This window comes from Idiomarina sp. H2, from assembly GCF_004364275.1.
Lineage (GTDB): Bacteria > Pseudomonadota > Gammaproteobacteria > Enterobacterales > Alteromonadaceae > Idiomarina > Idiomarina loihiensis.
The window spans coordinates 230,687-288,357 of sequence record NZ_SNZY01000001.1 but is presented as its reverse complement, the minus strand read 5'-3'; the positions used below and the strand labels follow the sequence as shown (position 1 = coordinate 288,357).

Here is a 57,671-nt window from a genome sequence, read left to right as displayed (position 1 = left end):
AGTCGTCGTGGTACTACGCTCGTTACTGCAGCGCACAAACTGATGATGCGATGCTGGATCCAGAAAAAGCCAACTATTGGCTACCGGTCGATCAATATATTGGTGGTATTGAACACGCCATTTTGCATTTGCTGTATGCCCGTTTCTTCCATAAGTTACTGCGCGATACTGGCTTAGTGGAATCTGACGAGCCATTCAAGCGTCTTCTGTGTCAAGGCATGGTACTGGCGGACAGCTATTACCGCGAAGATGAAAAAGGCGGTAAGCAGTGGGTGTCACCTCTTGAAGTTGACATTGAGCGTGACGACAAAGGTGCCATCGCCGGAGCTAAACATAAGCAAGACGGCCAGCCGGTTAATATCGGCGGCATGAGCAAAATGTCAAAGTCTAAAAATAACGGTATTGACCCGCAAACCATGGTTGAACGCTATGGCGCGGATACCGTACGGTTATTTATGATGTTTGCCGCACCACCGGAAATGACGCTGGAGTGGTCAGATTCTGGTGTTGAAGGTGCGCAACGCTTTTTACGCCGTCTATGGAAACTGACTTACGACTTAAATAACGCCGGCGGCGCTTGTTCAGGTCAAAGCTTAAATGCAAACCAAAAGCAGCTGCGTCGCGAGTTGCATAAAACCATCGCTAAAGTCAGCGATGACATGGGACGCCGCCAGCACTTTAATACAGCAATAGCAGCCATTATGGAGCTGCTCAACCACTTACAAAAAGCGCCATTGGAAAGCGAAGCGGACCGTCAGGTATTAGCTGAGTCTATCGATGCGATGGTTCGTATGCTTGCGCCTATCACACCGCATATCTGTGAGCAATTATGGCAGGAGCTGGGGCATCAGGAGCCGCTGTCTTTCGCTGACTGGCCGGCCGTTGACGAAAGTGCGTTGGTTGAAGACGAAAAACTGATTGTGGTGCAAATTAATGGCAAGGTTCGAGCCAAATTAACCGTACCGGCCGACGCTTCCGCGGAACAAGTTGAGCAAATTGCTTTTGATGAAGAAGCTGTACAAAAGCATACTGAGGGCAAAGACGTTCGTAAGAAAATCTACGTGCCCGGAAAAATTCTCAATATTGTTGTTGGATAACCTATGCGCGTTACCTTAAACCTTGTACTCACCCTGCTGCTGATAGCCACTCTTAACGGGTGTGGCTTTCAGCTACGCGGAAACTACCAGCTACCGGAAACGTTGCAGGCGGTTTCTCTGCAAAGCCATGTTTCAAAAGAATTAAGTGAGCATATGGAGCAGCGCTTTATTCATTCGGGGATCCAGGTATCTAAAGCGGAACAGCCTGTTGTTGTTCGGCTTCTTTCAGATAAGTTAGAGCGAAGAACATTGTCGTTGTTTGAAAGTGGCCAGGTTGCAGAATACGAGCTTTTGTATCAGGTCAATTATCAGTTGTTCAACAACGAAAAACTGCTACTTGAGCGAACGGTTGAAGTCGCGCGGGACTATCAGGACGACCCTAACTTTGTATTGGCTAAAACCCGCGAACGGGAAATGCTGGTCGATGAAATGAGAGCCGAAGCGTCACGCCTTATTTTGCAACAAATCATATCCGAAATGTCGGAATCGAATTCCTAGCCAATGCAAACTATCTACCCTGAAAAGCTCGAACACTTCCTGCAACAGAATGGGATTCCCCCTGTCCTGCTAGTGTTTGGTGATGACCTTTTACTCAGGAACGACGCGCTGGCTAGTATTCGAAAAAGCTTAGCCAGTGATGACCTCGAGCGGGTGCATTGGTTACAAAGTAAAGACTTCGACTGGCAGCAACTGTCTGCCGGTGAGCAGTCAATGAGCCTGTTTGGCAATATGCGGCTGGTTGAGCTGGAATTGCCCGAAAACAAACCCGGTCGGGACGGTTCTGCCGCATTGACCGAATACGCAAAGAATCAGGCCGACAGCGAAATTCTGGTTGTTATTGGCGACCGGTTAAAAAAAGAGACCCAAAACAGTCGCTGGTTTAAAGCACTGGCAGAACGCGGTCCGCTGGTTCGCACCCAAAGCCCGGATAAGTCACAGTTGCCCGCCTTTATTCACCAGCGTGCTCAGCGTTATCAACTCACTCTCGCCGCGGGTGTCCCGGAAAAGTTATCAGACTGGTTTGAAGGAAATTTACTTGCTCTGGATCAGGAACTCAGTAAATGGCAATTGCTGAGCAACGATGGTGTCATTACGGAAGACTTTCTGAAAAGCTCCATTGATGATGTCAGCCGCTTTAGTGTGTTTGCGCTGCAGGAAAGTATTCAGCAGCAAGATTTCGAAGGTGCGTTGCATCGCCTCGAGCGCTTACTGGACGAAGAAAATGACTTTCACAGGCTTATCTGGATTTTGCAGCGCGAAGTACAATTGCTAACAGCGTTGCAAAAAGCTAAGCAGACACAAACCGATACAAACGCGCTTTTCCGTCAATTTATGATTTGGCCTAATCAGCAACCGGGGTATCACCAGCGCGCAAATCAATTGAGCCAGCAAACTCTATTGAGTGCACAGCAACTCATTGAGAGAATAGAAGCGGCGCTTAAGCTCGATAGCGGCGAATCTCCTCTTACATTGACAACACATCTACTCAGTTTACTTTGCTGCACTAATGCCAACGCCATTAATGACGGACTTTCGGTATTTAACCACGGCATTGAACCGAACGAAAAATTTATTCAGCTATGATACGCGCAATTTTTGGCGGCACCTTCGATCCTATTCATAACGGGCACCTGCAAACGGCAGCCGCTCTGGTGAAAGAGCTCGGTATTTCAACTTTAGCATTAATGCCAAGCGCGGTGCCGCCGCATCGTCCACAACCGGATGCCAGTCCTGAGCAGCGGTTAGACATGGTTAAGCTTGCGTCTCAATACCACAAGGCTTTCACTGTCGAGGACTGGGAATTAAGACAGGACAGACCGTCCTTTACTGCCAATACATTAAGTGAATTTAAAACTCAGTTCCCTGATGACACCCTACTCTTTGTAATGGGGATGGATTCATTAATGAGTCTTCACCGCTGGCATCATTGGCGCCAGCTTATTGAGTGTGCTCACCTTGTTGTTATGCCAAGAGCAGGAGTTCCTTTTAACCCTAAAAACGACGAGCTCAAAGAGTTTATTTCAGTCCATCTGACCCGCAATAAAAACGCCTTGAATACACAAAGCCAGGGGCTGCTTTATATTGCAGAAACTCCAATGGTCGATGTTTCCGCCACTGAACTGCGGAAACAACTTCAGCAGCGTGAAAAAAACCTGCCACTACCTTCCAATGTTTATGACTATATAAGACAACATCAGCTGTATTTGTAACTGAACACTTTTCCTAATTTCTGTTAAACTTCGGGTTTTAATCCTTAAATCGGAGAAAATCTTTTGCAGGCAGAAGAATTGCGTGAATTTGTCATTGATAAAATCGATGATCTTAAAGGTCGTGACGTTCAAATTTTAGATGTTCATGATAAAACCGACGTTGTTGACTACATGATCATTTGCTCTGGCAGCTCGAAAACGCATGTAAGAAGCATTGCTGAACATGTAGCGACAGAAGCAAAGCATGCTGGCACGCCGCCTATTGGCGTAGAAGGTGGAGAACAGTCGGAGTGGGTTTTAGTTGACCTTGGTGATGTTGTTATACATGTTATGCAAGACAGTATTCGCGACTTCTATCAATTAGAAAAACTCTGGGGCTAATCAGTGCAAATTCAATTACTCGCCGTTGGCACCAAAATGCCCACGTGGGTTACTGAAGGCTTCAGCGAATATAAAAAACGGTTCCCGGCGGATTGTAAGCTAGTGCTGCATGAAATAGCGGCTCAAAAGCGAACACGCAAAGCAGACTTAAACCGCGTTATGCAACAAGAAGGCAAATCGCTGCTGCAAGCAATACCCAAAGGGAACCGAATTGTCACTTTAGAGGTCACAGGTCAGGCCTGGGACACGCCTAAGCTTGCTCAGCAATTAGAGAAGTGGCAAATGGACGGCAGAGATGTCACTCTATTAATCGGCGGGCCTGAGGGCCTTTCTGATGAATGCCTGGCGGCAGCTGAGCAACGCTGGTCTTTGTCTAAATTAACATTGCCCCATCCGGTGGTCAGGTTAATCGTCGCAGAAAGTCTTTACCGGGCATGGAGCCTGAATAACAATCATCCGTACCATAGAGAATAAGAATAATAATGCGTCACCGCACCCACATACGTGATCATGACTCCGAAGCGGCCGTTTTTGGGCGACGTGTACTCGTTGCTATGGTGATTGTTGTAGCTGCTTTTATTGCTCTAGCGTCAAACATGTATCACCTACAGGTGAGTGAACATAACGAGCTTCAGACGCGCTCTAACGATAACCGGATCAAATTACTCCCTCTGGCGCCGAATCGGGGCTTAATTTACGACCGCAACGGTGTTTTATTAGCAGAAAACACACCAATTTACAGTCTGGATGTTACCCCGGAAGAAATCGATAATCTTGAGCAGACCCTAAGTCAACTTCAGCAGTTACTCGACTTTCCTGACAGCACTATTGAGCGCTTCTACCGGAATCTAAAAAATCAGCGGCGTTTTAATAATGTGCCCTTGCTCGATGAATTGAATGAAAAACAGCTGGCAGTTTTTGCGGCGCATCAACATAAGTACCCAGGCATAAGCATCGAAGCTCGTTTGATACGAAACTACCCTCACAAAGAGTTATTAACACACGCAGTTGGCTATGTTGCCAAGATCAACCCAAGAGACGTCGAGAGCCTGCGTGAAAGTGGCGAACTACCTAATTATGCCGCCAGCCGGACGATAGGAAAGCTCGGTATAGAAAAATACTACGAGAAAGATCTCCATGGCGAAGTCGGCTATCAGAGTGTTGAGGTAAATAACCGAGGGCGTGCAGTCAGGACATTGAGTATTGAAGCACCTAAGCCGGGTCAGGACATCGTTCTGGAGCTGGATCTTGAATTACAGAGAAAAGCTGCGGAGTTACTAGGTGAGCAACGCGGTTCTATTATATTAATGGATGCCACCACCGGTGGGATACTGGCTATGGTCAGCACGCCCAGCTACGATCCAAATTGGTTCGTCAATGGCATTTCGGTTAAGCAGTATCAATCGTTGTTGAATTCGACTCAGAGTCCGTTGCTTAACCGCGTAACTCAAGGGGCTTATCCTCCGGCATCAACCATCAAACCTCAAATCGGTTTGCTCGGATTAGAAGAAGGCACCATTGACGAAGATACTCGCATATGGGACCCCGGCTGGTTTGAAATAAAAGGCGTTGACCGACGCTACCGCGACTGGCTGGCCTGGGGACACGGCTGGGTCGATGTAGAAAGAGCCATTACTGAAAGCTGTGATACATTTTATTACGATTTAGCCCTTAAGCTCGGCGTCGATAAGATATCCAGTTTTATGGCTGAGTTTGGTTTTGGCGAAAGAACAGGCATCGATATTCACGAAGAAGTCTCTGCATTAATGCCATCTCGTGGTTGGAAAAGAGCGCGTTTCGGTCAGCCCTGGTATGCGGGCGAAACTCTTTCTGTCGGTATTGGTCAGAGTTACTGGACGGCAACACCTATGCAACTAGCCGTTGCAACGGCCATGGTTGCAAATAAAGGTGAGCACCTTATTCCCAGGCTGCTTCGCGGTAAAATACAAGACGGTGTATTTGAAGAAGCTTTAATCGCCCACCGGGAAAAGTTGACCTTATCCGATAGTAACAATTGGGAAGTTATCACTAAAGGGATGCGTAACGTCAACATGTCATCAAAGGGTACAGCGCATCGATCGTTTAAAGACGCGCCTTACTCGTCGGCAGGAAAAACTGGAACCGCTCAGGTCAGAAGCCTCGGACAGGAAGAGGAGTATAATGCGGAAGATATCGCCGAGCGCTATCGCGATAATGCGATGTACGTGGGTTACGCTCCGGCAGACGATCCTGAAGTTGTTGTTGTGGTAGCAATAGAAAACTCTCTTGGGGGCGGCGGAAGTGTCGCCGCACCGGTAGCAAGAAAAATATTAGACGTCTGGCACACCCGATTTAACAATGGCAAAAAACAGCAGGAAGAAACAAATGCTGACAACTGAAGAACGCCAAAGAAGTCCGCTACTGAAAAAACTGCATATTGATGGGCCACTGCTTATTCCTTTGGTTGTGCTCTCAGTTCTTAGTTTATTTGTTATTTACAGCGCTGCCGGGCAGGATCTGGAGGTCGTAGAAAGGCAGTCGATACGTATTGGGTTATCGTTTGTTGTACTTTTTGTGGTTGCACAAATTCCACCACGTGCCCTGTCACGCTTTGCGGTGCCAGCCTTTGGTGCCGGGGTTCTGCTGCTAGTGGCCGTACTTGTTTTCGGTGAAATGGGGAAAGGCGCTCAACGGTGGCTGGATATAGGCCCTTTAACCATACAGCCGTCAGAAATAATGAAACTTGCCATGCCCCTTATGCTGGCCTGGTATATGAATCAACACCCTATTCCGCCCTCCATTTATCGATTGTTTGGCGCTTTAGTGCTGGTGATTATTCCAACCTTACTCATTGCCCGACAACCCGACTTAGGGACTTCTCTGCTGGTTGCCTGCGCTGGACTTTTCGTTATATTTTTGGCTGGACTAAGCTGGAAGTTAGTTACCGCCGCGGCTATTTCTGCTGCGGCTTTTACCCCTGTGCTCTGGTTTTATCTTATGCACGACTACCAGCGCCAACGAGTGCTCACTTTTTTAAACCCCGAACGTGATCCTCTCGGTTCCGGCTACCACATTATTCAGTCAAAAATTGCCATCGGTTCAGGCGGCATTGATGGCAAAGGCTGGCTTCAGGGAACTCAGTCTCAACTGGAGTTTTTACCGGAGCGTCATACCGACTTTATTTTTTCTGTTTTTAGTGAGGAATTTGGCCTTACCGGAGTTATCCTTTTGCTTGCATTATATGGCTTCATTATTTTACGAGGCCTAATTATTGCTCTGCAAACCCAGGATATCTTTTGTAAGTTATTGGCCGGTTCATTAACACTCACCTTCTTTGTTTATGTCTTTGTAAATATTGGTATGGTTTCAGGACTATTGCCAGTGGTTGGGGTACCATTACCTTTAATCAGTTATGGTGGCACGTCGATGGTGACACTTATGGCCGGCTTCGGCATGCTCATGTCCATTGCGACCCATCATCGCTTAGTTATGAAAAATGGCTAAAAAAACAGGGAAACTATATGCGCACCTTATTAGGATTAGCGTTGCTAACCGCAACAAGCAGCTTTGCTGCAAATGCTCAGGAGCAGAGCCCTGAGGTTGAAGATTTTATTCAGCAGCAAGTTGAGCAGCACAAGCTGGACGAAGAGCAAGTTCGCCAATGGCTTTCGACAGCTCGGAAAAACGACGAGGTTCTTGAAGCCATTCAGCGTCCATGGGAAGCCAAGCCCTGGTATCAATACTACCCAATTTTCTTAACTGAAAAACGCTTAGAAGCGGGCGTTAAGTTCTGGAAAAAACATAAAGAAACGCTGGAACGTGCAGAAGCTGAATACGGTGTACCTGCTCAAATCATAGTTGCAATCATTGGCGTCGAAACCTTTTATGGCAATTATATGGGGAAATATTCCGTTCTGGATTCACTCTACACTTTAGGCTTTCATTACCCCCCCCGTTCAAGTTTCTTCCGTTCCGAACTTAGCGAATTCTTTCAGTTAGCATCTGAAGAAGGTTGGGACGTAGCCGAAGCAAAAGGTTCCTACGCCGGTGCTATGGGTTTCGGTCAGTTTATTTCCTCCAGCTATCGGCATTACGCGGTGGACTTTGACAACGACGGACAAAGAGACATTTTGACGAATCCGGTCGATGCTATCGGCAGTGTGGCTAATTATTTTGCAGAACATAAATGGCAGCAAGGCCAACCTGTAGCACAGCCTCTTGGTAATGAACAAGACTGGAAAGCGTTAGTCAGCGACGGTATGAAACCCAATACCACGCGTTCCGAAATTAAGCGTAAAGGCTATGAACTTCCGCAGCATAAGGCGGTTAATAATGGTACCGAGGTCAGAGTATTTGAGTTTGAAACAGAAAACGCTCATGAATACTGGCTGGGATACGACAACTTCTATGTGATTACCCGGTATAACCACAGTCCACTTTACGCGATGGCTGTCTACCAGTTTAGCGAGCAACTGAAAAATGAAGTGCAGTAATTTATCCACCTTAATGCTGAGCGTGTTTTTGCTCAGTAGTTGTTCCAGCGGCCCCTCCGGCCGATACTCTCAGCATGAAGACAGTGCTCCGACTCGTTTACCTACTGAGTCGGAGTTACGCAGTGCCGTTCCCGTACATGAGCCTATCAGTCCTCAGGGGAATCGGGACTATCGGGTCTTAGGCAATAATTATGAGGTAATGGACAGTGCGGTAGGGTATGTCGAGGAAGGTTATGCCTCCTGGTATGGAAATAAATTTCATGGGCATCTGACTTCGAATGGTGAATATTATGATATGTACAGTATGTCAGCGGCTCATACCCGGTTACCTCTGCCTACTTATGTAAAAGTCACTAACTTGAACAACGACCGTACCGTCACTGTTAGAGTAAATGATCGCGGGCCATTCCATCCTGAACGTATTATCGACTTGTCATTTGCTGCTGCTTATAAACTCGATATGCTGGATAATGGTACTGCACCAGTCAGAATCGAAGCCATCAACTTAAACACTCCCATGCGCGCGGAAGAACAACCTCTATCGACGAGCCAGTCCAGCTATCATATTCAATTAGCTGCCTCGTCAAATATCGACCGTTTATCGCAGTTAAAACACAACTTACCGCCCAAGTTCCAGGAAATTGCAACTACTGAACAAACTCATGGTCTACATAAACTCATGCTGGGACCGGTTTCTGAAGATGAAAGTCACGATTTACTCGAGCAAATAAGATCTTCCGGATACCCTAAAGCTTTTCGCGTAAAGGCGGCGCAAAGTCAGACGGATACTCCTGACGCTGTGCAACAAAACTGATATAATTCGGCCTCTTTACGCATTTGATTCACTTTTTGACCGATAAGATAAAGATAATCCCAATGAAAAAAATTTGTCACCTTTTTACTGCCGTAACCCTATTATTCAGCTCAGCAAGCTTCGCCGCTCAGTCATTAGTTCCCGATGCGCCGTCGGTTAATGCGAAAGCCTATATTCTTATCGATCACACTACTGGCAAAGTGTTAGCAGAAAATAATTCCCGTGAAAGCCTGCCCCCGGCCAGCCTGACCAAAATGATGACCAGCTATATTATTGGTAAAGAAATGCTAGCTGGCCGCATTAGCGAGAAGGATATTGTTACTGTAAGCGAAAATGCCTGGGCCAAAAACTTCCCTGAGTCATCCAAAATGTTTATCGAAGTTGGCAAAGAGGTCAGTGTTAAAGAGTTAAACCGTGGCATCATTATTTCCTCTGGTAACGACGCCTGTGTTGCAATGGCTGAACATATTGCGGGAAGCGAAGACGCTTTCGCTGGGTTAATGAATAATTATGCTGAACAAATAGGCATGAAGGACAGTCACTTTGCGAACAGTCACGGGCTGCCTGATTCTGAGCAATACGTCTCCGCTCGTGATATGGCCACGTTAGCAAGTGCTTTAATAAATGAGACTCCTGAAGAATATAAACTCTACTCAGAAAAGTCTTTTACCTACAATAATATTAAGCAATACAATCGCAACTCATTGCTATGGGATCGGAGCTTGAACGTCGATGGCATTAAAACCGGCCATACTAATGAAGCGGGTTATAGCTTGGTTTCTTCCGCCGTTGAAGACGGAACCCGATTAATTGCTGTGGTTATGGGAACTAACAGTGAACAAGCGCGTAAAGTTGAAAGCAAAAAACTGCTTAACTACGGATTCCGTTATTTCGAAACCGTAAAAGCGTATTCTGCCGGCGAAAGCTTCATTTCCCAACGTATTTGGGGTGGTGATTTAGATGAAGTCGAGCTGGGTATTAGTGAAGATGTCGTAATTACTTTACCTAAAGGCCAGCGCGATAAATTGAATGCTAACTTTGAACTTGATGAACAACTTCAGGCTCCGCTTTCAAAAGGCCAGCATGTAGGCACAGTTTACCTTCAGCTAAATGGCGAAGATGTAGCTTCATTTCCGCTGGTAACCTTACAAGCTGTCGAAGAAGGTGGATTCTTCAAGAAGATGATGGACTATATAAAACAGCAGTTTACTGAAGAATAAAGGTTTAGATAGATGCAAAAAACTCGTTTTGACGAACTGGTCGACTTCCCCTGTCACTTTACTTTTAAAGTGATGGGGGTTGCTAGTGACAGCCTTCCTGATCAGGTTGTGGAAGTTTTACAAGAGCATGCTCCGGGCGACTACAGCCCTTCCGTAAAGCCCAGCAGCAAAGGCAACTACCACTCAATTTCTGTTGCGGTGCGTGTCGAAAGCCAGCAGCATATCGAAATATTGTATCGTTCACTCTCAGATATCGAGGACGTTCGCTACGTTCTGTAGCGGCAGGACTAGCCGTTGTTGCTGACAAACGTTATAATGACGGCATGAACGATACCCTAATTATCCGTGAATTGGGCAGGCAGCCATACGAACCCGTATGGCATGCTATGCAAGAATTCACTGACCAACGCGACGAACACACTGCAGACGAACTGTGGGTGGTCGAGCACGACCCTGTCTTCACTCAAGGACAAGCCGGAAAAGCTGAGCATATTCTCGCTCCGGGTGATATTCCGGTTATCCAGGTCGACAGAGGCGGACAGGTTACCTATCACGGTCCGGGTCAGCTCGTTATTTATTTCCTTCTTAATATCCGTCGTCTTAATTATGGTGTCCGTCAACTCGTTAACCACATTGAAAACACCGTCATTGAAACCCTTTCCGACTACGAAATTGATGCCAAAGCGCGTCGAGACGCTCCTGGAGTTTATGTAAATACAGATAAAATTTGCTCTCTGGGACTGCGTATTCGTAAAGGCTGTTCTTTCCACGGATTGGCCTTGAACGTCAATATGGATATGGAACCTTTTTCCCGAATAAACCCTTGTGGTCTTTCGGGCATAAAAATGATTCAAACTAAGGATCTCAATGGTCCTGATAGCTTTAGTGAAGCGGCTGATGCAGTGATAAAGCACTTTACCAGCTCTCTTTCCTACAGCAACATTCTTCAACAAACGGGACTCGCTCAAGATTATGTCAAAGCCAGTTAGAGTTGAACCTGGTGTCAAAATGCGTGACGCCGATAAAATGGCACTGATACCAGTACAAATTATTCCCACCGAACGCGATCAGATGTTGCGTAAGCCGTCGTGGCTGAAGGTGAAGTTACCTTCTTCAACTGAGCGTATTGATGAAATTAAGCAAGCAATGCGCAGCCATGGTTTGCACTCTGTTTGTGAGGAAGCATCCTGTCCAAATTTACCGGAATGTTTTAATCACGGTACAGCCAGTTTTATGATCCTGGGCGACATTTGCACACGTCGTTGCCCATTCTGTGACGTTGCTCACGGTCGCCCTCTTCCTCCCGATCCGGAAGAAGCTGAAAAGCTGGGCAAAACCATCCGCGACATGAAAGTGAAGTATGTCGTAATTACATCGGTTGACCGTGATGATTTACGCGACGGCGGTGCTCAGCATTTTGCGGACTGCATTCGTGAAATTCGTAAGCACAGTGAGAACAACATTCAGGTAGAAGTATTGGTACCGGATTTTCGTGGTCGTATGCAGGTTGCGCTTGATATTCTTAAAGGCGAAGCGCCTGACGTATTTAACCACAACCTTGAAACCGTGCCACGCCTGTATAAGGCGGCTCGTCCTGGTGCAAATTATCAGTGGTCTTTAGACTTGCTGCAAAAATACAAAGAAGTGCGTCCTGATATCCGGACTAAGTCTGGACTTATGGTCGGTCTTGGCGAAACCAAAGAAGAAATACTGGAAGTCATGAAAGATCTCCGGGCGCACGATGTCGACATGTTAACTATCGGGCAGTATTTGCAGCCTAGCCGCCACCATATTCCGGTAGCGCGCTACGTGCATCCTGACGAATTTGAAGAGCTGCGTGTTGCGGGTGTTGAAATGGGCTTTAGCCACATTGCCAGTGGACCACTGGTACGCTCGTCTTATCATGCTGACTTACAGGCTGCGGGCGAAACCGTACGTTAATTAGGGAATAATGACCATGAGCCTTTTACTGTGGTGTTTACTCATTGCCGGAGTCTTGCCAATTTTGGCTAAGGCGCCTGTGGTTTACTTTCAGAACCGGGATAACGGTTATGACAATAAACACCCCAGAGCTCAACAGCAACGGTTACTTGGGCGTGGAGCCCGGGCCGTTGCCGGTCACTATAATGCTTATGAAGCTTTCCCGTTATTTGCCGCGGCCATATTGGCGGCCCTGGCAACTTCTCAGGTTACCGAACGCATTGAATTTTTGAGTATTTCTTTTATTGTGCTTAGAGTGCTCTATCACATTGCTTATTTAAGCAACTATGACAAACTTCGGTCACTTATTTGGTTTCTGGCAACACTCTGCCCAGTATTAATCCTGGCCCAAGTCGCTATTAGCGTCTAAATCAAAAGCCTCAGTTTTTTGCTTCAGCAATCTTAAGTAGACTTCTGGCCATAGTTTGGTGTCATGCTGTTCCATAGCAGTTCTGACATTAACAGGACGCCATGCTTGCCTGTCATCTATGGCGTTACAGGTATCCGTTTTAAAAAGGCCGACAGCAGCCTCTTTTGAGCTTCCTAAACGCCATTTCCCTTGCTTCTGCGTCGCAATATCCTGCCATGAACTGAGTTCAGCTTTCCACGGCAGGCTTTTATAAACCGCTTTAACCTGCCGTACCGAATACTCGTTATGAGCTTCTGTCACAATAATATTCAGACTGTCGTGGTCGTAGTAGCCATAACAGAACTTTTGAGCAAGTGCGTCTGACATTTCATATTCATCAGCGAACCCCAACCAATGTCCCAGCTCATGTTGAATAACCGCTTCTGAACTGTCCCGGGTTAAAGTCAATGTCTGACTATTGGCACTGGCAATGCCTTCTTCGGCTAATATTACCTGCTTATCAAATTGCTGTTCGGAACGGCAACTGGCTCGCTTTCTTTGCGTATCGGTTACGCAAAATAAGCTTTCGTCCAGAGTAAAACTAATGCACCAATTCTGCGTATCAAAAGGAGCGTTTTGTACCGCGGACAAAAAGTTAAGATAACGTCGTTTTTCCCCAGAATCCGCTGCAACGACATTAATTTCCATATCACACTGACCATTATTCTTATAGCGTTCAATCAATTCAAGCTTGCTCTGCAACCAAGGTTCTCTCGAATCGCCCCAGCGGTTCTGCCATTGATTTATTGATGTTTTCTGATCGGTTAATTCAGCACTAGCTACCTGCCGTTGAGCCGCCGGGTCACCAGCAGCAACGGCCAGTTCAAGCCAGGTGTCATTTGCTCTCGGAAATTCGTCAATTAAACTTTCTATGGCTGGGAAATAATGCTGCTTTGCCGACCGCTGCCACCAATAATAAGCAGCGGTACGGTTATCAAGTTTCCAGTGATGATTTGCCAGTTGATTTTGTGCCCGGGCATTACCCTGATGCGCTAACCTGCTGAGCTCTTGTTGGTGGTTATGAACCTGATGAGACCACCCACTTAAAGCAAGCAGAAACAACACAATTAAGAGTCCGGCTTTCACTCCTTTTCTCTTTAACGACTAAGTAACGATTCACGAATACGGGTTAACTCAACCGACGCATAACGGTGTTCAACGAAGCCATACACATTGGTCATTAAAGCCAATTTAAAGTAGTTAACAGCCTGCAATTGCTCTCCTTTCATCTGCATGTACTTGCCAAGATAAAAATAGGCTTCACACAAACGTTCAGTCAGCTTTTCCGATTCCCCTAAGTTACGGGTCATACGTTGTAAAAACGCTTCTTCAGAAAGTTTGCCTGCATACAGTTGTACAATCTGATACCCCCAGTCGGATTTACTCAGTTTCTCAGCGTTTTGCTCAAGGCTTTTTTGTGCCAACGCGGCATCATTTTCATGTTCGGCGAGAAACAGCCAAATAACGCGGTAAGGATCATCGGGTTCTCTTTCCAGATGGTATTTTAAGTCTTCCTGAGAAAGTTTCGTTCTGGCATCATAATACTCGGCTATACCCCGGTTCAAATAGGCATAACGGTGCTCAGGGTTGAGTTCAATTGCTGAATCAAAAGCCTCATAAGCGTAATCAAACTCCTCTAGTTGCGTATATTGAATACCTAAGAAATTATACGCATCGGCCAACCTCGGGTTATATTCTAAAGCCCGGGTAAAATCCATTCTCGCAAGAGTTCTCAAGCCAACGGCGTCGTATAACGCACCGCGGCGGTAATATAGCTCTCCGCGCTGTTCCTCAGTTAAATTTTCTCTTAGCATCTGCCCAATGCGTGCCAGTTCAATCTCATAACGAAACTCTGCGCTTTCAGGCTCTGCAAGTACCACGGTATCAGGTAACTGATTAAATGAACTTTGCGAGGCACACCCCGTCATGACACCTAATAACAACAAAGCTCCCATGAACCTAACACTTCTGCGCTCTTGCATAATTTTATCCTTAAATATACATTCGCCCCTATTACAGCACACTCAACGCCATTCAGGCAAAAAGCAGATATAAAAAAACCCCGTTCACACGGGGTTTTTAACAAAGCTGAGAAAATCTTTACGATTACTCTTCGCTTTTGTTTTCTTCTTCAGCTGCTGGCTCTGCCGGCGCTTCAGGTGCTGGTTCTTCTTTTTTCTCAGCAGCTTCTTTCATGCTTAAACGCACGCGACCCTGGCGGTCTATTTCCAGTACTTTAACCGGAACAACATCACCAACTTTTAGGTATTCGTTTACGTCGTTAACACGTTCTTCTGCAATTTGAGAAATGTGAACTAAGCCGTCTTTACCGGGCAGAACAGTAACAAAGGCACCAAAGTCTACGATACGTGCTACTTTACCCTGATAAATTTTGCCAACTTCAACGTTAGCCGTTAGCTGTTTGATTTTCTCAATAGCGGCGTCAGCATCAGCCTGGTCGCTGGCTGCAACTTTAATGGTACCGTCATCACCAATCTCAATGTTGGTATTGGTTGACTCTGTCAACTCACGAATGACCGCTCCGCCTTTACCGATAACGTCTTTGATCTTGTCCTGATCAATTTTGATGGTGGTAAAGCGAGGCGCATAAGTAGACAGTTCTTCACGGTGACCGCCAATAGCTTCGTCCATCACTTTCAGAATGTGCAAGCGAGCTGATTTAGCCTGCGCTAAGGCGCTTTCCATGATGTCGCGAGTAATGCCGTCAATTTTAATGTCCATTTGCAGCGCAGTAATACCATCAGTGTTACCCGCTACTTTAAAGTCCATATCACCTAAGTGATCTTCATCACCAAGAATATCAGACAGAACAACATGCTTGTCGCCTTCTTTAACCAAGCCCATAGCAATGCCCGCTACAGAAGACTTGATTGGTACACCTGCATCCATCAACGCCAGTGAAGAACCACAAACTGAGGCCATCGAGCTTGAACCGTTTGATTCAGTAATTTCTGACACCACACGAATGGTGTATGGGAACTCGTCGTGGCTAGGCATAACCGCCTGAATACCCCGTTTAGCCAAACGACCATGACCAATTTCACGACGTTTTGGCGAACCAACCATACCCGTTTCACCAACACAGTATGGAGGGAAGTTATAATGCAGCATGAAGCGATTCGTGTTCATACCGGTCAGCTCATCAATCATCTGAGCATCACGATCGGTACCTAAAGTCGCAGTTACCAACGCCTGAGTCTCACCACGGGTAAACAATGCTGAACCGTGAGTACGCGGTAATACACCAGTAGCCACACTAATAGCACGAACCATGTCAGGGTCGCGGCCATCAATACGCTTTTCACCGGCAATAATACGGCTACGGACAATGTCACTTTCCAGGTCATGGAAAATTTTGCCAGCTTCTTCTAAATCGACATTTTCATCTTCAGCAGTCAGCTTCTCGACCATCTGCTCTTTAACCTGGTCAAGCTTACCTTTACGTTCTGCTTTGTCGGTAGTGCGGTAGGCTTCGCCAATACCTTGCTCTGCCAATTCACGAATTTTGGTCTGTAAGCTTTCATCTTTTGCAGGTGCCTGCCAATCCCACTTCTCTTTGCCTGCTTCTGCAGTAAATTCAGTAATGGCTTTAATAACGTCCTGCATTGCTTCGTGACCGTACATAACGGCACCAAGCATTTGGTCTTCAGACAGCAATTGAGCTTCTGATTCAACCATTAAGACAGCTTTATCAGTACCGGCAACCACCAGGTCCAGTTTCGAGTTTTCTAACTCATCTGCGGTTGGGTTTAAAACGTATTCATCGTTCACGACACCAACACGAGCTGCACCGATTGGGCCTGCGAAAGGAACACCAGAAATAGACAGCGCTGCTGAAGTACCAATTAAGGCAACAATATCAGGATTAATTTGAGGGTTTACAGAAACAACAGTTGCAACAACTTGCACTTCGTTCATGAAACCATCAGGGAATAATGGGCGAATTGGACGGTCGATTAAACGACAAGTCAGAGTTTCATTTTCGCTTGGACGGCCTTCACGCTTAAAGAAGCCACCTGGAATTTTACCAGCTGCGTAAGTTTTCTCTTGGTAATTTACCGTCAATGGAAAAAAGTTTTGCCCTTCGCGAGCTTCTTTTTTCGCAACCACAGTGACTAGAACTGTTGTGTCATCGATGCTGGCAAGCACAGAAGCAGTCGCCTGACGTGCTATTACGCCAGTTTCTAATGTGACTGTATGCTGACCGTACTGAAATTGTTTAGTTATTGGATTCACGTTGCTTTCCTTTACCTTCAAAATATAGAGTATCCGGATTGATACTCGTCTTCTCTCTTTATTTATCTCACCGCATAGTATAGGGGAATTGTGACGAAATTAAGACCCATAAGCCTAAAAAAGAATACAAAAAAAGGGCCTTCAGGCCCTTTTTATTTTATTCTTTTCAGAACGTTTGTCTTAGCGACGGATGCCAAGACGTTCTACGATAGCTACGTAACGTTTTTCGTCTTTACGCTTCAGATAATCAAGAAGCTTACGACGGCGGCTAACCATACGTAACAGACCACGACGTGAGTGGTGATCTTTCTTATGTTCTTTAAAGTGGTCTTGTAATTCAGCCAGGTTTTTAGTTAAAAGTGCAACTTGCACTTCAGGAGAACCGGTATCGTTCTCGCCTTGACCAAATTCTTTTAAAATCTCAGCTTTCTGTTCAACAGTTAGTGACATGCTAACTCCTAAGTTTTGTCAAAATGATCGACGCCAATCACTAATTCAGCATCGATATGAAGGCGGCGATTATACTCGTCAGCCGCCGTAAAAACAACTATAAATCCACATGTTCCCGTGCAATAACCCGGCGTGGCCATAATTCCGCATTTTTCACCCGTCCGACCCCAAGAAATAGCGAGTTTTCCGTAGTAACCCGCCATTCTTCGGCTTCCTTCCCATTTTGCTCAGGTAAAGGAACGGGTTGTCCATGCAAAAAGTCACGAGTTTGCTCTTGAGTTACCGTTACCTCAGGCAATTCTCCCAGTAACAAATCAGCCGGATGCAATAATGCATCGAGAGCTTCATAGCCCTCTTCTGCTATCGCTTCCAGTTGTTCCAGGGTGACCATAGCGGCTTCATCTATGTCAGCCACGGCGTTACGGTGTAGCATGGATACGTGAGCACCACAGCCTAATAACTGACCCAAGTCATCAACTAAAGTACGAATATAGGTACCTTTGCTGCAACTCACTTGCAGGGTTACTTTATTGTCCTGAATATCCAGCAGTTCGATAGAGTGGACGGTGATTGTGCGCGTTTTTTTCGGCACTTCAATGCCTTGCCGCGCATAATAATATAATGGACGACCTTCGTGCTTTAGTGCCGAATAAATAGAGGGGGACTGTTCCTGTTCACCAATAAACTGCTTTATTGCATCGGCAACCTTAGCGGTATCAACTGCAACAGGCTTTTCCTCTACCACTTCACCTTCGGCGTCACTGGTGGTTGTTCTTATCCCCAGCGTAGCTTCAACCCGATAGGCTTTATCGGCATCCAGCAGATATTGCGAGAACTTAGTCGCCTCTCCCAGACAAACTGGCAGAATACCGGTTGCCAGAGGATCCAGCGCACCAGTATGACCCGCTTTTTGTGCATTATACAGGCGCTTAACACGCTGCAGGGCATGGTTTGAACTCATGCCCTGCGGTTTATTCAATAATACTACGCCCGTAACAGCACGGCCTTTGCGTAGACGAGCTTTAGACATTAATCGTCTCCGCTGTTTTCGCTGCTTTTCTTATCTCGTTCACGAGCTTCCGCAACCAATTTACCCATACGAATCCCTTCATTTAAAGAAGCGTCGTGCTGGAATTTTAGTTGCGGAACAATGCGTGCTTTGATGCGCTTACCCAATAAAGATCGAATGAAGCCTGAGGCTTCATTCAACACTTTTAACGCCTGCTTAATTTGCTCAGGGTCATCCTGGAAAAAGGTAACAAACACTTTGGCATAAGCTAAGTCACGAGAAACTTCCACGTCGGATACTGTAACCATACTAACGCGAGGATCTTTTATCTCACGTTGCAGGATCATAGCGATTTCTCGTTGTAGCTGATGCCGTACCCTTTCGGTACGGCTAAACTCTTGAGCCATAAATTCCTGTGTCCTTGATTACAGCGTACGTTCAATCTGAATGGTTTCGAAGACTTCGATTTGGTCGCCTTCTTTGACATCGTTGTAGTTCTTAACACCGATACCACATTCCATACCGTTACGAACTTCCTGAACGTCATCTTTAAAGCGACGTAAAGATTCCAGCTCACCTTCGTAGATAACAACGTTATCACGCAATACGCGAATTGGAGCAGAACGCTTCACCACACCTTCCGTTACCATACAACCAGCAATAGCACCAATCTTAGGTGATTTGAATACATCACGAACTTCGGCCAAACCAATGATCTGCTGTTTAAACTCAGGCTGAAGCATACCGCTCATTGCCGCTTTAACTTCGTCAATTAAGTCGTAAATAACGCTGTAATAGCGTAAGTCGACACTTTCCTGTTCAACCAGTTTTCTGGCTGCAGCTTCAGCACGAACGTTAAAACCAACAACAATGGCATTTGAAGCACTGGCCAGAGAAATATCGGTTTCGGTGATACCACCAACGCCGCTACCGATGATGTTCACTTTCACTTCATCAGTCGACAGTTTGGTTAAGGCATCAGAAATCGCTTCCAGTGACCCTTGTACGTCAGACTTAAGTACAATATTAAGCTCAGCAACATCACCTTCGGCCATGTCCGCAAACATGTTTTCCAGTTTCGCTTTCTGTTGCTTAGCTAATTTCACATCACGGTATTTACCCTGACGATAGTTAGCCACTTCACGCGCTTTACGCTCGTCTCTGACAACCGTTGCTTCATCACCCGCCTGAGGAACACCAGACAGACCCAGTATTTCTACCGGAATTGATGGGCCAGCTTCTTTAATTTCTTTACCGGTTTCATCGCGCATCGCACGAATACGACCGTATTCAAGACCACAAAGTACAACATCGCCCTGCTTCAGCAGACCGCGCTGAACCAATACCGTTGCTACCGGGCCGCGGCCTCGATCCAGGCGTGATTCAACCACAATACCTGAGGCCATACCGGTTTTCTCTGCACGTAAATCCAATACTTCAGATTGCAGCAAAATAGCTTCTAACAGTTCATCAATACCGTCACCGGTGTGCGCTGACAATGGAATGAACTGAACATCGCCACCCCAGTCTTCAGGAATAACTTCCAACTGCGACAACTCGTTCTTCACACGGTCTGGGTCAGCGCCTTCTTTATCCATTTTGTTGATAGCAACAACCAGAGGAACGCCAGCAGCTTTTGCGTGCTGAACCGCTTCTTTGGTTTGCGGCATAACACCATCATCCGCAGCAACTACCAGGATAACAACGTCTGTTGCGCCTGCACCACGTGCACGCATAGAAGTAAAGGCGGCGTGTCCCGGAGTATCCAGGAAAGTCACCATGCCATGACCCGTTTCAACGTGGTATGCACCGATGTGCTGAGTAATACCACCCGCTTCGCCTGATGCAACTTTGGCTTTACGAATGTAATCCAGCAACGATGTTTTACCATGGTCAACGTGACCCATAACAGTAACGACTGGTGCACGAGGTGCCTCTTCTCCGCCTTCCTGGCGGTCAGAAAGCACTTCTTCTTCCAGCGCATTATCTTTCACCAACGCAGGTTTATGACCCAGCTCTTCAACCACTAAAGCGGCTGTGTCCTGATCAAGAATCTGGTTAATGGTGACCATCTCGCCCATTTTCATCATGGTCTTGATAAGGTCACTGGCTTTTACTGCCATACGGTTAGCAAGTTCACCAACGGTAATGGTCTCACCAATTTTCACATCACGTTCAACTGGCTGAGCTGGTTTGTTAAAGCCCTGTTGCAGCGACGAGCCGCGACGAGCACCTTTACGACGCTTCTCGCGGCGTGGGGTATCATCGCTTTCTTCATCTTTACGACGACGCTTTTTACCGCGTTTGCGGCTTTTACGTTCTTCGTCAAAATCTTGTGCGTCTTCAGCTTCTTGCGCAGTAGATGACGTTGTAAAATGCACGTCTTCTTTTTCTTGCTGTTTACGTTTCTGCTCTTCTTCTTCCCAGCGTTTTGCGTTTTCTTCCGCCAGTTTACGAGCTTCTTCCGCTTGCGCTTCCGCTTCTTTTTCCGCTTTTTTACGAGCTTCTTCTTCCTGTTGACGCTTCAGTTTTTCAGCATCGGCTTTCGCTTTGTCTGCCGCTTCACGCTCTTCAGGTGTCATGGCAGCACGTTTTTCAGCTTCTGCTTTTTGACGCTCTTTCTCTTTTTCTTTGCGCAGCTTTTCTTTTTCAGCTTTTTCTTTCTCAGCTTTTTCGCGTTCTGCTTTAGCCTTGGCTTCCGCTTCTTTACGCTGCTGCTCTTCTTCGCGCTGTTTTTCTTCTTCGCGAAGCTTCGCTTCTTCCGCTTCTTTCTCTTGCGCTAAGCGTTCTTGTTCTTCACGTTCCTGCTCTTCGCTTGCTGAACGTTTCACGTAAGTACGCTTTTTACGCACTTCTACCTGAACGGATTTAGAGTCTCTTCCGCCACCAACGCTTAACGTACTTTTTGTTTTGCGCTTTAAAGTCATTTTGCTGGGTTCAGAGCTGCCGCCACCGCCGTGCTGACGATTCAAGTGAGCCAGTAATTTCTGTTTCTCTTCTTCGTTAACAGAATCACCCGCTTTCTTGGTCATGCCCGCTTCAGCGAACTGCTGAACCAGACGATCAACTGTTGTACCGACATCTGTGGCCAGCTTATCGAGCGTTACTTCTTCCATAGTCTGTTGTACCTCCGCTGATCGTTCTACTGTTCTTCATTGAACCAGCAAATATTGCGAGCTTTCATAATTAAATCGCCAGCCTGCTGTTCATTTAATTCTTCAATATCGGCTAAGTCGTCAACACCCTGTTCCGCTAACTCTTCCAGAGTTGTCACGCCTTTGCTGGCTAATACATAAGCCAGGTGACGCTCCATTCCTTCAAGGTTCAACAGTGTGTCATCTGGTTCAGCCGATTCCAGAGATTCTTCGGTAGCCAGAGCTTTCGTGGTTAAATAAGCACGTGCTCTGCTACGCAATTCTTCTACGATATCTTCGTCCATCCCTTCAATATCAAGGAATTCTGCAACCGGGACATAAGCCACTTCTTCAAGTGAAGAGAAGCCTTCATCAACCAGTACATTTGCAAAATCTTCATCGATATCTAAAGTCGATACGAACAAGTTCAATAGACGCTGAGTTTCAGCTTCATTTTTTTCGTTGAACTCGTCTTCGGTCATAACATTCAGTGTCCAGCCGGTTAGCTGACTGGCCAGGCGAACGTTCTGTCCACCTTTACCAATAGCTTGAGCCAGGTTATCTGCCGCAACCGCAATATCCATAGTATGTGCATCTTCATCCACAACTATAGACGCTACTTCAGCAGGCGCCATCGCGTTAATGACGTACTGTGCCGGGTTATCATCCCAAAGCACAATGTCTACGCGCTCGCCACCAAGCTCACCGGATACCGCCTGAACTCGTGCACCGCGCATACCAACGCAAGCCCCAACAGGGTCTATACGCTTATCGTTACTCTTAACCGCAATTTTAGCACGCGAACCCGGGTCTCGGGCAGCACCGCGTAGCTCAATCATCTCTTCGCCTATTTCAGGCACCTCGATACGGAACAATTCCAACAAGAAGTTAGGATTGGTTCTGCTTACAAATAATTGTGCACCACGAGCTTCTGGACGAACGTCATAGAGCAAACCGCGAATGCGATCACCTGGACGCACAGATTCACGCGGTAACATTTCGTCACGATAAATAATCGCTTCCGCGTTATTACCTAAATCCAGAATAACGTGCTCCCGATTCGCACGCTTAACAATACCGCTGACCATTTCACCCACTTGCTCACGGTATTCATCAACAACCTGAGCTCGTTCGGCTTCACGTACTTTTTGTACGATAACTTGTTTTGCAGTCTGGGTCGTAATACGGTCGAACTGTATCGAATCGATTTGCTCTTCTACGTAGTCACCGGCCTGTACCGATGGATCTTCGTATTGCGCTGCCGACAAGCTTATTTCACGGTAAGGATGTTCTAATCCAGAATCCGTGTCTTCAACGACTAACCAACGACGGAATGTATCAAATTCGCCAGTGGTACGATCGATATCAATACGAACTTCAATATCGCCGTCGTACTTCTTTTTGGTCGCATGAGCCAATGCTGACTCTAACGCTTCAAATATTTTTTCGCGTGGTACTGCTTTTTCGTTTGAAACCGCTTCTGCGACTAACAGTATTTCTTTACTCATGAGTGCTGCCTCGCCAACGCAATCTTTTAATCAAATGCCGGAACCAGGTGAGCGTTTTTCACATCACGCATATTCACCTGAAGAGTATCGTTATCAACGGCAAGGGTCAGTTCTTCACCCTCAACCGCAATCAATTCTGCCTTAAATTTTCTTTTGTTTTTTTGCGCCGCTACTAACTCAAAAGCAACGGTTTCATTTATATAAGGCTGCATTTGTTGGGCATTAAAAAACGGTCTTTCCATTCCCGGAGAGGACACTTCCAGGTTGTATTCAACATTAATAGGGTCTTCAACATCCAGTAGTGAACTGACCTGATAACTCACGTCTGCACAGTTATCCACGCTGATACCTTCCGGATGATCGATATATACCCGTAATGTTGAAAACTTACCGGCGCGAATAAACTCTACGCCCCACAATTCAAACTCCAGCGCTTCTACCGCTGGGCGAATTATATCGGTTAACCGTTCTTGCAAATTTGCCAATTACTGCCTCCTGAAACAAAAAAAGGGCGCAAGCGCCCAGTGTTCTGGCTATCCTAAGATAGCTAAGGCCGCATAGCAAAAAGCCCCGAGCTGCTGCGGGGCTTTCTGAACACTGGACCCTTTGTCAGTTATTTTAGCAAAAGCGACGCCTTAATGCGAAACGCTGCTACTAAAATTGGTTGCGGGGGCAGGATTTGAACCTACGACCTTCGGGTTATGAGCCCGACGAGCTACCAGACTGCTCCACCCCGCGTCCGAAACTTGTTGCACATTATACGTATTTTTCGTTTATTTTCAACCTCTGAGGCAACAATCAGAGAGCTAATTTTGGTGCAGAAGGCGGGACTTGAACCCGCACGCCCGTAAGAGCACTACCCCCTCAAGGTAGCGTGTCTACCAATTCCACCACTTCTGCAAAATCTTAGTCAATTGGCGGCACGTCAGATTCAGACTCTGACTTATCATCCGCTGGAGGTAACTCTTGCTCTTCAGCCGGAACTGAAAGGTCTGAGAAGTCATTTGACGACTCATCAGTAGAGGTCGATAAGTTACCCAATACCAGGCTCAGAATGAAAAACACTACCGCTAACCCGGCTGTTGCCCGGGTCAGGAAGTTACCTGAACCTGATGAACCAAAAACAGTGTTCGATGCGCCTGAACCAAAAGATGCGCCCATGTCTGCGCCTTTGCCTTGTTGCAGCATAATAAAGCCAATTAAGACCAAAGCGACAACGAGAAATGCGATCATCAAAATTTCGTACATAATTTTACCCTTGAGCAGCTTGGCAAATAGCAACAAAGTCTGATTCTTTCAAACTTGCGCCACCTATCAGGCCGCCATCAATGTCTTTTTGCGCAAATAATTCGGCAGCGTTGTCAGCTTTAACTGAGCCGCCGTACAATAACGGCATTTTCTCACCAATCGCGCCAAATTGCTCTACCAGTAACGCTCTTAATTTTGCATGAACGTCCTGTGCTTGTTCTGGTGAAGCCGTTTCTCCAGTACCAATTGCCCAAACAGGCTCATAGGCCAAAACAATTTTACCGGCTTGCTCCTTAGGAAGATCAGCTAAAGCCGCTTGCGCTTGCTGTGCTACAACTTCCCAGGTGTTTCCCTCATCGCGTTGTGCTTTATTCTCACCAACACAAATCACCGCTGTCATACCGGCATTAACCGTAGCCAGGGTTTTCTCATTCACCATTTTGTCGGTTTCTGCGAACAGCTGCCGACGTTCTGAATGTCCCACTAACACATAGCTAACACCAAATTCTTGTAGCTGTGCGGTTGAGATTTCGCCGGTAAAGGCGCCACCAGTGTGTTCAGATACATTCTGAGCACCAATGGCAATGTCATCGTAATAACATTGATTAGCCAGCTCGCCAATAAGGGTAAACGGAGGACAAATGACTAACTTAACTTGCTGAAGCTGATTAAGTTTTTCCCGCAAAGCCGCCGACATTGTTTTCGTTAGCTCGCGATTTCCGTTCATTTTCCAATTTGCAATCACTAGTGATGCATTAGGCATAGTTTGTCCTCTACTCCAGAGCGCGGGAATAGTAGCGAAACACTCGCCAACTTACAAGCGAGATTTTCATCACTACCCGCTAACTGTTTAATTTGTGGCCGCTTCGACCTCATTCGCAATTTGTTGAGCAAAAGCTTTTACCTTTGCTTCGTTCTCGCCCTCAACCATTACGCGAATTAAAGGTTCAGTACCAGACTTACGTAATAACACTCGGCCGCTACCCGCAAGAGCAGCTTCCACTTCGCGAACAACACTTTTTACATTTGCAGATTCCAGAGGCTGTTTATCGCTCTCAAAGCGGACATTAATAAGTACTTGCGGCAGCTTATGAAAGTCGCAGCTCAGTTTCTCCAGAGACTTTTGTTCCTGGTACATAGCTGCCAACACCTGCAGGCCAGCTATAATGCCGTCCCCAGTAGTGTGATGCTGACGGTTTATAACATGGCCGGAGTTCTCTCCCCCCAGATACCAGTCACGCTTAACCAGTTCCTCAATAACATAGCGGTCACCGACTTTTGCACGAACGAATGGAATACGCCGTTTATCCAGCTCCTTCTCCAAAGCAAAGTTGGTCATCAAAGTACCAACAACCCCGCCCTGAAGCTGTCCCTGATTCTGCGCAGTAACAGCGAGCATATAAAGAATTTCGTCGCCATCAATGGGGCGTCCGTTTTCAGTCACCATCATAATGCGATCGCCATCGCCGTCAAGCGCTATGCCAAGGTCGGCTTTGGTTTCCAGTACTTTATTCTGCAATGCCGTTAAGTGCGTTGCACCGCACTCTTTATTAATATTCAGTCCATTGGGCTGCGTGCCTATTTCGGTCACTTCAGCACCAAGTTCCCGAAGCACATTAGGCGCAATGTGGTAAGTAGCGCCATGGGCGCAGTCAACCACGATGTGAAGCCCTTCCAGCGTCATTTCGTTGGGGAATACGCTTTTACAAAACTCAATATAACGTCCTGCGGCATCATTAATGCGTTTTGCCCGCCCTAACTCTTCGGAAATAACGCAGTCCATAGGCTCGTCCAACAAACGTTCAATTTCCAGCTCAACCGCGTCAGGAAGCTTGTGTCCGTTATCAGCAAAAAACTTAATACCATTATCATAATATGGGTTATGAGAGGCGCTAATCACGATTCCGGCAGCGGCTCTGAACGTGCGTGTAAGATAAGCAATTCCGGGAGTGGGCATAGGACCTAAGAAGTCCACGCCAACACCAGCAGCGGCTAAACCAGCCTCTAATGCTGACTCAAGCATATAACCAGAAACCCGGGTGTCTTTGCCCACTAATACGCGACTGGTCCCCTTAGCGGCTAGTACACGCCCTGCTGCCCAGCCAAGCTTTACGGCAAATTCAGGGGTTATCGGGAATTGCCCGACACGTCCGCGCACGCCATCGGTGCCGAAATATTTACGCTCACTCAAAGGTGTTCTCCTTCTATAGTTGCTGCAACCACTTTCATCGCATCAACTGTCTCCTTAACATCATGAACGCGAATTATACGTGCTCCTTTCATAGCTGCAATGGTTGCAGCCGCTAAACTGCCTGCTAAGCGGTCTTTTACTTCACGTCCGGTAACATGACCTATCATGCTTTTTCGCGACATTCCCACCAATAACGGCAACTGCAATTCGTGAAACGCCTGCAAACGTTGCAATAACTGGTAGTTATGTCGCTGCGACTTGCCAAAACCAAAACCAGGATCCAACCAAATCCTCTCGCGTTCGATACCCGCTTTTTCACACGCTATAACACGCTCTTGCAAAAAAGTCTTAACGTCGCAAACAACATCATCATAATTAGGGTTGTGCTGCATACTTCGTGGCTCACCCTGCATGTGCATCAGACACACTTCTGCGTTTGTCGCTGCCAGCGCTTCCAGAGCACCTTTCTCACGCAAGGCATTCACATCATTAATTATATTGGCGCCAACTTCTATCGACTCTGTCATGACTTTGGGTTTGGTTGTGTCCACCGAAATAGCAACATCAAAACGGTCTCTTACCGCCTTTACCAAAGGAACAACTCTGTCCAACTCTTCCTGTTCAGCAACCGAATAAGCACCAGGGCGGGTTGACTCCCCACCAATGTCCACAATGTCAGCGCCGTCTTTGATCAGCTGTGCAATGTGGTCTATTGCATCATTTAGGCGGTTGTACTCACCCCCGTCTGAAAATGAGTCCGGAGTGACATTAACAATTCCCATAACTCGCAACGGCTTTGGATTTTTCGGCATGGCTTAGCTCCGCTAATAACTGTGTCCTACAAAAAAGCCACCTCGCGGTGGCTTTTTAAAAGAATCAACGTTAAGAAGTCGCATCCCCGGGTTTATCAACATTAATGGGGCGGTCCGGACGTTCTTCGGTGTTCTCTGCCTTAGCAGCCCCACCGTCAGAATCGTTACCACCACTGTCTCTGTCATCCCAGTCTTTTGGCTGACGAACATCGCGACGGTTCATCAAGTCATCAATTTGGTCGGCATCAATAGTTTCATAGCGAACTAATGCGTCCTTCATTGAATGCAAAATATCTTCGTTTTCTTCCAGCAGCTTTTTCGCTCGCTGATAATTACGGTCGATAACTGACTTCACTTCTTCATCAATAGCGCGCGCAGTGTCATCTGACATGTGCTTGTGCTGGGTTACCGAGCGACCGAGGAATACTTCATTTTCATCTTCGGCGTACAGCAACGGCCCCATTTTCTCCGACAGTCCCCACTGGGTAACCATTTTACGAGCAATTTCAGTTGCACGTTCAATGTCGTTAGAGGCGCCGGTGGTCACTTTATCGTTACCATAAATAATGGCTTCTGCGAGACGTCCACCGAATAAGCTTGAAATCATACTTTCAAGATGCTGTTTACTGTGGCTGACACGATCCTGCTCTGGCAGATACATGGTCACACCCAGTGCGCGGCCTCGTGGAATAATCGATACTTTGTAGACTGGATCATGTTCTGGCACAAGGCGACCAACAATGGCGTGGCCGGCTTCGTGGTAAGCGGTCATCGCTTTTTCATCATCCGTCATAACCATTGAGCGGCGCTCTGCACCCATCATGATCTTGTCTTTTGCTTTATCAAATTCTTCCATTGAAACGACGCGCTTGTCGCCCCGGGCAGCAAATAGCGCAGCTTCGTTAACTAAGTTCGCTAAGTCCGCACCAGAAAAGCCGGGTGTACCACGAGCAATCACTGACGGTTTAACGTCATCACCCAATGGTACTTTACGCATGTGCACTTTAAGAATCTGCTCACGACCACGAACATCCGGTAAACCAACGATAACCTGACGGTCAAAGCGGCCGGGACGCAATAATGCAGGATCTAAGACATCTGGACGGTTAGTAGCGGCAATAACGATAATGCCTTCATTACCTTCAAAGCCATCCATTTCAACCAGCATTTGGTTCAATGTCTGCTCACGTTCATCGTGGCCACCACCGAGTCCGGCACCACGTTGGCGACCCACGGCATCAAGCTCATCAATAAAGATAATGCATGGCGCAGATTTTTTCGCTTGTTCAAACATGTCACGAACACGGGAAGCACCGACACCAACAAACATCTCAACGAAGTCTGAACCGGAAATGCTGAAGAACGGTACTTTTGCTTCGCCCGAAATAGCTTTTGCCAGCAGGGTTTTACCCGTACCCGGAGGGCCGACCATAAGAACGCCTTTCGGTATTTTGCCACCCAGACGCTGAAACTTAGAAGGGTCTTTCAGATAATCCACAAGCTCTGAGACTTCTTCTTTGGCCTCATCACAACCGGCTACGTCTTTGAAGGTTGTTTTTGATTGCTCTTCATTCATTAGCTTGGCTTTGCTTTTACCAAACGACATAGCCCCACGGCCGCCACCGCCCTGCATCTGACGCATGAAGAATATCCATACACCGATTAACAGTAGCATCGGGAACCACGAAATAAAGATAGATGCCAGAATACTCTGCTCTTCTGGCGGAGTACCTTGTGTTTCTACATCGTTTGCCAACAAATCATCCAGAATTTTTGGATCATATTGAGTTGGTACAACGGTTTTATAAGATTGACCATTGCGAGTCATACCTGAAATAGTGCGTCCATCATCACCAAATTCAGCACGACGAATGTTGCCATTATTAACCTGAGATACAAATTCGCTGTATACCATGGTTGATGATGACGTTCCGCTCGGACTGAAGCTCTGAAAAACGCTCATCAGTACGACAGCTATCACAAGCCACAAGATGAGATTCTTTGCCATATCGCTCAAAGCCTATTACCTCTATTAAAAATCAACTACCCAACAGGGTACTACAGTTTATAGTCTGTCGCTACCAAGTAGACCTCTCTAGAACGTGCTCTTGAGGACTCTGGTTTTCTCGTTTTCACATCATTAAACGCTGCTCGTACATCTTTCAGGAAAGATTCAAAACCTTGCCCCTGAAACACTTTGACGGCAAAACTTCCACCTGGTTTCAAAACCTGATGGCACATGTCCAGCGCCAGCTCTACCAAGTACATAGAACGCGCCTGGTCTACCGTGCCATTACCGCTCATATTAGGTGCCATGTCAGACAGCACCACATCCACATTTTTACCACCAATACGCTCTAATAAAGCCTCCAGTACCGATTCTTCACGAAAATCTCCCTGAAGAAAATCGACTCCGGCGATTGGGTCCATCGCTAAAATATCACAAGCAATGATTTGACCATCGCCGTTAAAGTAGTCGGCCACGTACTGTGACCACCCACCTGGGGCTGCTCCTAAATCAACGACGGTTTGACCTTTTTTGATCAGTTTGTCCCGTTTTTGTATTTCTTCCAATTTAAAAACAGCGCGGGAGCGTAATCCCTTCTTCTGTGCTTTTTGGACAAACTGATCGTCAAAATGTTCTTTCAGCCAGCGCTGACTACTCACACTGCGTTTTTTTCCCATGATTTAACGAAGTTTCCTTAATTGTCTGGCCTGAATACCTGATCTGGCGTTACAATGTTAAAAAATCAAGCTCTAAAACGGATATTATCGAATGTCATTAAGTAATAAGCAAAAACAGCATTTAAAAGGTTTAGCACATCCGCTTAAACCCGTCGTACTACTTGGGGCTAACGGCCTTACTGAAGGTGTTCTTGCAGAAATTGAGCAAGCACTTGACCACCATGAACTGATTAAAATAAAAGTTCCGGAAGAAGACCGCGAGCTCAGAAAGCAAATTATGGCAACCATTGTACATGAAACAGGTGCCGCTGAAGTGCAAATTATCGGTAAAACACAAGTGATATACCGTGCTGCAGAAGAACCTAAGATTCGTCTTCCTCGCGGGTAATTCTTTGAATCGCAGGCTTAAGAGCTAATGCTTTCGCTACTAACTCTAATGCCTGCGATTTCTCCATCCACTTATCGGTAGTGGAAAAATACGCATCCAGCATCAAAGTCATGCATTTTTCGTCATCTTGCAGCCCGTAGACTTTCAATAACGGCTCTATCTTCTTGTGAGCTTTTAAAAACTCAATTCGCCGTTTGCGTTCTTCCTCTACCACGCTGCTCTTAACGTAATCGCCCTGAGTATAAGCGTAGCTGGGTTCGTGCAAGGTATAACCCGGAGCGAAAAACCAGTTAAGAGAAATTCTTTCTTGCAGTAGTTTCCGAATAATTTCGGCGAAAGGTAATTTGTTACTACGTTTCCAGTTGGCATAGTCGTTGGCGTTGCGGCCTAACCACACAGAAACATCTTTATAAGTTGCCTTCTGTGAGATGAGTTTTAAACGCTCGAAGCACTCCGTGACAGTGAGTTCATCAAGAGGTGTATATTGAAGAGTATTAAATGATAGTGACTGTTCCTTGTCCATTGTCATCTTCTCTTGTAAATTTAATGTTAGAAAAAAAGATAAGAACAAACTATACAATAGATAGTATAAAAAACAAACAGGAATATATTTGAAAAGCTAATAAAAAGAAAAAGGCTGGTAAACTTACGTTTCCAGCCTTTTATACACTCATTTTTGATATTACTTATATTGTACTGCAACAACCTCGTATTCAACTTCACCGTTAGGTGTCGTTACTGTCGCAATATCATCAATTTCTTTACCAATAAGCGCACGCGCAATGGGTGAATTCACAGAAATTAAGTTTGATTTAATATCCGCTTCATCATCGCCAACTATTTTATAAGTAACTTCTTCGTCCGTTTTCGTGTTGTAAACGGTGACTGTGGAGCCAAAAATAACTTTGCCGTTATTTGGTACCTTAGTTACATCAATAATCTGTGCGTTGGAAAGCTTGGATTCAATTTCCTGAATACGGCCTTCGCAAAAACCTTGCTGTTCACGCGCTGCATGATATTCCGCATTTTCTTTTAAATCACCATGCTCGCGAGCATCAGCAATAGCTTCAACAATGCGCGGACGCTCTACCGTTTTTAAACGTTTAAGCTCATCACGTAATAATTGCGCGCCATGTTCCGTCATTGGAATCTGGTTCATATTAACGATACCCTTTTATGTAATTCTTGTACCGAGCTCACCCGAGCCCGATCATCCGCTGTATTTGCTTTTACTGTCGCAAACGCAGCATTCAATGTTGTGGTGTAAATAACTTTATTCAATAGTGCTTCGCGGCGAATATAGACCGAGTCTTCAATCGCCTGACGGCCTTCTACTGTATTTATAATATAGCAATATTCGCCGTTTTTAATCGCATCAACAATATTTGGACGGCCTTCTTGCAGTTTATTTACAATACTGCAGTCAATACCTTCTTCGCCAAGCATTTTGGCTGTACCGCGCGTTGCTTCTAAACTAAAGCCTAATGCCAATAAGCCGCGGGCTAAGTCCATCAAGCGTTGCTTGTCACTGTCTTTTACAGAAATGAGTGCTTTACCTTTTTTAGCCAACGCTTCGCCGGCACCCAGGTTGGCTTTCGCATAAGCTTCTTCAAAGCTTTCACCCACACCCATAACTTCACCGGTTGAACGCATTTCAGGTCCGCGAATCGGATCCACGCCCTGAAATTTTGCAAAAGGAATAACCACTTCTTTCACCGAGTAATACGGTGGAATAATTTCTTTTACATAGCCCTGCTCTTGCAGTGACTGGCCAACCATTACCCGCGCTGCCACTTTGGCTAACGGCACACCTGTTGCTTTAGAAACAAAAGGTACGGTTCGAGCAGCTCTTGGGTTTACCTCAATTAGATAAATTTCATCGTCTTTAACCGCAAACTGCGCATTCATCAAGCCATTCACATTCAATTCAAAGGCTAGCTTACGCATTTGTTCACGTAATTGAGCCTGAATAATGTCACTCAATGAGTACGGAGGTAATGAACACGCAGAGTCACCTGAGTGAACACCGGCTTCCTCTATATGCTGCATAATGCCGCCAATTAGCACGTCGGTACCATCGCAGATGGCATCAACGTCCACTTCTATCGCGTTATCAAGAAAACGATCCAGCAGTACCGGTGCGTCGTTTGACACTTTGACCGCGTCAGTCAAATAACGTTGCAAATCTGCTTCATCATAGACAATTTCCATTGCCCTGCCACCCAGAACATAGGATGGACGAACGACTAACGGATAACCAATACGTTTAGCTTCCGTCAGAGCTTCGTTAAAGCCTGTAACTGTTGAGTTCTCAGGTTGTTTCAATCCCAGACGGCGTACGGCGGTCTGAAAACGCGCTCTGTCTTCCGCCCGGTCAATAGCGTCAGGCGACGTACCGATAATCGGCACGCCATTAGCCTCAAGCTCACGCGCCAGCTTCAACGGAGTCTGACCACCGTATTGAACAATAACCCCTTTAGGCTTTTCAATACGGACAATTTCAAGGACATCTTCGAGAGTAATAGACTCAAAGTATAGACGATCTGAAGTGTCATAATCGGTGGATACGGTTTCCGGATTACAGTTCACCATAATGGTTTCATAACCGTCTTCACGCAGCGCCAGCGAGGCATGCACACAGCAATAATCGAACTCAATGCCCTGCCCTATACGGTTTGGTCCGCCACCAATAACCATAATTTTGTCATTGTCCGTCGGCGCTGCTTCGCATTCTTCATCGTAGCTTGAATACATATAAGCTGTGCCAGAGGCGAATTCAGCCGCACAGGTATCAACACGTTTGTAAACGGGATGAATTTTATACTTATAACGCTTTTTACGAACTTCTGCTTCACTCACATGCAGAACATCGGCTATACGGGAGTCAGCAAAACCACGACGTTTCAGCACCGTCATCACGTCTGCGGTGAGCCCGGCTAAACCAAGTTCATCAACCTCTTTTTCAAGGTCGACAAGCTCTTCAATTTGAATCAGATACCACTCATCTATACGCGTTAGTTCAAAGACTTCGCGTACCGTCATACCTAAGCGGAAAGCGTCGGCGATATACCAAATACGCTCTGCACCCGGTTCTTTTAATTCACGGATAACTTTTGAACGGGCATCTTTAGCTTCTAAGTCCACAATAGGGTCAAAACCTGAGGCACCAAGCTCTAGACCACGCAATGCTTTTTGCATTGACTCCTGGAAGTTACGGCCAATAGCCATCACCTCACCTACCGACTTCATTTGTGTGGTCAGCCGGTCATTACAGTTAGCAAATTTTTCAAAGTTAAAGCGCGGTATTTTTGTGACCACGTAATCTAATGCAGGCTCGAAAGACGCGGGCGTTTTGCCGCCGGTTATTTCGTTCTCAAGTTCATCAAGCGTGTATCCAACTGCCAGTTTCGCTGCAACCTTAGCAATTGGGAAGCCTGTAGCTTTTGATGCCAAAGCGGATGAACGCGAAACCCGTGGGTTCATCTCGATAATGACCATACGTCCGGTGTCCGGATTAACACCAAACTGTACGTTTGAACCACCAGTTTCCACACCGATTTCGCGCAGAACGGCCATTGCCGCATCACGCATTAGCTGGAATTCTTTGTCTGTCAACGTCTGGGCAGGCGCAACCGTAATTGAGTCACCGGTGTGAATACCCATAGGGTCAAAGTTTTCAATAGTACAGACAATGATGCAGTTATCGCTTTTATCGCGCACAACTTCCATCTCGTACTCTTTCCAGCCCAGTAGCGATTCGTCAATTAACAACTCATTGGTTGGCGACAAGTCCAGACCCCGGCGGCAAATTTCTTCAAATTCTTCGCGGTTATAAGCAATACCACCGCCACTGCCGCCCATAGTGAAGGACGGTCTAATAATGCAAGGGAAACCTAATCGGCTAAGCACATCAAAGGCTTCATCAAGACTATGAGCCATTTCAGCATTCGGTGTTTCCAGACCAATCGCTTTCATTGCCTTATCGAAGCGATCTCGGTTTTCCGCTTTATCAATCGCATCGGCATTAGCGCCAATCATTTCAACCTTGTAGCGTTCCAGCACACCGTGGCGGTCTAAATCCAGCGCACAGTTCAAAGCGGTTTGGCCACCCATGGTCGGTAACACCGCATCCGGACGCTCACGCTCAATAATTTTCTCTACTACTTCCCAGTGAATTGGCTCGATATAAGTTGCATCGGCCATTTCCGGGTCAGTCATAATGGTAGCAGGGTTAGAATTTACCAAAATGACTCGGTAACCTTCCTCGCGCAGCGCTTTGCACGCTTGAGCGCCGGAGTAATCAAACTCACAGGCCTGGCCGATAACAATAGGGCCTGCACCCAGAATCAGAATGCTTTTAATGTCGGTACGTTTTGGCATAAAGTCGCTCTATCTGTCCTTTCGCTACGGATGACGGCATCGAATATCATTCGACGAATCAGGCTTTGGCCTGCATCAATTCAATAAATTGGTCAAACAGTTCACTGGCATCGTGCGGCCCAGGGCTTGCTTCAGGGTGCCCCTGAAAACTAAAGGCCGGCTTATCTTTGCGGCGAATACCCTGCAATGTGCCATCGAACAAAGACACGTGAGTCACTTCCAGGTTATCCGGCAGCTGCTTTTCATCAACGGCAAAGCCATGGTTCTGACTGGTAATCATCACCCGTTTCGTTTTTAAATCTTGTACCGGGTGGTTAGCGCCGTGATGACCAAACTTCATTTTCATGGAGTGCGCGCCACTGGCAATAGCCAATAATTGATGACCAAGGCAAATACCAAAAATTGGAATGTCTTTATCCAATAAGGCTTTGATTGCTGTGATCGCGTAATCGCAAGGCTCAGGGTCGCCCGGACCATTCGATAGGAAAACCCCATCGGGTTTTAATGCCAGTACATCCTCGGCCGACGTTTGAGCCGGTACGACTGTAATCTTACAGTTTCGGTCTGCCAGCAAACGCAGAATGTTGTGTTTACAACCATAGTCGTAAGCGACTACATGGTATTTATTCTGCTCTGGTTTGGTGTGGCCTTCGCCAAGCTGCCAGCTGCCGCCCTGCCAGTCGTAAGGCTTATCGCAGCAAACTTCTTTCGCAAGGTCCATTCCTTTTAAGCCCGGAAACTTCTGAGCCAGTTCCTGCGCTTTATTTTCATCCAGCTCGCCAACCATAATGCAGCCATTTTGCGCACCTTTCTCGCGCAGAATGCGAGTTAAACGACGCGTATCAATATCTGCAATGCCCACCACATTGTGACGTTGCAAGTAAGCGCTTAGCGTTTCCTCACTACGGAAATTGCTGGCTTTCATTGCCAAATCTCTAATGATAAGTCCTTTCGCCCAAACCTGATCAGACTCTGCGTCTTCAGAGTTAATACCGGTATTGCCTATATGGGGATAAGTGAGAGTAACGATTTGTTCTGTATAAGATGGGTCAGTAAGAATTTCCTGGTAACCTGTCATGGCCGTGTTGAAGACCACTTCGCCGACTGCAGAGCCTTCGGCTCCGATAGCGGTTCCGCGAAACACGGTCCCGTCAGCAAGCACCAGAATCGCTCGTTTAGCGGATTGACTCGCTAGAATACTCAAGGGCAACCTCCGTACATAAAAAAACGGGTAAATCAATAATTTGACTTCCCCGTCTTGCGTCCTGAACCGCGCGTTTTGCCAAATCACGCCGGCCTTCGGACTGATTCAGGCAAATTCCCGCCATTCTACGAAATATTACGAAAACCGTCCAGCGGTATTTATTGCTTGAGCATGCGTTGCAGTATGTCCTGCAAATTCAAGGTGTCCTGCAGGCTATATAAACCGGGCGCTTGTTCGTCGAGCCACTTAGCGGCACGTAAGGCTCCGTCGGCAAAAGTTTTTCGATTGCTGACACGGTGTCCAATCTCAATGCGTTCACCCGCAACCGCCAGAGTGACTTGATGTTCACCGATAATATCCGCTGCCCGCATTACAGAGAAGCCAATGCCATCGTCGCTACGCAGACCGTCAGAGCGGATACCGTCGTTAACCTGTTCCCAGTTTTGCTGCCGGCCTTTTGCGGCAGCCTGCCCCAAACTCAGCGCCGTTCCGGACGGGCCATCTTTTTTGTGCCGGTGATGCGCCTCGAAAATCTCAATATCAGCATTGGGTAATGCAGCACTGCTTAAACCAACCAGCTGTTCAAGCAAAGCAATGCCAATGCTGGTATTACTGGCATACAGCACCGGCACGGTCTCGGCCGCCTGAGCCAGACGTTCTTTCTGTTCTTCGTTTAACCCCGTCGTACAAACAACAATAGGCAATTGATATTGTTCAGCAAGCTTCAGGTTTTCAGTGAGTGCTTCAGGCAAAGAAAAATCAATAAGGACATCAACCTGCTCGGGCTGCAACTCATCGGCACTAATAAAATGAACGGGCTCGTTCTCTGTCGCACTGTCGCCGTAACTGTTGCTGCTTTTTCTGACAATGGCTGCACCCAGCTTAGCTTGGTTATCATCCGCCAAAGCCTGAATAACGGCTCTGCCCATTCTTCCCGAGGCTCCGAATACGCCCACATTAATCATTATTTTGACTCCGTCGCTAAATGAGTTTGATTGTCCAACAGGTTTTCGCTTCGCGCAACAACTCTAGAAACCATCATATCGCCGGTCACATTAGTCAGGGTTCGGGCCATATCAATGATGCGGTCAATAGCAGCGATAAACGCAATGCCTTCTAAAGGCAACCCAATAACATTAAGGGTAACAGTTAACATTACCAGAGCAGTACCCGGTACGCCCGCAGTTCCCACCGAAGCCAGCGTTGCTGTTAGCATGATCAAACCATAATCCATCCACTCTAACGGTATTCCGTAGAGCTGCGCAATAAAAATAGAAGCAACAGCCGGATAAATACCACCGCAACCGTCCATATTAATGGTGGCGCCTAAAGGCAAAACGAAGCTGGCGTAATCCTTCGAAACCCCCAAACGTTCGGTGACAGCCCGGTGCGCTGCCGGTAAAGAGCCGAATGAACTGCACGTGGTAAAGGCGACAATCTGTGCATCAAATATCGCTTTGAAGAATTGCCAGGGGCTCATGCCGCCTGCAGTACGAATTAAACCACCGTAAACCACGACTATGTGGATAAGACAAGCCAAATAAATAACACCAACAAATTTCGCCAGAGGCAGCAAGGTACTAAAACCGTATTCACCAATAACCCAGGACATTAAGCCAAGTACACCAACAGGCGTTAACTGCAGCACCATACGGGTAATTTCATACATGACTTCAGCGCCTGATTTTATCGTCTTACGCAAAGGCTCGCCTTTGCCTTTTAAACGCTGAATAGCAATACCGACCAAAGCAGCAAAAACAACGATTTGCAGTACATTACCTTCGGTTAACGCTGCGAAAGGATTACTCGGCACAAAATTAAGAAAAACTTGGGCGATGCCGGGAATTTGCTTTTCATTTTGCTCCGTTGCGGTCAAGGTGGCTACGGGGCTCATATCAATTACACTGGCCAGAGTTAAGCCGATAGCGCTGGCAATCACCGCAGTCAGCATAAATAAGCCAATGGTTTTAGCACCCAAACGACCTAATTTCTTACCATCATTCAAATCCGTAATGGCGCTAACAATGGCACAAAAAATAAGCGGCGCGACCAGCATCTTAATGGCTTTTATAAATAAATCACCAAGAGGCTTAAGCGCAACGCCAACTTCGGGAGCCAGCCCACCTATAAGCATGCCTAATACAAAGGCACCTAAAACACGTTGCCAAAATGGAATTGCAAACCACGCTTTAAACATAATTCCCCAGCCGCTTTATAAAAAATGGGAGCTAGGGTAAAACGTTAAAGAGAAGGTCAAAAAGAATAAATTGAACTAGGTTATAACCTTTTGAAAGGCAGAGGGAACGGAGTCATTCCCTCTGTTACTTTATGTGTTTGAACTGCCAACCGATGCCGGACGTTGACAGTCTGGCGTATTCCCCGCGGCACGAGCCGCAGAATAACGCTCTTGCAACGACGGAATCAGCGCTTCAAGGTCTTTAATCCGAGTTTGGGGATTCGGGTGAGTTGACAACAGCTCGGGCGGCGACTCACCGTCTGAGGCCGATTGCATATTACGCCAAAGCTCAGGAGCCTCTTCCAGTTTGAAGCCAGCGTCAGCCATATATTCCATCCCCAATTCATCCGACTCCGATTCATGAGTGCGTGAATAAGGCAGCAGGATACCAACCTGAGCTCCTACGCCCAACGCGGCCATTAATAAACCGGCTTTATCGTTGTCCAGTTGAGTACTGGCGAGAATACCGCCAAGCTGTAAGCCAAGCCCGACCATCATGTTGCTGGAGATGCGTTCATTACTGTGCTCAGCAATAACGTGGCCAATTTCATGCCCAATAACTGCAGCAAGCTGATGCTGGTTTTCGGCAACCTCTATCAGGCCGTCGTATACGCCAATATAACCACCGGGCAGAGCGAAAGCATTGACCGTAGGCTCTGCAAAAACAGTAACTTGCCAGTCCATCTGACTATAATTTCCTGGCAAATTTTCTATTAATGCATCGCTGACACAACGCACGTAAGCATTGACCTCAGCATCGTCATTAATTTTCTGTTCTTCGCGCATTTCTTCGTAGGAGGCAGCCCCCATTTTATTCAATTCGCTACTTGAATAAAGTTGCAACTGCGAGCGTCCCGTCGGAGATTTTGCACAACTGGCCAGTACAACCAACGTACAGGCACTTAACGCTACTGTCTTCCAATTCATTGACTGCCTCCGGTCTTTTAACTCACTTATTATAGTGATAGACAATCTAGCTACGTAAGTCATCAAAGAATTGTTTCACGCCGTCGAAAAAACCTTTTTCTTTGGGTCGGAATTTTGCAGCTTCATCGCCGGTACCCATTGAATCCTCGAGCTCTTCTAACATGTCACGTTGCTTAGATGACAGATTTACCGGGGTTTCAATTACCACTTTGCAAATTAAGTCGCCAACTTCACCCGTGCGGACTGACTTAACGCCTTTACCACGTAACCGAAAATGCTTACCCGTTTGTGTTTCTTTAGGCACTTTCAGTTTTACTTTGCCATCTAAGGTTGGCACTTCAATGTCGCCACCCAGAGCAGCTTTAGTGAAACTGACAGGCACTTCACAGAACAAGTTATTGCCGTCGCGGGCAAAAATAGGATGCTCCCGTACGTGAACCTGAACATACAAATCACCCGCAGGCGCTCCGTGTTCACCCGCTTCGCCTTCATTCGCTAAACGAATGCGATCGCCGGTATCAACGCCAGCCGGGATCTTAACCGACAAGGTTTTTGTCTCTTCTTTACGGCCATGACCATGACATGTGCGGCAAGGATCTTTAATAATGGTACCCGTACCACGGCATTGAGGACAGGTTTGCTGCACAGCAAAAAAGCCCTGGCGCATCTGAATCTGACCTGAACCATGACAATGACCACAGGTTTGCGGCTTACTGCCTTTCTTCGCGCCACTGCCGTTACAGTCTCGACATTCCACTAAGGTAGGAATTTCGAGCTCAACAGTTTTACCGCGAACCGCTTCTTCCAGCGACATATCAAGGTTGTAGCGCAAATCTGCACCGCGTTGCGCGCGAGCTTGCTGACGTCTGCCACCGCCAAAAATATCACCGAAGACATCACCAAAGATATCAGCAAAATCAGCACCGCCACCGCCGAATCCGCCTGCACCATGGCCAGCTCCGCCCTGGCGTGCCTGTTCGAAAGCTTCATGCCCATATTGATCATACATCTGGCGTTTCTGAGGATCAGAAAGAACTTCGTACGCCTGCTTAATCTCTTTAAACTTAATTTCCATATCTTTATCACCCTCGGTTCTGTCCGGGTGATACTTCATCGCCATACGTTTGTAGGCTTTTTTAATGTCACGTTCATTGGCGTCTTTCGATACGCCCAGAACCTGATAAAAATCTTGCGTCGCCATAATTTCTTCGTCTTCTATCTGTGCTGTTTGTCAGCCTGATACAAATACACGGGTATTACCTTTCGGCAACACCCGTGTGCTTTTGCGAAGTTGCCTTAATGCTTACTTCTTATCGTCGTCTTTGACTTCTTCAAATTCAGCATCAACAACATCATCATCCGCTTTGGAAGACTGCTGTTCACCGCCAGCTGCACCTTCAGCACCTTGCTGTGCCTGTTGCTGCTGAGCCGCTTCCATCAGTTTCTGTGATGCTTCCATCAACGCCTGAGATTTCGCATCAATGGCTTCTTTGTCACCATCTTTAGCCGCCTGCTCTAACTCTTCACAAGCTTTCTCAATAGCGTCTTTGTCTTCCTGAGACAAGGCATCGCCAACTTCTTTCAGTTGATTACGGGTTGCGTGAACCAAACCGTCAGCCTGGTTACGTGCCTGCACCATTTCTTCAAATTTCTTATCTTCTTCAGCGTGCGCTTCCGCATCTTTAACCATTTTATCGACTTCAGACTCATCCAGGCCAGAAGACGCCTTAATGGTGATCTTCTGCTCTTTGCCGGTATCTTTATCTTTAGCCGATACGTGCAGAATACCGTCCGCGTCAATGTCAAAAGTGACTTCAATTTGCGGTACACCACGTGCCGCTGCACGAATACCTTCCAGGTTAAACTGCCCCAGAGATTTGTTATCCCCTGCGCGTTTACGCTCACCCTGAATAACATGAATGGTTACCGCGGACTGATTATCTTCAGCCGTTGAGAAGGTTTGCGATTCTTTAGTCGGAATCGTAGTGTTCTTCTCAATCAGTTTCGTCATTACGCCGCCCATGGTTTCGATACCCAGCGACAGAGGACAAACATCCAGCAACAATACGTCTTTAACATCACCTTGCAATACGCCCGCCTGAACCGCAGCACCCACTGCAACAGCTTCGTCAGGGTTCACATCGCGACGTGGCTCTTTTCCGAAGAAGTCCGTTACCGCAGCCTGTACTTTCGGCATACGAGTCTGACCACCGACCATGATAATGTCCTGAATGTCGCTGACAGACAGATCCGCATCGGCTAAAGCCTGTTTCAATGGCTCAAGCGACTTCTTGATTAAATCTTCAACCAGTGATTCCAGCTTCGCACGGGTCACTTTAATGGCCATGTGCTTAGGACCTGCGTTGTCTGCCGTAATGTACGGCAAGTTCACTTCGGTCTGCTGCGCTGACGACAGTTCAATTTTCGCTTTCTCTGCGGCTTCTTTAAGACGCTGCATAGCTAAGGGATCTTTACGCAAGTCCATGCCCTGGTCTTTTTGGAACTGCTCAACTAAGTAGTTGATTAAACGGTTATCAAAGTCTTCACCACCTAAGTGTGTATCACCGTTAGTTGCCAGTACTTCGAAGGTATGCTCACCTTCAACTTCGTCAATCTCAATAATAGAGATATCGAACGTACCACCACCTAAGTCATACACCGCAATCACGTTGTCGCCGGACTTCTTGTCCATGCCGTACGCTAAAGCAGCGGCTGTTGGTTCGTTAATAATACGTTTTACGTTAAGACCAGCGATTTTACCGGCGTCTTTGGTTGCCTGACGCTGGGCATCGTTAAAGTATGCCGGTACAGTAATTACCGCATCCGTTACTTTCTCGCCCAGAAATTCTTCGGCGGTCTTTTTCATCTTTTTCAGGACTTCCGCAGAAATTTGTGGTGGCGCTTTTTTGTCACCATCAATTTCTACCCATGCGTCACCGTTGTCAGCCTTAACAATTTTGTAAGGCATAATGCCGATATCACGCTGTACTTCTTCGTCCTGAAAGCGACGGCCAATTAGGCGCTTAATCGCAAACAAGGTTTTATTTGGGTTGGTTACTGCCTGGCGTTTTGCCGGTGAACCTACCAAAATTTCGCCATCGTCAGTAAATGCAACTACTGACGGCGTTGTACGGTCGCCTTCGCCATTTTCAATAACGCGAGCTTTGCCACCATCCAGTACAGCAACGCAAGAGTTTGTTGTACCTAAATCTATACCAATCGTTTTACCCATGATTCGTCTCCAACTTCTGATTCATGTAATTTGTTTCGTTACCCCTTATCTGGGGTGCCTATGTTCGAATTTCAATACCCAACACAGGGATAATTTTCGATTTTGTTACGCTTTTGTATCCACACCCGAGTTCGAGTTACGCGCAACCATTACCATTGCCGGACGCAACAGGCGTCCATTCAGCTCGTAGCCTTTTTGCATTACCGCCATAATAGTATTGTTCGGATGCTCATCGGATTCCTGCATCGACATGGCCTGGTGTTGATCCGGATTAAAGGCTTCGCCTTCTGCACCAATTGCTTTTACACCAAACTTTTCCAGCGTTGAGGTTAAGCTTTTATAGGTAAGCTCAATCCCTTCTACAAAGTTTTTGTTCGCTTCATCTTCTTTATCAGCCAGCTGTAAAGCACGTTCCAGGTTATCTACCGAAGTCAGTATTTCATTAGCAAACTTCTCCAGCGCAAACTTATGTGCTTTTTCAACATCCTGACTGGCCCGACGACGCACGTTTTCCATTTCAGCCTGAGTGCGTAGTACCGAGTCGCGTTGATCATTCACTTTCGCTTCTGCTTTACTTAAAGCCAATTCCAGTTCAGCAATGCGATCCGTTTGATCCGATGACTGTCCCGCAGTTTCTGCTTCATCAGCTGCTACATCTTGTTGCAACGCCTCTTCAGCTGCCTGTGCTGCTTCCTGTTCAGCTTTTTGCTGCTCTACAGTCGGCTCATCAGCCGCTTCATTTTTCTGTTTCGAATCGTTTTTATCGGTCATAAGTGACTCTCTTTAACCAGTTTAAAATTAAGGTTGCAGGATTAATGGGGGCAAGTTTTTTTCTTTCAAGGGGATTTCTCTTACTTGATAAATTTTCTTGCTCATCGTAGCGTAAGCACACGAACGCATAAGGATCCCGTTAATGAGCGCTTTTACAAAGATTGGGTTACTCGGCAAAGCCGACGACCGCGGTACCCAGTTAACTTTAGAAACAATTACCACGGCTTTAATTCATCGTGGTTTTGCGCTGTGTCTGGAGGCACGTACGGCGGAGCAATTAAACCTGCCGGAAGAGGTTGAGACGCTGAGCCTGCCAGACTTAGGTGAATGGGCCGAAATTGCTATTGTCGTCGGTGGTGATGGCAACATGCTGGGTGCTGCCCGCGCCTTATGTGAATATGATATCGGTGTTATCGGCGTCAATCGCGGCAATTTGGGCTTTTTAACCGACTTAGACCCTGACGAAGTTATGACGCCTTTGTTGTCTGTGCTCAATGGAGACTACCACGTAGAGGAACGTTTCCTGCTCTCAGCTGAAGTCATTAACAAAGGCAGCTCATCAGGTACCGGCAGAGCAATTAATGAAATTGTTCTGCACTCAGACAAAGTCGCGCATATGATAGAGTTTGAACTCTATGTAAACGACCATTTTGTTTTTAGTCAACGCTCTGATGGTTTAATTTGCGCCACACCAACCGGCTCTACCGCCTATTCATTATCAGGCGGCGGCCCTATTTTGCATCCCGGTCTGGACGCAATGACTCTGGTGACTATGTTTCCCCATACTTTAAGCAGTCGCCCAATTGTCGTCGACGGTAACAGTGAAGTCAGATTAAAGGCCGCTTTTGACAATGACTTGCTGCAAATCAGTTGCGATGGGCATGTCAGGATGACAGTTCACCCCGGCGACGATGTCATTATAAAAAAATACCCGAAAGCCTTACGTATGATTCATCCGATTGACCACAACTACTACCACGTATTACGCAATAAACTGGGCTGGGGTAGTCGACTTTTTTAAACGGGATACTTGCATTTCGACGCAGCTACTGTATAAATACTGTATAACCTGTATATATCAACAGTATTGGAGCGAAGATTATGTTATCCCAATTAACTATTCGCAACTTTGCAGTCGTTAAATCTTTAGACATTGAATTTCACAACGGCATGACCGCTATCACCGGTGAAACCGGCGCCGGTAAATCTATAGCTCTGGATGCCTTGAGCCTTTGCCTGGGTAGTCGGGCCGATGCTAACTGGGTTCGTCCGGGCCAGGAAAAAGCGGAAATTACAGCTGTTTTCGCTTTGGAAGATGCCAGCCCCGCCCATCAGTGGTTAACTGAAAATGAGTTTGATGCTGATGATGACTGCGTTTTACGTCGGGTTATTCAGCGCGACGGACGCTCCAAAGCATGGATTAACGGAACACCGGTTCCCGTCAGTCAGCAAAAATCCCTGGCACCTCTGTTAGTTAACATTCATGGTCAGCACGAACACCAATTATTGTTAAAAGAAGAGCATCAATTAACGCTACTCGATAGCTACGCCCGCCATCAGCACTTATTAGACAAAGTCCAGCAAGACTATAAAAACTGGGCTTCAGTTGAGAAGCAATATCAGAGCTATCAGCAACAAAAAGAAGAACTGGAAGCCCAGCGTCAATTACTTGAATATCAGGTTAACGAGCTGAATGAGTTTGCTCTGGAAGATGGTGAATTCGAAGAACTGGAGCAAAAACACAAACGCTTAAGTAACAGCAAGGTTTTACTCGAAGCCGGTGTGTTTGCTTTAAATGCTCTTTACGAAGGGGAGCACAATAACGCGTCCAGCCTGGTTCAGTCAGCCAGCCAACGCTTAGCTGAAGCTGAAGAGATGGATACCGCGCTTTCTCCTATTAACCAGTTACTGCAACAGGCGAAAGTACACATTGAAGAAGCGGCGCTTGAATTACGCCAGTATCAGGACGACTTAGAGCTCGACCCGGGCGAACTCCAGATTATAGAAGACCGCTTAAGCGCCGCTATTCATTTAGCGAAGAAGCACCAGATACCCGGCTCGGAACTGAGCCAGCAACACAAGAAGTTAATAGATGAGCTTGATAATCTGGAACAAGCCGGTGAACAAGCCGAGAAACTTGACGAAGACCGACAGCAGGCCCGAAAAATCTACCGTGAGAGTGCCCTTAAGCTTTCCGCTAGCCGGGAGCAGGCAGCTGCGGAATTAAGTCAAAAAATAAGCAGCTCGATGCAAGAGTTGAATATGCCCCATGGTCGTTTTGTTATTCAGGTTGAACATGATGCCAGCGCCCGGGCTACCCGACTGGGTACCGATGAGGTCGAATTTCTGGTCACAACCAACCCGGGACAACCCATACAGGCGCTGAATAAAGTCGCTTCCGGGGGTGAACTTTCGCGAATTAGCCTTGCCATACAGGTGATGACCGCAACACAGAAAACGGTTCCTACCATGATGTTTGATGAAGTTGATGTTGGCGTCAGTGGCCCTACGGCATCAATAGTGGGTTCTATGCTTCAGGCTTTGGGGAAAACCTCTCAGGTTATTTGTGTTACCCACTTACCACAAGTCGCGGCTAAAGCTCATCAACAATTGCAAGTGAGCAAGTCAACGGATGGAGCCGAAACTGAAACCGCAGTGGTTGCGTTATCGAAAGAACAAAGAGTTGTGGAGCTGGCACGCTTATTGGGCGGCGACAAGGTCACCGACATGGCGAAAGCTAACGCGAGAGAATTACTCGCCAGTTAAATTCGTTCTATACTGGCGTTCGGGTAAGTCATTGTTTATCATCGACGCCAATACAATCAATTGAGATTAATTTTAATAGGTATTTCATGTCAAGATTTGGAGTTTTTCTAGTTGCCGTTATAACCTTAAATGGCTGTTCTCTTCTCGATAAAATGGTATATCGCATTGATATTCCTCAGGGAAATTATCTTGAGCAAGACGATGTCGACAAATTGCGTATAGGAATGACCGAAGAACAAGTGGTTTTTGTGCTGGGAACCCCTGTTGCGCAGAACAGTTTTGACTCTGACCGCTGGGTATACCTTTATAAAATGGATCCCAATTCAGGTGAGGATTACCGTAAAGAACTGGTACTAACCTTCAACGACAAGCGCTTGCAGGATTTTAAAGGCGACTTTGATAAACCAGAAGACTTTAATCAGGCACTGGATCAGTAACTCGCCTCGAAATCTACATCAAGGAGAATTATGGCGAACTCTTCACCTAACGATGAGGTCGTCCGTGTTGTCCGAAGTTCTGGAGACAAACGAGACTATCAGCACTTGACATTAGAGAACCAGCTTAAGGTGTTGTTGGTTCACTGCCCTGATAGCCAGAAAGCCGCGGCATCTGTCGCGGTAAATGCCGGCCACTTCGATGACCCTGAACATACTCAGGGTTTGGCTCATTTTTTAGAACACATGTTATTTTTAGGAAGCCAGGCGTTTCCTGAACCCTCCGCTTTCGGACACTTCTTAAATTTGCAGGGTGGCCAGCACAACGCCTGGACCGGCACTGAATTTACTAACTACCACTTTGACTGCAATGCTAATGCACTGCCACAGGCGCTGGAATTTTTTTCCGCTATGCTGAAAAAACCATTGCTGTCGGAGAGTTGGATAGACAAAGAAATAAGTTCTATAGAGTCGGAGTTTCGCCTAAAACAGAATGATGAACTCCGACGCTTGTATCAGGTTCACAAGGTTACGGCTAACCCAAAACACCCTTTCAGTCAGTTTTCTGTGGGCAATCTTAATACTCTCAGACACGATGAGCACGGTACCTTAAAAAGCAAATTGCAGCTTTTTTTTAATGAGCATTACGTAGCGCAAAGAATGCGGCTGGTCATTGCAGGGCCTCAATCTATTGCTGAACTTAAGCAATTAGCACACCGCTACTTCGCTGACATTAAGCAGCAACTCACTAAAAAAACTTCTATTAATGCTCCTCTTTATCGCAAGGAACAAAAAGGAGTATGGATAAAAGTTAAGCCCATCAAAGCAGCTTACCGTCTTATTTTGACACTACCGTTACCGAGTATCGACGCAGACTACCCGCATAAAACCACCAGCTTTATTGCGCATTTATTGGGCTACGAAGGTCCGGGAAGTTTATTTAGTTCGTTGCGTTCGAAGGGTTGGGTCAACTCACTTTCAGCGGGCGGTGGCATTAGTGGTAGTAACTTCAAAGATTTTAATATTAATATCCAGCTTACTGAGTCTGGACGCCACAGAGTTGAACAGGTTGTTCAGTGGGTTTTTGCCTATATACGAAAAATAGAAGCTGACGGGGTCGAAGACTGGCGCTACAAAGAGCGCCGTATTACCACAGAAATGAGTTTTCTTTATCAAGAGCCGACTCCGGTCGGAGAATTGGCTAACCAGCTCGCCGTAAACGCTTTTCACTATAAACCGGAAGACACTCTCTACGGTGATTATCGTATGGATGGGTTAAATCATTCCTATGCAGCCAAAACCCTGCAGCAGATGACCGCTGAAAATGCGCGTATTACTCTAATTGCTCCTGATGTCCGTACGACTGACGTCGCGCCGATTTATCATACGGAATATAGTTTGAACCCTATTAGCAAAAAACAGTTTCAGCTATTTTTATCAACACCGGATGACTTCAACTGTCAGCTTCCTAAGCCGAACCGTTTTCTCAACTCCCGATTTAAACCTTTACCTCTGGAGTCTGGTGGTTCTTTGCCAACACGATTAGAAGACAGCGCGCAGTTACAACTATGGCACCTGCAGGATCGTGATTTCCGGGTGCCCAAAGGGCATATCTACTTGTCCTTAAGGTTACCCGCGGTAACCAATTCAGCTTTTCACTTCGCTATCGCCAGATTATGGTCTGAGCTTATGATAGATGCGTTAAATGACGACTTGTATGACGCCGAAGTCGCTGGCTTGCACTTTAATATTTACCCGACTCAAAATGGCATAACGATACATACAACCGGGCTTTCTGCCGGTCAAATTCCGTTAATGCAACACCTTATCCGGCGGGCTGTAAAAACTCGTTTTGCAAGACGCCGCTGGCAGGATCTAAAGCAAAGTCTGCTAAGTAACTGGCACTCCGCTCATCAGAGTCAACCACTGAACAAGCTTTTTGCTGAACTGAATCAGCAGTTGCAATCCGGTTTATTTCGGCTTAGCGATTTAGCCTGTGAACTGGAGAAGGTCTCTTTCCGTCAGTTTACAATAGAAGTCGCTAAGCTTTTCTCCCCAGTGCATGTTACTGCGCTAGCTCATGGCGACTGGCAAAAAGACGATGCTCTGGAGCTGGGACAGCTTATTAAAAATAACCTCCCTGACCAGCGAAGCGTTCCCAACAGAAGACTTCCGGTTAAACGTGTCCGCGATTTTTGTTCGCAGCAATTAATTGTTCCTGCTGAACACTCAGATACCGCTATTTTGCTTTATTTTCAGGGCGAAGATGATACTTCAACCGAGCAAATCAGCTTTATGCTCTTGCAACAGTTAATTCATCAACCGATATTTCAGGCTTTACGAACCGAACAACAACTGGGTTATGCTGCCGGAAGCCAGTACTTTCCGGTACAACGTCTACCCGGAATCTTATTCTTCTTACAGTCCCACGAGTTTGATGCCGATAAACTTTATCAAGCAATACATGACGTGATTAACGTGCAACTTGCTGAGCTTGAGGATCTGACACTGAAAGAATGGCACCACGCTAAGTCAGTACTTAACCAGCAAATTAAGACAATTGATCGCAACTTAAGGGTTCGCAGTCAGAGACTTTGGGGCGCTATTCAACTCGCCGATACAGGGTTCAACCGCCAGCAAGAACTCCTCAGTGCGCTGGAACATTGTCAACTCAGTGACTGGCTGGAACGAATAAAACTGCGTTTAGGTGATAAATCGCAAGCGCTAAGGCTTCAAACCCAAACTCTGACCGAGTAGAATAGTCTTTGACAGTAAGTACCTCTCTCGTTATCTTAACGATATATTAACAATAAAGAGCTGCTAAAGTAGCCATTCAATAGGTTTGTCGTGAATTTTACATTGCCTATCAGAACATTATGCTCTGCTCTTTTTCTATGTATTTTGTTATCCGGAAGCTTTAGCTTTCATGTTTACGCACAGCAGTCCCCCACAGACAATTCAGTACATCAATGGACCTTTAATGATGGCTTACCCAGCAACCATGTAAATGCTATAGCCCAGGGGCCTGAAGGTTTCTTGTGGATAGCGACAGTCAGCGGCTTAACTCGGTTCGATGGCAGCGAGTTCAAAAACGGTTTAGCCTTATCTGAGGCGAAGAAGCATTTGCTTCCAGATGATATCGAACATCTGTTTTTTGATGCATCGGGTGCACTATGGCTCGGAACTCACAGCGGTCTGGCAAAACTTCAGTTTTCATCAGAACATGAGCTTCATACGTTCGATTTAGCGGGTCATCAGTCTGGTGAACAGATTCGTATAAAGCACATATCAGAAGATGAAAAAGGCCGGTTACTGATTGCTACAAGCAGATTAATTTACCGCCACACTCCCGGAACAAAGGTTTTTGAACCATTAAATCTAAGCTATAACGGCAGTCCCATTCAGCAAGTCAACTATATTTATCACGGAAAGAAATGGAACTGGTTAAGTACTGATAATCAGGGGTTATTTGTTTGGGACGGGTTTTCCAGCGAAGTTTTTGCGGTTAGTAAACAAAACCCAATTACAGAAAAAATACCGAGCAGCCAGCTTTATGCTGCGGTTCACTTTCAGAATCAGCTATGGCTTGCAACAGAGCAAGGTTTGATTCTGCTGGACAAAGATTTACGTTTAACCCCCCTTCCAGATTACCTTAACAACATAGAGAGAGTTAATAATTTAGCATTAACTCAGAACAATTCCGCAATTTTACTCAGTACGGCAAATGGCCTTTATGAATTACGAAATGGGAAGCTCACCCTGCTACATAACGCACCCGCAGCCGCAGCTAAAGAAATTACCCGGGGAGATGTTTTTTTCTTAACCAATAATCAGGGCGTATTTCAAATAGACACGCCTTTTGCTCCGGCTACCCTTGCTTCCAATTTCAATAAAAAGCAAAGCTCAGCAAGCATTAACATTCCGCAACTGATGCAACAAGTATCAGCAGCAATACAAGATGACAACGGTAACTGGTGGTTAGCGACAGAGTTAGGGTTAGTATTTTACGATACAGTCAATGAAGAAATCTCGGAGCTTAATCACTACCCTGATGCCCAGTTTGAGATCAATAAAATGCGTTTATTCGCAAACCAACTTTATCTTGTTGATAATTCCGGAGCCCTATATCAGTACGATATTATTAATAGGGACTGGAATTCACTGGTAACGTCAGCATTATCGGCAACGCCCGATAATTTGAACTTAACGACGTTTAACCATTCGCTTTGGCTGCATACAAAGACCGAAGCCATCGAAATAAACGCATTTGGACAAGTCTCGCAGAAAAAGGTAATTTCTGTCGATAATGAACCGTTAGACAAACCACCCCATATTGATTTAGAAAGAGTCAATAATGCTACATTTATAGCAGACTTTACGGTTCCGTTTTCAGCAGCTCCGGCAGAGTTACGCTATCGCTACAAATTGAGTCATGCAGAAAATAATTGGCAAACTTTAGAGAGCAACAGGGCATCACTGCAACTATCTTCATTGCCCTCCGGATCTCATAAACTAGAAGTTCAGGTAGCTTATCGCGAAGACCGTTGGTCGCCATCGGCTGTGGCTCAGCTTGACGTGCCCGCTCCCTTTTGGAAAACGCCTTTAGCCTGGCTCGGCTACATACTTATCATTATCCTGTGCTTGTTCTCGTACTGGCTTTATCAACGCCAGCGTCAGGCGAAAATGCGCCACGACCTTAAACAATATCGGCGGCAGGCTCAAGGCGTCCTATCCAGCCGTTACCAATGCTGGGAGTGGGATCTCGAGTCAGGAGAGCTGATACGACAGAATATCTGGGACAACTGCCCTGCTTTCTCTATTGACGGTATACGGCTAGGCCTATCTGGAGGCAAGTCGAACGTGCATCCGGAAGATCTAAAACGACTACAAAAAAGCCTTGAAGACCATTTAAGTGGGGAGTCTGAGTTGTTCGAATGCAGCTACCGGTTGGACAATCAAGGCAATTGGCTATGGGTATTAGATAGAGGGAAAATCCAAGTTAACAATGAACGGCGAACCATGTTCGGTACGCTAAGTGATATAAGTAGTCTGGTAAGCTCTGAAGAACGAATTACAATGCTGGCCTCTTCGATTACGAATATATCTGATGGAATTTGCATCTTCGATCGCTTTTTCCGAAAACGCGAAGTCAATAATGCGTTTGAACGAATTAGCGGCTTCAGTCGTGACCAGGTGCTAGGTCAGTTATTAACGCTTGAGTGTTATCCCGAAAGCTTTGTTAATCAGATAAAGAGGTCGGTAATTAAAGAAGGAACCTGGCGTGGTGAAATCACCGATGTTAAAGCCAACGGTGAAGAGTTCCTGATGGAATTAACTCTTGATGCTGTTAGGGATGATAACGGCGAGGTGTCACTCATTGTTGCCAGTTTTTCGGATATCACCGAAAGGCGCCATACAGAAAACGAACTTCGACGCCTGTCAAACACAGATACATTAACCGGACTGCCTAACCGCTCTTACTTTCAGGTCAGTCATTCAAATCTAGTCAGGAAAAAGGTTTCACATACTTTATTACTCTTTGATTTAGATGACTTTAAGAAAATTAACGACTCCTTAGGTCATGAGATTGGTGACGAACTTTTATGTCAGGTTGCCGAGCGACTCATGGATATTGGTCGTCGACAGGATACTCTTTACCGTCTGGGTGGAGATGAGTTTGGTTTGCTCATTGAAGACAGCGTGGACATTAACCTAATTGGCGATTTAGCCAATCAAATTAACCTTAAGGTGGCAGAGCCCTACTTTATTGAGCAGCATGAAATTGTCATTGGCAGTTCCATTGGCATTGTACTTTACCCTCACGACGGTCAGACTTCACAAGAGCTTTTACAAAAAGCCGATATGGCCATGTATCATGCGAAGCAGCGTGGCGGAAACTGTTATCAGTTTTTCAGTCAGTCAATGAACGAAAACGCGGTCAAACGACTTAAGCTGGAAAATGAATTAAGAGCGGCATTGAAGTCTCATAATATTCGGGTTTACTACCAACCGAAAATAGAAATACACTCCGGGCATATTGCCGGACTAGAAGCACTGGCTCGCATTGAGAGTGAAGACGGCTCAATGATTAACCCGGCAGACTTCATTCCTCTGGCCGAAGAAACCGGGCTTATCATTCCCCTGGGCGAAGAAGTTTTACGGCTGGCATGCCGTGATATGAAGCGTTTTATGGCCTGTCAGGGCTCCCCGAAGAGCATCGCTGTTAATTTGTCTGCCCGACAGTTTATGCAGTCAAGTCTGGCCTTGCAAATTGAGCAAATTTTACGTGAAGAGGGGTTGCATCCTCGCCATGTTGAGTTTGAGATAACCGAAGGCATGGTCATGAGCGACCCTGAACGCGCCATTACTATGATGGAAAACCTATCTGATATGGGTGTAAAACTGGCTCTGGATGATTTTGGTACAGGTTACTCTTCGCTGTCGTACCTTAAGCGTTTTCCTATGAACAGCCTGAAAATTGATAAAGCCTTTGTTGATGACATAACCATCAACGACAAAGACCGTAATATGGTCGCGTCAATTATTGCAATGGCACATAACCTTGGCCTGAAGGTTGTTGCGGAAGGGGTTGAAACTAAAGCTCAGTTACAGACGTTAAAAAGCCTCAAATGCGAATACATTCAAGGCTTCTATTTTGCAAAACCAATGCCGGCTGATGCGTTAATTGAGTTTATTGAGCAGCACAACGAAGTAGCTGCTCAGGTTTAACGTTACTAATAAAGGCTATTGATAAAAATTCCAACCATTTTCCAGCATTTGCTTCAACAAAGGCGCAGGCGTGTATCGTTCGCCACGTTCTGCTGCCAGCTTCTCTAGCTTATTCACTATCGTTTCAAGCCCCTGGCTGTCCATATAACGGAATGGCCCGCCAAGGAAAGGTGGGAAACCGATACCGAAAATTGCACCAATATCACCGTCGCGAGGACTGCGAATAATCTCTTCCTGCAAACAGTAAGCAGCTTCATTCAGCATGGGCAATAAACAAATATCAATAATTTCGTCCGCAGACTTGCTCTCGTTCGGATCAATATCCAGCAAAGAATACACTGAAGTGTCTACCGGCTTACCCTTTACACTCTTGCCGTATTGATAAAAGCCTTTTTGGTTTTTCTTACCTTTACGGTCGTCGTCAATCAGCTTCTCAAAAGCTTCAGGCGCTTCAAAACGATCACCCAGCTCTTTCACCAAGACCGGAGCCACTTTTGCCGCAACATCGATACCAACCTCATCCAGTAAAGTAATTGGCCCCACCGGGAAACCAAATTTCACTAAGGTTTTATCGATATGCTCAATAGGCTCTCCGGCTAACAGTAAGCGCGCAGCTTCGTTCATGTAGGGCGCAAGAATTCGGTTTACATAGAATCCGGCACCATCTTTCACCACTATCGGAGTTTTACCCTGCTTCTTGGCCAGAGAAACCGTTGTGGCTATTGTCTTATCGGAAGTACCCGGATGGGTAATAATTTCCGCCAACGGCATTTTATCGACCGGAGAAAAATAGTGGAGCCCAATAACCTGTTCCGGGCGCTTGGCTTTAGCCGCTATTTGAGTAATAGGCAGTGAGCTCGTATTAGTTGCAAAAATGGTCGACTCGTCTGCGTGCTCCTCCACATCAGCAACCATTTTTTGCTTCAGGTTAAGGTCTTCAAATACCGCTTCAATAACCACATCGGTACGCTCAAATCCACTGTAATCAAGCGAACCGCTCAGCATTAGCATGGTCTTTTCAAGCTCGGCCCGGCGCATATGCCGACGCTTCACTTTTTTATCTAGACGCTCGTAACTGTAATGTAATGCATGTCGAATTCCGTCTTCAGCGATGTCCTTGATACGTGCAGGAATACCTGCTTTAGCCGCCGTAACATAGGCAATACCGCCGCCCATCAATCCACCACCTAAAACGCCAACCCGTTTGACCAAATCAGGTTTAACACCATCGGCGCCGGTTTCTTTTTTCATTTCTGTGGTGGCAAAGAAAATCTGGCGCAGCTGATAAGACTCTGGCGTCATTGCCAACTCACCAAAGCTACGGGCTTCCTTATCCAGGCCAGCTTCGCGGCCACGTTCAACACCTTCACGCACCGTCTGAATGATTTTATCAATTGCCGGGTAATTGCCCTGAGCTTTCTTCTGCGCCTGCTCACTGGCCTTTTTAAAGATAATGTCACGGCCAAACTTGGTCGCCTCCAGCACTTTACTAATGCCCTTAAGTGGCGGCTTAGTTGATTTTGGCTTACGTTTTAACGCGTGCTCAACGGCAACATCCAACAATATGCTTTGGGGAACAACCTCGGTGACAAGTCCTGCTTTCAAAGCCTGTTTAGCACGCAGTTCTTTACCGGTCAGGATCATCGTCAGTCCTTGCTGAACACCAACCAGTTCAGGCAGACGTTGCGTACCACCACTGCCCGGTAACAAGCCTAATTTCACTTCAGGTAAGCCCAGAGCTGTCTTGCTGTTGTCGGTACAAACTCTTACATGACAAGCCATGGCCAGTTCCAGTCCACCACCCAGGCAAGCTCCGTTAATAGCCGCAACCACAGGCACATTTAACTGCTCGATGCGATCAAACATAGCCTGCCCTTTTCGCGCCAGACTTTCTGCATCCACGGCATTTTCACAACCGTCTATCATGTTGATATCAGCACCGGCAATAAAGGAGCCTGGCTTACCACTAATAAAAACCACACCTTTGACTGAATCATCGCTTTCTAAGCGATTCATCAAACTGCCAACTTCTTCGGCAAATGAGTCTTTTAAGGTATTCATCGACTCACCAGGGACATCAATCGTAATTACAGCGACGCCGTCGTCCCTAACTTCCATAGTGAATGCTTTATCCTGACTCATTATTCTGTCTCCACAATCATTGCTGCACCCAGGCCACCGGCAGCACAAGCGGTTGTTAAACCGACACCACCACCGCGACGGCGCAATTCATTCAAAGTCTGTGTGATCATTCTGGTACCGGTTGCGGCAAATGGATGACCATAAGCAATGGAGCCGCCCAGCACGTTAAATTTATCCATATCGATTTCGCCAATGGCTTTATCACGACCCAGCTTCTCTTGCGCAAACTTATCACTGGCAAACATCTTCATATTCGCCAATGTTTGCGCTGCAAAAGCCTCGTGCATATCAATAAGGTCTAAATCGTTTAAGCTCATACCCGCGCGGTCTAAAGCCACCGGAGTCGAATAGGAAGGTCCCATCAGCATGTCTTCTTCCACCTGTAGGGCAGCAAAGGCATAACTGCGTAAGTAACCTAATACCGGCAACCCGAGTTCTTTCGCGCGGCTTTCGGTCATCATCATGACAGCAGAAGCTCCGTCAGTTAAAGGCGTGCTGTTCGCCGCAGTCACTGAACCATGCTTGCGATCGAATACCGGCTTTAATTTCGCCAGTTTTTCTATCTGGCTGTCACCGCGAATATTGTTGTCGCGGCTCAAATGCTGTTTATAAGGCTCAGGGTAAGCCGTCATCACTTCATCACTTAACCAACCAGCTTCCCATGCAGCATGAGCCTTTTGGTGCGATCTTACCGTTAGCTCGTCCTGGTCTTCACGGCTAATGTTATGCGTTTTCGCCATTTGTTCCGCCGTTTGTCCCATGCTTAGTCCGGTACTGTATTCTGCCACGGCCGGTGGTACAGGCAGTAAGTCTTTAAAACCCAAGCGCTTCAATATAGAAAACCGTTGCCCTAAGGTTTTTGCTTTATTTAAATCGACTAGAGCACGCGCCAGACGTTTACTGACACCAATAGGTAATACCGAAGATGAATCCGCACCACCAGCTATGCCGCCACGAATATGGCCAGCCACCATAGCTTCGGCAATATTAACCGCCGACTGAAAGCTTGTAGCACACGCGCGGGACACACTGTAAGCATCAGTACCAACAGGCAAACTGGTTCCCAATACTATTTCACGGGCAATGTTAGGCGCTTCCGGCATTTGCACAACCTGACCAAACACCAGTTGCTCAACCCAGTCACCGTCAATACCGGTTTTATTCACTAATTCCTGAACAACCATTTTACCTAAGTCGACTGCGGGTATGCCGTGAAAGTCCGTTGCTTGTTTCGCAAATGGTGTTCTTATACCCGCCACAAAGGCAATTCTTTCGCCATTTACGGTTAGCAAGCGTTGTGCTGCTGTCATAATAAATCCTCAATTCAAAAACCAATACTGGTCTGACCACAAATTATGTTACAAATTCTAGCCCGTAATAGAGCAGATTAAAACCACCGTTTTCGGTAAAGTATGCTGTATAGATTGAAATTTCGGAACAAAGACAGCATTGTTGCTGTCATTGCTATGCAGTACTGACAGCATAGTCAGTTTTCGCTGATAACGACAGCCTGGAGTAAACATGACCGCGACAGCGTTTCAAAAGCTACAAAATTACCTGAATCGGCAAGTGCTTGGACAGCCGGACTTCACTCAAAACCTTTTAATTGCCGTATTGGCTGACGGCCACCTGCTGGTAGAGGGACCTCCCGGCCTGGCTAAAACCCGTGCAGTACAAGCTTTAGCAAAAGGTATTGAAGGTGACTTCCATCGGGTGCAGTTCACTCCCGACTTATTGCCCGCCGATTTAACCGGTACCGACATTTTTCGTCCCGAAACTGGACAGTTTGAGTTTCAACAAGGCCCTTTGTTCCATAATTTAATTCTGGCCGATGAAATTAATCGGGCTCCAGCAAAAGTTCAGTCAGCTTTACTTGAAGCTATGGCAGAACGGCAAATTACGGTTGGTCAACGTAGCTACCCGCTTTCTGATCTTTTCATGGTACTAGCAACACAGAACCCTCTGGAGCAGGAAGGAACCTATCCACTTCCTGAGGCCCAGTTGGATCGTTTTCTATTGCATTTAAAACTCGACTATCCGGATGCCGATACTGAACAGCAAATTCTGCGTCTAACCCGAGGTGAAGCCTTATCAGGTGACCTCGATATACCGACTCCATTAACACAAAAGCAGCTATTCGACGCACGCCACGAAGTTTTGCAGCTGTATTTAGATGACGCTGTTGAGAACTATCTGGTTCAACTGATTATCGCAACACGTCAGCCGCAGCGCTACGATCAGAATTTAGCGCAATGGATAGGCTATGGTGCCAGCCCTCGTGCCACTATAGCGCTGGAGCGTTGCTCCAGAGCTAAAGCCTGGTTAGATGGCCGTGACTTTGTAACACCTGACGATGTCATTAGTGTTTTCCACAACGCTTTACGGCACCGGATTATTTTAAGTTATCAGGCAGAAGCCGACGGCGTATCGCATGATCAGGTTCTTGATACGATACTGAAACTTGTACCGGCACCATAATGTTAAGAACTGAAGTTGAACAATGGCTTAAGCAGTTGCACTGCGATGGAGTCAGTCCCGGTATTCAGGAACTTCTTTATTATCGCAGCAAGATCAATGCTTTTGCG

General features: G+C 46.4%; 50 protein-coding genes and 2 tRNA genes (2 of these 52 running past the window's edge). 23 read left to right on the top strand and 29 right to left on the bottom strand.

Annotated features, from left to right (window positions below; genetic code table 11):
• The 15 genes from leuS to DET62_RS01340 form a co-directional block, all read left to right on the top strand.
• Positions 1-1,097, top strand: partial view of a leucine--tRNA ligase gene (gene leuS, locus DET62_RS01410; protein ID WP_110012604.1) — the end only. Its footprint begins 1,480 nt before the window's first position; 1,097 of the gene's 2,577 nt are visible here — the last part of the coding sequence; its start codon lies beyond the left edge, outside the window; it ends in the stop codon at positions 1,095-1,097.
• Between the two features lie 3 nt (positions 1,098-1,100).
• Positions 1,101-1,595 (top strand): LPS assembly lipoprotein LptE, encoded by a 495-nt coding sequence (lptE, locus tag DET62_RS01405; protein WP_011234199.1) that lies wholly within the window; start codon positions 1,101-1,103, stop codon positions 1,593-1,595.
• A gap of 3 nt (positions 1,596-1,598) precedes the next feature.
• Entirely contained in the window at positions 1,599-2,681 is a 1,083-nt protein-coding gene (holA, locus tag DET62_RS01400; RefSeq protein WP_110012605.1) for a DNA polymerase III subunit delta, read from the top strand.
• Positions 2,678-3,307, top strand: a complete 630-nt coding sequence (gene nadD / locus DET62_RS01395) for a nicotinate-nucleotide adenylyltransferase (RefSeq protein WP_110012606.1) — start codon at positions 2,678-2,680, stop codon at positions 3,305-3,307. Before holA ends, nadD begins: the two co-directional genes overlap by 4 nt.
• Before the next feature lie 63 nt (positions 3,308-3,370).
• Complete coding sequence (gene rsfS, locus DET62_RS01390) at positions 3,371-3,688, top strand: ribosome silencing factor (protein ID WP_011234202.1); 318 nt, start codon at positions 3,371-3,373, stop codon at positions 3,686-3,688.
• Between the two features lie 3 nt (positions 3,689-3,691).
• Complete coding sequence (gene rlmH / locus DET62_RS01385) at positions 3,692-4,162, top strand: 23S rRNA (pseudouridine(1915)-N(3))-methyltransferase RlmH (protein WP_110012607.1); 471 nt, start codon at positions 3,692-3,694, stop codon at positions 4,160-4,162.
• 8 nt (positions 4,163-4,170) lie between these two features.
• Positions 4,171-6,066 carry a penicillin-binding protein 2 gene (gene mrdA / locus DET62_RS01380; RefSeq protein WP_110012608.1) on the top strand — a complete coding sequence of 632 codons (1,896 nt, stop codon included), beginning with the start codon at positions 4,171-4,173 and terminating at the stop codon, positions 6,064-6,066.
• A complete protein-coding gene (gene rodA, locus DET62_RS01375; protein ID WP_110012609.1) occupies positions 6,053-7,171 on the top strand; it encodes a rod shape-determining protein RodA in 1,119 nt (372 codons plus the stop codon). Before mrdA ends, rodA begins: the two co-directional genes overlap by 14 nt.
• A 17-nt stretch (positions 7,172-7,188) precedes the next feature.
• Entirely contained in the window at positions 7,189-8,160 is a 972-nt protein-coding gene (mltB, locus tag DET62_RS01370; protein WP_110012610.1) for a lytic murein transglycosylase B, read from the top strand.
• Positions 8,147-8,974, top strand: coding sequence for a septal ring lytic transglycosylase RlpA family protein (locus DET62_RS01365; protein ID WP_110012611.1), 828 nt, complete (start codon positions 8,147-8,149; stop codon positions 8,972-8,974). The genes mltB and DET62_RS01365 overlap by 14 nt, the downstream gene beginning before the upstream one ends.
• Before the next feature lie 62 nt (positions 8,975-9,036).
• On the top strand, positions 9,037-10,194 hold the full coding sequence (locus DET62_RS01360) for a D-alanyl-D-alanine carboxypeptidase family protein (protein WP_110012612.1): 1,158 nt from the start codon (positions 9,037-9,039) through the stop codon (positions 10,192-10,194).
• Between the two features lie 12 nt (positions 10,195-10,206).
• Positions 10,207-10,473 carry a DUF493 family protein YbeD gene (gene ybeD, locus DET62_RS01355; RefSeq protein WP_011234209.1) on the top strand — a complete coding sequence of 89 codons (267 nt, stop codon included), beginning with the start codon at positions 10,207-10,209 and terminating at the stop codon, positions 10,471-10,473.
• A gap of 44 nt (positions 10,474-10,517) precedes the next feature.
• The gene (gene lipB, locus DET62_RS01350) at positions 10,518-11,183 is read left to right on the top strand and encodes a lipoyl(octanoyl) transferase LipB (RefSeq protein ID WP_110012613.1); all 666 of its coding nucleotides are present in this window, start codon (positions 10,518-10,520) and stop codon (positions 11,181-11,183) included.
• Positions 11,167-12,135 carry a lipoyl synthase gene (gene lipA / locus DET62_RS01345; RefSeq protein WP_110012614.1) on the top strand — a complete coding sequence of 323 codons (969 nt, stop codon included), beginning with the start codon at positions 11,167-11,169 and terminating at the stop codon, positions 12,133-12,135. The genes lipB and lipA overlap by 17 nt, the downstream gene beginning before the upstream one ends.
• A gap of 16 nt (positions 12,136-12,151) precedes the next feature.
• The gene (locus DET62_RS01340; RefSeq protein WP_110012615.1) at positions 12,152-12,544 is read left to right on the top strand and encodes an MAPEG family protein; all 393 of its coding nucleotides are present in this window, start codon (positions 12,152-12,154) and stop codon (positions 12,542-12,544) included.
• Here the strand turns inward: DET62_RS01340 and DET62_RS01335 are convergent.
• The 17 genes from DET62_RS01335 to rlmE form a co-directional block, all read right to left on the bottom strand.
• Entirely contained in the window at positions 12,512-13,669 is a 1,158-nt protein-coding gene (locus DET62_RS01335; protein ID WP_110012616.1) for a peptidase, read from the bottom strand. The genes DET62_RS01340 and DET62_RS01335 overlap by 33 nt on opposite strands.
• An 11-nt stretch (positions 13,670-13,680) precedes the next feature.
• Complete coding sequence (gene nlpI / locus DET62_RS01330) at positions 13,681-14,565, bottom strand: lipoprotein NlpI (RefSeq protein ID WP_110012617.1); 885 nt, start codon at positions 14,563-14,565, stop codon at positions 13,681-13,683.
• Positions 14,566-14,689: 124 nt separating this feature from the next.
• On the bottom strand, positions 14,690-16,840 hold the full coding sequence (gene pnp / locus DET62_RS01325) for a polyribonucleotide nucleotidyltransferase (RefSeq protein WP_110012618.1): 2,151 nt from the start codon (positions 16,838-16,840) through the stop codon (positions 14,690-14,692).
• A 180-nt stretch (positions 16,841-17,020) separates the two neighbouring features.
• Complete coding sequence (rpsO, locus tag DET62_RS01320; protein WP_011234216.1) at positions 17,021-17,290, bottom strand: 30S ribosomal protein S15; 270 nt, start codon at positions 17,288-17,290, stop codon at positions 17,021-17,023.
• A 97-nt stretch (positions 17,291-17,387) separates the two neighbouring features.
• On the bottom strand, positions 17,388-18,320 hold the full coding sequence (truB, locus tag DET62_RS01315) for a tRNA pseudouridine(55) synthase TruB (RefSeq protein ID WP_110012619.1): 933 nt from the start codon (positions 18,318-18,320) through the stop codon (positions 17,388-17,390).
• Positions 18,320-18,706, bottom strand: coding sequence for a 30S ribosome-binding factor RbfA (gene rbfA / locus DET62_RS01310; RefSeq protein WP_034820154.1), 387 nt, complete (start codon positions 18,704-18,706; stop codon positions 18,320-18,322). The genes truB and rbfA overlap by 1 nt, the downstream gene beginning before the upstream one ends.
• A gap of 18 nt (positions 18,707-18,724) precedes the next feature.
• Positions 18,725-21,415, bottom strand: coding sequence for a translation initiation factor IF-2 (infB, locus tag DET62_RS01305; RefSeq protein WP_034820151.1), 2,691 nt, complete (start codon positions 21,413-21,415; stop codon positions 18,725-18,727).
• Positions 21,416-21,441: 26 nt separating this feature from the next.
• A complete protein-coding gene (gene nusA / locus DET62_RS01300; protein WP_011234220.1) occupies positions 21,442-22,941 on the bottom strand; it encodes a transcription termination factor NusA in 1,500 nt (499 codons plus the stop codon).
• Positions 22,942-22,967: 26 nt separating this feature from the next.
• Positions 22,968-23,426, bottom strand: a complete 459-nt coding sequence (gene rimP / locus DET62_RS01295) for a ribosome maturation factor RimP (protein WP_011234221.1) — start codon at positions 23,424-23,426, stop codon at positions 22,968-22,970.
• Between the two features lie 176 nt (positions 23,427-23,602).
• Positions 23,603-23,679: transfer RNA gene (locus DET62_RS01290), tRNA-Met, on the bottom strand.
• 75 nt (positions 23,680-23,754) lie between these two features.
• Positions 23,755-23,841, bottom strand: a tRNA-Leu gene (locus DET62_RS01285).
• Between the two features lie 6 nt (positions 23,842-23,847).
• Positions 23,848-24,189 (bottom strand): preprotein translocase subunit SecG, encoded by a 342-nt coding sequence (secG, locus tag DET62_RS01280; protein WP_034820144.1) that lies wholly within the window; start codon positions 24,187-24,189, stop codon positions 23,848-23,850.
• 4 nt (positions 24,190-24,193) lie between these two features.
• On the bottom strand, positions 24,194-24,952 hold the full coding sequence (gene tpiA, locus DET62_RS01275) for a triose-phosphate isomerase (protein ID WP_110012620.1): 759 nt from the start codon (positions 24,950-24,952) through the stop codon (positions 24,194-24,196).
• Positions 24,953-25,039: 87 nt separating this feature from the next.
• Positions 25,040-26,380: a phosphoglucosamine mutase gene (gene glmM / locus DET62_RS01270; RefSeq protein ID WP_110012621.1), complete on the bottom strand. Its 1,341-nt coding sequence runs from the start codon at positions 26,378-26,380 to the stop codon at positions 25,040-25,042.
• Positions 26,377-27,192, bottom strand: coding sequence for a dihydropteroate synthase (gene folP / locus DET62_RS01265; protein ID WP_034820142.1), 816 nt, complete (start codon positions 27,190-27,192; stop codon positions 26,377-26,379). Before folP ends, glmM begins: the two co-directional genes overlap by 4 nt.
• A gap of 70 nt (positions 27,193-27,262) precedes the next feature.
• Positions 27,263-29,209 carry an ATP-dependent zinc metalloprotease FtsH gene (ftsH, locus tag DET62_RS01260; RefSeq protein WP_011234226.1) on the bottom strand — a complete coding sequence of 649 codons (1,947 nt, stop codon included), beginning with the start codon at positions 29,207-29,209 and terminating at the stop codon, positions 27,263-27,265.
• A gap of 41 nt (positions 29,210-29,250) precedes the next feature.
• Positions 29,251-29,877: a 23S rRNA (uridine(2552)-2'-O)-methyltransferase RlmE gene (gene rlmE, locus DET62_RS01255; protein WP_011234227.1), complete on the bottom strand. Its 627-nt coding sequence runs from the start codon at positions 29,875-29,877 to the stop codon at positions 29,251-29,253.
• A 91-nt stretch (positions 29,878-29,968) separates the two neighbouring features.
• On the opposite strand from rlmE, the gene yhbY reads away from it, so the two are divergent.
• Complete coding sequence (gene yhbY / locus DET62_RS01250) at positions 29,969-30,265, top strand: ribosome assembly RNA-binding protein YhbY (RefSeq protein ID WP_011234228.1); 297 nt, start codon at positions 29,969-29,971, stop codon at positions 30,263-30,265.
• Here the strand turns inward: yhbY and DET62_RS01245 are convergent.
• The 10 genes from DET62_RS01245 to grpE form a co-directional block, all read right to left on the bottom strand.
• Complete coding sequence (locus tag DET62_RS01245) at positions 30,240-30,788, bottom strand: hypothetical protein (protein ID WP_110012622.1); 549 nt, start codon at positions 30,786-30,788, stop codon at positions 30,240-30,242. The two genes, yhbY and DET62_RS01245, sit on opposite strands and share 26 nt — an antisense overlap.
• A gap of 159 nt (positions 30,789-30,947) precedes the next feature.
• Positions 30,948-31,424: a transcription elongation factor GreA gene (gene greA / locus DET62_RS01240; protein ID WP_011234230.1), complete on the bottom strand. Its 477-nt coding sequence runs from the start codon at positions 31,422-31,424 to the stop codon at positions 30,948-30,950.
• Positions 31,421-34,645, bottom strand: a complete 3,225-nt coding sequence (gene carB, locus DET62_RS01235) for a carbamoyl-phosphate synthase large subunit (RefSeq protein ID WP_110012623.1) — start codon at positions 34,643-34,645, stop codon at positions 31,421-31,423. Before carB ends, greA begins: the two co-directional genes overlap by 4 nt.
• A gap of 58 nt (positions 34,646-34,703) precedes the next feature.
• Positions 34,704-35,849, bottom strand: a complete 1,146-nt coding sequence (gene carA / locus DET62_RS01230) for a glutamine-hydrolyzing carbamoyl-phosphate synthase small subunit (RefSeq protein ID WP_034820125.1) — start codon at positions 35,847-35,849, stop codon at positions 34,704-34,706.
• 158 nt (positions 35,850-36,007) lie between these two features.
• On the bottom strand, positions 36,008-36,814 hold the full coding sequence (dapB, locus tag DET62_RS01225) for a 4-hydroxy-tetrahydrodipicolinate reductase (protein ID WP_110012624.1): 807 nt from the start codon (positions 36,812-36,814) through the stop codon (positions 36,008-36,010).
• On the bottom strand, positions 36,814-38,046 hold the full coding sequence (locus DET62_RS01220; RefSeq protein ID WP_110012625.1) for a dicarboxylate/amino acid:cation symporter: 1,233 nt from the start codon (positions 38,044-38,046) through the stop codon (positions 36,814-36,816). The genes dapB and DET62_RS01220 overlap by 1 nt, the downstream gene beginning before the upstream one ends.
• 129 nt (positions 38,047-38,175) lie before the next feature.
• Positions 38,176-39,012, bottom strand: a complete 837-nt coding sequence (locus DET62_RS01215) for a M48 family metallopeptidase (RefSeq protein WP_011234235.1) — start codon at positions 39,010-39,012, stop codon at positions 38,176-38,178.
• Positions 39,013-39,058: 46 nt separating this feature from the next.
• Positions 39,059-40,213, bottom strand: coding sequence for a molecular chaperone DnaJ (gene dnaJ, locus DET62_RS01210; RefSeq protein ID WP_034820113.1), 1,155 nt, complete (start codon positions 40,211-40,213; stop codon positions 39,059-39,061).
• Between the two features lie 102 nt (positions 40,214-40,315).
• Positions 40,316-42,244, bottom strand: a complete 1,929-nt coding sequence (gene dnaK, locus DET62_RS01205; RefSeq protein ID WP_110012626.1) for a molecular chaperone DnaK — start codon at positions 42,242-42,244, stop codon at positions 40,316-40,318.
• Between the two features lie 105 nt (positions 42,245-42,349).
• Positions 42,350-43,015 (bottom strand): nucleotide exchange factor GrpE, encoded by a 666-nt coding sequence (gene grpE, locus DET62_RS01200; protein WP_110012627.1) that lies wholly within the window; start codon positions 43,013-43,015, stop codon positions 42,350-42,352.
• Positions 43,016-43,157: 142 nt separating this feature from the next.
• Here grpE and nadK point away from each other — a divergent pair, with 142 nt between their 5' ends.
• From nadK to DET62_RS01175, 5 genes are all read left to right on the top strand, one after another.
• Positions 43,158-44,036, top strand: coding sequence for an NAD(+) kinase (gene nadK, locus DET62_RS01195; protein ID WP_034820105.1), 879 nt, complete (start codon positions 43,158-43,160; stop codon positions 44,034-44,036).
• Positions 44,037-44,116: 80 nt separating this feature from the next.
• Positions 44,117-45,781, top strand: coding sequence for a DNA repair protein RecN (gene recN / locus DET62_RS01190; protein ID WP_110012628.1), 1,665 nt, complete (start codon positions 44,117-44,119; stop codon positions 45,779-45,781).
• A gap of 86 nt (positions 45,782-45,867) precedes the next feature.
• Positions 45,868-46,218, top strand: a complete 351-nt coding sequence (gene bamE / locus DET62_RS01185; protein ID WP_110012629.1) for an outer membrane protein assembly factor BamE — start codon at positions 45,868-45,870, stop codon at positions 46,216-46,218.
• Between the two features lie 30 nt (positions 46,219-46,248).
• Positions 46,249-48,972, top strand: coding sequence for an insulinase family protein (locus DET62_RS01180; RefSeq protein ID WP_110012630.1), 2,724 nt, complete (start codon positions 46,249-46,251; stop codon positions 48,970-48,972).
• 90 nt (positions 48,973-49,062) lie between these two features.
• On the top strand, positions 49,063-52,944 hold the full coding sequence (locus DET62_RS01175; RefSeq protein WP_110012631.1) for an EAL domain-containing protein: 3,882 nt from the start codon (positions 49,063-49,065) through the stop codon (positions 52,942-52,944).
• A gap of 15 nt (positions 52,945-52,959) precedes the next feature.
• Here DET62_RS01175 and fadJ read toward each other — a convergent pair whose 3' ends face one another.
• Together fadJ and fadI are read right to left on the bottom strand one after the other, a co-directional pair.
• Positions 52,960-55,086, bottom strand: coding sequence for a fatty acid oxidation complex subunit alpha FadJ (fadJ, locus tag DET62_RS01170; RefSeq protein ID WP_110012632.1), 2,127 nt, complete (start codon positions 55,084-55,086; stop codon positions 52,960-52,962).
• A complete protein-coding gene (gene fadI / locus DET62_RS01165; RefSeq protein WP_034820090.1) occupies positions 55,086-56,396 on the bottom strand; it encodes an acetyl-CoA C-acyltransferase FadI in 1,311 nt (436 codons plus the stop codon). Before fadI ends, fadJ begins: the two co-directional genes overlap by 1 nt.
• Before the next feature lie 211 nt (positions 56,397-56,607).
• On the opposite strand from fadI, the gene DET62_RS01160 reads away from it, so the two are divergent.
• Both DET62_RS01160 and DET62_RS01155 read left to right on the top strand, forming a co-directional pair.
• A complete protein-coding gene (locus DET62_RS01160; RefSeq protein ID WP_110012633.1) occupies positions 56,608-57,564 on the top strand; it encodes a MoxR family ATPase in 957 nt (318 codons plus the stop codon).
• Positions 57,564-57,671, top strand: partial view of a DUF58 domain-containing protein gene (locus DET62_RS01155; RefSeq protein ID WP_011234247.1) — the 5' portion only. It continues 852 nt past the right edge of the window; the window shows 108 of its 960 coding nt (coding positions 1-108); its start codon is at positions 57,564-57,566; its stop codon lies beyond the right edge, outside the window. The genes DET62_RS01160 and DET62_RS01155 overlap by 1 nt, the downstream gene beginning before the upstream one ends.

Coding starts and splice junctions, on each gene's coding strand:
- lptE (WP_011234199.1), top strand. CDS start 1,101: ATGCGCGTTACCTTAAACCTTGTACTCACCCTGCTGCTGATAGCCACT.
- holA (WP_110012605.1), top strand. CDS start 1,599: ATGCAAACTATCTACCCTGAAAAGCTCGAACACTTCCTGCAACAGAAT.
- nadD (WP_110012606.1), top strand. CDS start 2,678: ATGATACGCGCAATTTTTGGCGGCACCTTCGATCCTATTCATAACGGG.
- mrdA (WP_110012608.1), top strand. CDS start 4,171: ATGCGTCACCGCACCCACATACGTGATCATGACTCCGAAGCGGCCGTT.
- rodA (WP_110012609.1), top strand. CDS start 6,053: ATGCTGACAACTGAAGAACGCCAAAGAAGTCCGCTACTGAAAAAACTG.
- mltB (WP_110012610.1), top strand. CDS start 7,189: ATGCGCACCTTATTAGGATTAGCGTTGCTAACCGCAACAAGCAGCTTT.
- DET62_RS01365 (WP_110012611.1), top strand. CDS start 8,147: ATGAAGTGCAGTAATTTATCCACCTTAATGCTGAGCGTGTTTTTGCTC.
- DET62_RS01360 (WP_110012612.1), top strand. CDS start 9,037: ATGAAAAAAATTTGTCACCTTTTTACTGCCGTAACCCTATTATTCAGC.
- ybeD (WP_011234209.1), top strand. CDS start 10,207: ATGCAAAAAACTCGTTTTGACGAACTGGTCGACTTCCCCTGTCACTTT.
- lipB (WP_110012613.1), top strand. CDS start 10,518: ATGAACGATACCCTAATTATCCGTGAATTGGGCAGGCAGCCATACGAA.
- lipA (WP_110012614.1), top strand. CDS start 11,167: ATGTCAAAGCCAGTTAGAGTTGAACCTGGTGTCAAAATGCGTGACGCC.
- DET62_RS01340 (WP_110012615.1), top strand. CDS start 12,152: ATGAGCCTTTTACTGTGGTGTTTACTCATTGCCGGAGTCTTGCCAATT.
- nlpI (WP_110012617.1), bottom strand. CDS start 14,565: ATGCAAGAGCGCAGAAGTGTTAGGTTCATGGGAGCTTTGTTGTTATTA.
- rpsO (WP_011234216.1), bottom strand. CDS start 17,290: ATGTCACTAACTGTTGAACAGAAAGCTGAGATTTTAAAAGAATTTGGT.
- truB (WP_110012619.1), bottom strand. CDS start 18,320: ATGTCTAAAGCTCGTCTACGCAAAGGCCGTGCTGTTACGGGCGTAGTA.
- rbfA (WP_034820154.1), bottom strand. CDS start 18,706: ATGGCTCAAGAGTTTAGCCGTACCGAAAGGGTACGGCATCAGCTACAA.
- infB (WP_034820151.1), bottom strand. CDS start 21,415: ATGGAAGAAGTAACGCTCGATAAGCTGGCCACAGATGTCGGTACAACA.
- nusA (WP_011234220.1), bottom strand. CDS start 22,941: ATGAGTAAAGAAATACTGTTAGTCGCAGAAGCGGTTTCAAACGAAAAA.
- secG (WP_034820144.1), bottom strand. CDS start 24,189: ATGTACGAAATTTTGATGATCGCATTTCTCGTTGTCGCTTTGGTCTTA.
- tpiA (WP_110012620.1), bottom strand. CDS start 24,952: ATGCCTAATGCATCACTAGTGATTGCAAATTGGAAAATGAACGGAAAT.
- folP (WP_034820142.1), bottom strand. CDS start 27,192: ATGCCGAAAAATCCAAAGCCGTTGCGAGTTATGGGAATTGTTAATGTC.
- rlmE (WP_011234227.1), bottom strand. CDS start 29,877: ATGGGAAAAAAACGCAGTGTGAGTAGTCAGCGCTGGCTGAAAGAACAT.
- yhbY (WP_011234228.1), top strand. CDS start 29,969: ATGTCATTAAGTAATAAGCAAAAACAGCATTTAAAAGGTTTAGCACAT.
- DET62_RS01245 (WP_110012622.1), bottom strand. CDS start 30,788: ATGGACAAGGAACAGTCACTATCATTTAATACTCTTCAATATACACCT.
- greA (WP_011234230.1), bottom strand. CDS start 31,424: ATGAACCAGATTCCAATGACGGAACATGGCGCGCAATTATTACGTGAT.
- carB (WP_110012623.1), bottom strand. CDS start 34,645: ATGCCAAAACGTACCGACATTAAAAGCATTCTGATTCTGGGTGCAGGC.
- dapB (WP_110012624.1), bottom strand. CDS start 36,814: ATGATTAATGTGGGCGTATTCGGAGCCTCGGGAAGAATGGGCAGAGCC.
- DET62_RS01220 (WP_110012625.1), bottom strand. CDS start 38,046: ATGTTTAAAGCGTGGTTTGCAATTCCATTTTGGCAACGTGTTTTAGGT.
- DET62_RS01215 (WP_011234235.1), bottom strand. CDS start 39,012: ATGAATTGGAAGACAGTAGCGTTAAGTGCCTGTACGTTGGTTGTACTG.
- dnaJ (WP_034820113.1), bottom strand. CDS start 40,213: ATGGCGACGCAAGATTTTTATCAGGTTCTGGGCGTATCGAAAGACGCC.
- dnaK (WP_110012626.1), bottom strand. CDS start 42,244: ATGGGTAAAACGATTGGTATAGATTTAGGTACAACAAACTCTTGCGTT.
- grpE (WP_110012627.1), bottom strand. CDS start 43,015: ATGACCGATAAAAACGATTCGAAACAGAAAAATGAAGCGGCTGATGAG.
- nadK (WP_034820105.1), top strand. CDS start 43,158: ATGAGCGCTTTTACAAAGATTGGGTTACTCGGCAAAGCCGACGACCGC.
- recN (WP_110012628.1), top strand. CDS start 44,117: ATGTTATCCCAATTAACTATTCGCAACTTTGCAGTCGTTAAATCTTTA.
- bamE (WP_110012629.1), top strand. CDS start 45,868: ATGTCAAGATTTGGAGTTTTTCTAGTTGCCGTTATAACCTTAAATGGC.
- DET62_RS01180 (WP_110012630.1), top strand. CDS start 46,249: ATGGCGAACTCTTCACCTAACGATGAGGTCGTCCGTGTTGTCCGAAGT.
- fadJ (WP_110012632.1), bottom strand. CDS start 55,086: ATGAGTCAGGATAAAGCATTCACTATGGAAGTTAGGGACGACGGCGTC.
- fadI (WP_034820090.1), bottom strand. CDS start 56,396: ATGACAGCAGCACAACGCTTGCTAACCGTAAATGGCGAAAGAATTGCC.
- DET62_RS01160 (WP_110012633.1), top strand. CDS start 56,608: ATGACCGCGACAGCGTTTCAAAAGCTACAAAATTACCTGAATCGGCAA.